A 57,671-nucleotide genomic window follows, 5' to 3' on the forward strand; every position below is an offset into this window, starting at 1 on the left:
GGTGTACTCGAAGGAGTCGGTGGTGACCAGCACCCGGTCGGAGGAGATGTGCGCCGCGTTCGGCCGCCCCGGGCAGGCCTGTCGCCAGCGGACCCGGCCGGTGGCGTCGACGCAGCTGAGCTCGCCGTCCCGGCCGTGCACCTCCCACCCGTCGCGCCGCGCCAGCGGCCCCTCCCCACGCCCCTGCGGCCGACCGCCGCGCTTGCGTCGGTGGTCCGTGACCGTGACCCGCCAGCTCCCCATGGCGCGGATGCTATCGGTTGACCCCGAACGGCGGGTGTCGTTTCGGTGGCCGCCTACGGGGCCCTGACGGCGGACAATCCCCCCGGGACCATCTCCCCAGGATCCGAGGAGGAGTCGACGGTGGAGTCCGCGGAGTTCGAGGTCGTGATCGAGATCCCCCAGGGGGCCCGGAACAAGTACGTGATGGACTTCGACGCGGGCCGCATCCGCCTCGACCGCACCCTCTTCACGGCCACCCGCTACCCCACCGACTACGGCTACGTCGAAGGCACCCTCGGCGGCGACGGCGAACCCCTCGACGCGCTCGTCCTCGGCAGCGAGCCGGCCGTCCCCGGCTGTGTGCTCACCTGCCGGGCGGTCGGCGTGTGGGTGATGCGGGACGAGCGCGGCCCGGACCAGAAGGTGCTCTGCGTCCCGGCCCGCGACCCGCGCTACGCCGACCTGCGGGACGTCGGTGACCTGCCGGAGTTCGACCTGCTGGAGATCACCCACTTCTTCGAGGTGTACAAGGACCTCGAACGCGGCAAGTCGGTCGAGGGCTCGCACTGGGCGGGGCGGGAGGCGGCGTACGCGGAGATCGCGTGTTCGCGCGCCCGGGCGGCGGGGACGCGCTTCGCCTTCCCGGCGTAGGCGCACCTGATCGACGTCCGCGCCTCAGAGCCTCGCGCCGCGCAGGATCGCCTCCACCTGGTCCGAGATCGCCGCCTCGTTCCGCTCGAACTCCGGCGACGTGACCCGTGCCTGGTCCGCCGGGAGCCCGGTGAGGACCGGGGTGTGCAGGTGCCCGCCGGGGAGGTCGGGGGCGAGGTCGAGGCGGAGGCGGTTGGAGCGGTAGGCGACCTCGTTGGAGAGGTAGCCTCCGCCGCCTCCGGCGACGGCGCGGGAGCGGGGGGTGGGGCCGTCGGGGCGGACGACGGGCGTGGTGGAGCCCTCGGGGATCTCGGTGACGGGGGTGTTGAGCAGGACCGGATAGGGCTGCTGGACGGCCGTCATGGCGTCCGTGGGCAGGGTGGTGCGGATGAACTCGGGGCCGTCGGCCAGGCCCGGGGCGTCGACCGGGTGGTCGCGGGTGCCGCCGGAGAGCGCGCCCACGTTGTCGGTGGCCGGGTCGGCGGAGCGGGCTCGGCCGGCCCAGGCCTCCAGGGTGAACTTGCCGGGGTAGCCCTGGCTGATACTGGTGATCAGGTCGGCGGACTGCGGGCCGGGCACCAGGTGCGGGCCGAAGGCGCGTTCGACGATGCCGTCGTCGAAGTCCCCGTAGCGCACCGGCAGGACGACGGCCCGGACTTCGGCGGTGCTGCCGTCGGCGAGGGTGATCCGCTGTCCGTGGAGTCGCAGGACGGCCGCGCCGGAGGGGTTGGCGCGGCGTGCTTCGGCGTCCAGGCCGTACGGGTCGAAGCCGCTGACGAAGATCCGTCGGATGCCGGGGTCGCCGGTGAAGCCGTCGTCCAGGCCGCGGGAGGCGTCCTCGAAGCGGGCCCGCAGGTCGGCCTGGTCGATGTCGAACTTCGGCTTCCAGTTGGCGAGTCGGGCGGTCATGGCGAGCCGGGTCCAGTACAGCGGGCGGTCGTCGCGGGCGGGCAGGTCGCCGCCCGGCCGGCGGCCCTGGGCGCGGTCGACGCCGGCCTGCCAGAGCGCCCGGCCCCAGGCGTCCACGACCCGCTCGGCCCGGTGGGCGTTGCGGGCGGCGCAGAGCGCGGCGGGGAAGCCCGCGAGCAGGTCGTCGAGGCCGGAGTGCTCGGTGAAGGCGGCGGTCCGGGCGTCCTGGAGGCGGCCCTGTTCGGCGTCCAGGGGCGCGGTGGTGACGGACCGGCAGTCGGCCCGGTCGGCGTGGGCGGTGGCGGGGACCAGCAGGGCGGTGAGCGTCCCGGCGAGGGCGGCGGCCAGAGCGGCGGCGCGGCCGACGGTACGTCTGGCGGCACGGCGAAGCTGTGTCATGTCCACCGACAATAGGTCCCGGGCTGATGCCCCGCCAGAGCGCCCGTTCCGTACCCGTAGGCTGACCGGGTGACACCCCTCGACCCGACCGTGAAGTCCCTGATCGCCGACCCCTACGGCGCCTACGTCAAGCTGCGCGCCGAGGCGCCGGCGCAGCGGATCGTCGGCCCGGACGGGCTGCCCGTCTGGCTGGTGACCCGCTACCCGGACGTCCGCCAGGCGCTCGCCGACCCCAGGCTCGCCCTCGACAGGGCGCATGCCGCACCCGGCAACTACAAGGGCTTCTCGCTGCCGCCCGCGCTGGACGCCAACCTGCTCAACATGGACCCGCCGGACCACACCCGGATCCGCCGCCTGGTCGCGCAGGCCTTCACCCCGCGCCGGGTCAGCGCCCTGCGCGCGCCGATCGAGCGGGTCGCCGAGCAACTCCTCGACGCCATCGAACCGTTGGGTCGCACCGACCTGCTGGCGAACTACGCCGCGCCGCTGCCGATCACGGTCATCTGCGACCTGCTCGGCGTCCCCGAGGACGACCGGCTGGACTTCCGCTCCTGGACGGACACCCTGATCACCCCGGACCCGGCCCGACCCGGGCAGGCCCGCGACGCCGTCGCGTCGATGCTCGGCTTCTTCACCGGCCTGATCGAGCGCAAGCGCACCGAACCGGCCGACGACCTGCTCTCCGACCTGATCGCGGTCCGGGACGAACAGGACCGCCTGAGCGAGGACGAGCTGACCTCGCTCGCCTTCCTGATCCTGTTCGCCGGCTACGAGAACACCGTCCACCTGATCGCCAACGCCGTCCTCGCCCTGCTCACCCACCCCGAGCAGCTCGCCGCCCTGCGCGCCGAGCCGGAGCTGATCGCGGGCGCCGTCGAGGAGTTCGCGCGCTTCGACGGCCCCGCCCCGCTGGCCATCCGCCGCTTCCCCCGCGAGGACGTCACCATCGGCGGTGTCACCGTCCCGGCCGGCGAGACCGTGCTGCTCTCGCTGGCCTCCGCCAACCGCGACCCCGAGCAGTTCACCGACCCCGACCGGCTCGACCTGCGCCGCCGCGAGAACGGTCACCTCGCCCTCGGCCACGGCATCCACTACTGCCTGGGTGCCCCGCTGGCCCGGCTGGAGACCTCCCTCGCGCTGGCCGCGCTGCTGCGCCGCTTCCCCGGCCTCGCCCTGGACGTCCCGGTCCAGGAGCTTCGCCACCGGCCCACCGTGCGGGCCCGTGGCCTGCTGGAACTCCCGGTGCGGTACTGACGGGGCCCTGACGCCGGGGCCGGGAACCGGCGCGACATCGACAGCGTTGTCGTGGTCGAACAGCGTGTTTCGGACGGTGGTGGAGGAAACCCCATGAGTGTGGCCCTGACGAAGGGAGGCAACGTCTCCCTGGGCAAGCAGGCCCCCGGGCTGCGGGTGGTCCGGGTGGGCCTGGGCTGGACGGTCGGCGGCGAGTACGACCTGGACGCCAGCGCGCTGCTCTGCGGGGCGTCCGGGAAGGTCCTCACGGACCAGCACTTCGTCTTCTTCAACAACCTGCAGAGCCCGGACGGCTCGGTCCGCCACCAGGGCGGCACCGGCACCGGTGACGACCGCGAGCGGATCGAGGTCCGGCTCGCGGACGTCGCCGCCGACGTGGAGAAGATCGTCTTCGCGGTGGCGATCTACGACGCGGCCCAGCGGCGGCAGACCTTCGGGCAGGTCCGCGGCGCCTACATCCGGATCGCCGACGCGGACGGCGGCGCCGAGGTGGCCCGCTACGACGTGCGGCCGGAGACCGGCAGCGAGACGGCGATGGTCTTCGGTGAGCTCTACCGGCACGGCGCGGACTGGAAGTTCCGGGCCGTCGGGCAGGGGTACGCCTCGGGGCTCGGGGGCATCGCCACGGACTTCGGCGTCGATGTGCTGCAGCCCGCGCCCGCCGCGCCGACGCCCGCCCCGGCTCCCGTCCCCGCTGCCCCTGCGGTGGCGCCCGCCGTTCCGAAGACCCAGCCAGCAACAGGGAGTTCACCCGTGACGTGTTTCTTCGACCCCTCGCACGGCTACGGCTCGACCGCCGTGCTGTGGCAGCCGCAGTGGGGCGTGCCGCGCCAGGTCGAGGCCTGCGCCGCCTGCGCCCAGCGGGTGCAGACCACCGTCCCGCCGTTCTACACCCCGCCGCAGGCCGGCTACCCGCAGCAGGTCCAGCAGGTCCAGCAGGTCCAGCAGGTCCAGCAGGTCCAGCAGGTCCAGCAGGGACACCCGCAGGTGCCCGGCCAGCAGAACCAGGGCCGGCGCTTCGGCACCGGCGCCATGATCGGTGCCGGCGCGGCCGGCCTGGTCGGCGGCATGCTGCTGAACGAGGCACTGAGCGACGACGAGCCCCACGTGGTCGTCAACAACTACTACGAGGACGACGACTCCTTCTTCTAGGCGATCGCCCTGCGGCCGGCCGGAACCGCGGGGCCGGTTCCGGCTGGTCAGCCGATGACGACCGCCATGTGGCCGTAGGTGGCGTAGCCGTTGTCGAAGTCCTTCTCGGAGACCGTCGTGCGGCCGCGCGCGGGGTCGTTGACCGACACCGTCCCGTCACCAGGACGCCCGTGCTCGTGATGTGATCATCATGGCCATGACGCTATGAAGGCCGGTTGCTCTCCGCAGCCGCTGAGTGGCGATCAGGTGACGGAGCGTTCCCGTCGGCGGCGAGGGTCGGCGGTGTCCCGCGCCGCGCCGATGCCCGGGCCGCCCCGGAGGAGCTGACCCGGTGACACCTGCCGTCGGTGCGGTGCGCTTGAATGGGGCCCCTGCGCCGCTCTGACCGGGGGAGATGTACCGATGACCGCGACCGACGCGACTGACGCGACCGCCGCCACCGATGCCGCGGACGTGGCCGCCGGGCCGCACGCCGAGCTGCTGGCCGCCGCCAGGAACCCCACCGCGGCCTGGCTGGAGTCCTGCTTCGGCGAGGGCACGTTGTGGCGGCCCGAGACGCTGCCCGAGGGCCTGGAGTCGGGCACGGCCCGGGCGTTCCTGACCGAGGTCGGCATTCCGGCCGTCGAGCTGGACTTCGTCGGCTACGACTCGGCGGACCTGCCCGAGCGCGGCATGTGGGAGGCGGACACCGACGAGCTGTACGCCCGTGGCCCCGAGGGCGACTCCCCGGCGGGCCTGGCCTACTGCGTCGGCAAGTTCGACGACTGGCACCTGATGGTGGACGCCGAGTGCGGCGTCGTCGAGATCTACAACTCGGACGGCTGGACCACCGGACGCGGCCACGGCGGCTGGGCGGCCGACTCGCTGCCCGAGGTGATCGGCGCGCTGGGACTGCTGGCCGGCTTCGAGGAGCGGATCGTCAACGGCGACACTCAGACCGCGCTGGACGAATTCGAGGCGCTGGTGGCGCAGTTGGGCCAGGGTCCGGACAAGTCCGATCTCTGGGTGGGGCTGCTGGAGAACCTGCGCGAGGAGTACGAGGAGTTCGAGGAGGACTGACCGGCGTCGATGAACCGTCGGCCGCACAACGCGAGCGCGTTGTGCGGCCGTTCGCGTTCTCAGGCATCCTGCCGCCGGTACGCCCCGGCCCGGGCGGCGGCTTCGGCGGCGGCCGCGGCGGCGGCCGCGGCGCGGTCGGCTGGTCGCTGACGCAGGAGCAGGTCGCCCGCCTGGACGCCGCCAGCGCCCGCACCGCGCCGTACCCGTACTTCCCGTACCGCCGTCAGGCCGCCTTCGCCCGGCTGAATCCGTCGACAGCCGGCCGACCTGCGAAAACCGGGCTCACTGGTTTTCACCGGTCAGCAGCCTTCCCCCGTGCGGCCGTGCGACGGCCCCGTGCTCGGCGCGTATATGAGATGTAGATGGGGCCCTGCGATAGTCGGTCGCAGAACAACTCGCAAGCCAGGTGTCACCCACGGGCTCCTGGACGAACAGACAGGGGTCTCCCGTGCAGCGCATCCAGAAGTCCGTCACGCGCCGTCTGGCCTTCCTCGTTCCCGCCGCCCTGGCCGCCGTCCTGGCCGTCCTGGGAACCGTGGCCGGCGCGGCGGCCCACTCCGGTGACGCGCGACCGGCGTCCGCGGCCGACCACCCCGGCAAGGCCGACCCCGGGACCTCGGAGTTCAACACCAAGGCCTGACGGCGCCCGGGCGCGGGCGGGCGGTGGGGCCGGGGCGTCACTCCCGGTGGCACCGCTCGCCGACTGGAGCCACGACCCGGCCTCCGCCCGGCAGGAGCGCCGACGTGATCCTTGAAGGGCGCCGCCTGCCGCGGTCTCCGGCTCAGGCCACCGGGAGCGGGGCAGCGGCGGTGTCCACGATCAGGCGCGCCTGCGCGGCCTCGGGCAGTCCGGCCCGGGTGAAGACCTCCAGCGCCTCGCGGGAATGTGCCAGCGCGTCGTCACGGTGGCCGGCGTCGAGCGAGATGCGGGCGTGGATCAGCAGGGCGTAGCCCTGATCCCGGTAGCGGTCGGGCACGGTGCGAAGGTGGGCCACCGCTTTGGCCGCCGCGTCCAGCGCGGGCCCGGTGCGGCCGAGACCGTTCAGGGTGTCCGCGTACCGGTAGCGTGCCTGTGCCTGCTGGCCCGGTATCCGTACGGTTTCGCAGAGGTCGAGGCACTCCTCGTAGCTGGCCAGCGCCTCGTGCAGGCGGCCCAGTTCGTGCAGGGCCTGGCCGCGGACGCACAGCGCGTGTGCGACACCGTGGTGGTCCGCCAGCGCGCGCAGCGCGTCCAGCGCCTCCTCGCAGGCGGGCAGCGCCTCGTCGGCGCGACCGCCGCGGATCCTGGCCAGTGCGGCGTTGAGGGTGATGGTCAGCGCGCCCGAGCGGTGCCCCTGCTCCCGGGCCAGGGCGAGCGCCCGGTCGAAGCACTCGGCCGCGTCGTCGTAGCGCTGCTCGAACTGGGCGATGACGCCCAGGTCGTTGTACGCCTGCTGGAGGATGGCGCGGTCGCCGGCCTGGAGGCACGCCTCCACCGCCATGTGGGAGTTGGCGCGCGCCCGGGTCAACTGGGTGGCCTGGAGGGCCGCGTTGCCGCAGATGAAACGGGCGCGTCCGGCCGCGCGGTGGTTCCCGCTCAGCGCCGCGGCCCGGGCGAGCGCCTCGGCGGTGACGGCTATGCGTGCGTACGGGATGTCCTGGCCGAACGAGCTGAGCGCCACCAGGAGGTCGGCGGCCACCGTCAGCAGCTCCGTTTCGGCGTCGTCCTGCCGTCGGAGCGCGAGCTGGACGGCATGGAGCGCGAAGTCGAACTCCGCGACGACCCAGGCCCGGGCCTCGGCCAGGTCCGCGAGCCGTTCGTCGCCCGGCTCCGCGGTCGTGGCGGTGATCGTGCTGTGCACCGGGTCCCCGGGCACGATCCGCTGGAAAGCCTCGGCGGCCATTCCCATCAGGTGGTGGAGCAGGCGACGCCGCACCGCGGAGTCCGCCTCGTCCGGGGGGTCGGTGTGCGGTCCGGTCAGGTTCAGCGCGAAGTCCCGGCCGAGTTCGTGATGCCGGTACCGGCCCGGTTCCGGCGATTCGAGCAGCGCGGCGTCGACCAGCGCTTCCAGCAGCGTCTCCGCGTCCGCCTCCGCCAGGTCCAGCGCCGCGGCCGCGGCGGCCAGGCCGATGCTCGGCCGGGCCACGGGGGCCAGCCTGCGGAACACCGCCGCCTGTCGGTCCGTCAGCTGGCGGTAGCCGAGTTCGAAGACGGCGGCGACTGCCAGGTCGTCGGCCCGCAGCTCGGCCAGTCGTCGCCGTTGGTCGGCCAGCCGGACCACGAGGTGTGCCATCGTCCAGCCCGGCCGGGCCGCCAGCCGTGCGGCCACGATACGCACCGCGAGCGGCAGGTGGGCGCACGCGCCGACGAGCGCGGCCGCGGCGGCGCCTTCCCGGTCGACCCGCTCCGGGCCCACGATCTGCCTCAGCAGGCCCAGGGCCTCCGCCGGGCTGAACTCCGTCAGCTGGACGTGGCTGCCCGACAGCAGGCCGGCCAGGCGGGCCCGGCTGGTCACCACCACCGCGCAGCGGGCGGACCCCGGGAGCAGGGGTTTGACCTGGGCGGTGTCGCGCGCGTCGTCGAGCAGGAGGAGCACCCGGCGTCCGTCGAGGACTGTCCGGAACAGCCGGGCCCGGTCCTCCAACGAGCCGGGTATCTCCCGCCGGGGCACCCCCAGGGCGGACAGAAGACTGGTCAGGACCGTTCCCGGATCGGCCGGGTCCGTGCCGGTGCCGCGCAGGTCGGCGTAGAGCTGGCCGTCGGGGAACTCCTCCTTGACCTGATGCGCCGCCCGCAGGGCCAGCGCGCTCTTGCCGATGCCGCCCATCCCACTGACGGTGGCGACGGCCAGGGCGGTGCGGTCCCGGTCGGCGAGGGCGTCCGACAGGGCGGTGAGTTCGGGGGTCCGGCCGGTGAAGTCGGCGATGCCGGCGGGGAGTTGGGCCGGGCGGACGAAGGGGGCCGGACCCGGCTCCCCGGCGTCGCCGGCCTCCGCCCGCGCCGGCACCGCCCCGGTGCCGGCGGGTGCCGGTGCCGGGGCGACCAGTTCGGGGTCGCAGGCCAGGATCCGGCCGTGCAGCGCGCGGAGTTCGGGGCCCGGGTCCAGCCCGAGTTGGTCCGCCAGCACCTCGCGCGCCCTGGCGAACACGGCCAGGGCGTCGCCCTGGCGCCCGGCAGCGTACAGCGCGCGCATCAGGAGCCCGTACGGCCGCTCGCGCAGCGGCTCCTCGTGGATGAAGCCGGTCAGTTCAGGGACCGCCTGGGCGTGCCGCCCCAGCAGGACGTCGAGGTCGAAGCGCTCCTCCAGCAGGTGGAGGCGCAGCTCGGACAGGCGGGAGCGCTGGTTCTGCGCGAACGGCCCCGGAACCCCCGCCAGCGGCTCTCCCCGCCACAGCGAAACGGCCTCGGCCAGCGACTCGGTGGACGCGTCGTAGCGGCCCGCCTCGCGGGCGCGCGCCGCGTCGGCGGCCAGCTGTTCGACCCGGAAGGCGTCGACCGACGCCGGCGGCACCGCGAGTCGGTAGCCGTCGTTCGCGGACGCCAGCACCTGCGGATCGCGGCCACCGGCCTCCAGGAGCTTGCGCAGCCGCCACACGTACGTCCGCAGGATCATCACCGCGGAGTCCGGTGCCGCCTCGCCCCAGACGGCGGTGATCAGCTCGTGCAGGGGAACCACGTGGCCGGAACGGAGCGCCAGCGCGGCCAGGGCCGCCTGCTGCTGCGGCGGACCGCCGGACACGACGGACCCGCCGTTGCGAATGCCCACAGGTCCGAGCACGAAGAATTCCACAGTACCCCCGGGGCGCACGGCTCTCACCGGTGGCTGACCTCCAGTGTTCTGGTGCACGCCGGTGTACGGGACGTCATCCTAATGGGCAAGATCATGACACCGGCACGTCACCCGTCCGGCCAGGTCAGACCCAGCCGAGCCGGGCCGCGCGCAGGCCCGCCTCGAAGCGGCTGCGGGCGCCGAGCCGCTCGATGAGCGAGGCCATGATCCGCCGGGCGGTGCGGGCCGAGATGTGCAGTTGGCCCGCGGCGGACTCGTCGGTGTGGCCCTGCGCGAGCAGGGCCAGGAGGCAGCGTTCCTGTTCGTTCGGCACGTACGAGGCGTCGGACGTGCCGCTGCCGAGCGGTACGGACGCTCCCCACTCCCGCTCGAACAGAGCGAGCAACGGGGCGATCATGCCCGGCGCGGAGAGGGAGAGCGCGCCCTTGCGGCTGTCCGCGGGGTCGATCGGTACCAGGGCGTAGGTCCGGTCGACCACGACCATGCGGGTCGGCAGCGAGGCCGCCGTACGGAACTCACCGCCGCGCGCGACCAGCGCGCGGGTGTAACGCAGGGTCGCGGCGTCGCCGCGGACGGCGTCCAGGCCGATGGTGCGGATCGCCACGCCGCGCTGCAGGACGACGGCGTCGTTGCGCAGGGCGGCCTCCAGCGAGGCGGGGGACTGGGGCCCGCCGGGCATGAAGGTCAGGATCTCGTTCCCGGCCTCCAGGGCCAGACGCTCCAGCCGCCGTTGCACCGCGTCGAGTCCGGCCAGCCGCTCGACCCCGTCCGCCTGCTGGGCGCCGCCGCCCGCGCCGGCCAGGATCCTGATCAGGGCCTGCTGGCTGCCCGCCGCCTGACGGTGGCTCCGGAGCAGTTCCTCGTGCTGCTGCTCCAGCAGCCGCTTCATGCCGAGGACCGGGTCCACGACGGTGAACCTGCTGGGTGCCTCGAAGGACGCCTGGACCAACTGCAGCGCGAACAGTCGGTCGAGGCAGTCGCGGATGCGGTCGGGCTCGACGTCCAGCTTGGCCGCGAGCTCGTCCACGCCCAGCGCCGTGTGGCTGAGCATCTCCTCGTACACCGTCTGGTCCAGCGTCTCCAGGCAGAGCGTCACGGACACCGCCTTCCCTCCTGTGGTCACCCCGTGGATCTTGTGACCAGCCTGCACGCCGGGCATCTACGAGCGATACACGCCCGGGTCTACGCAGGTGAGCGGGTGTCACAAAGCGGCCTGGACGGTTTTGCCGGTCCTGGACCCGTTCCCCCGGAGGGATCCGGGCGGCGAGGATGGACACGTCGCTCCGGCAGATGCCGGGCGCCCGCCAGGGGCTCACCCGGCCACCTCTCTCCCACTTCCGATGAGGGCACCCCCATGACTTCTCGCATCCACGTCGTCCGTGCGGCCTGCGCCGCCGCCATCGTCCTGGCGACCGCCGTCTTCGGGCAGTCCGGCGGACACTCCGGTGGGGAGGGGCGGCCGCAGGTGCGCGTCACGGGGGCGCTCCACGCGGCAGGACCGGCCGTGGCCGCCGACGGCCTCATCTGGGACTGACGCAGCCCGGCGTGGAGCTGACCCTCATCGCCCTCACCCCTGCCGACCCGGTCGCGGTCCGCCCGCCGGACCGTCGCCACATCATCGACCTGCTCTGGGCCGCGGCAGGCCCCGGGGAGCGCCTGGAGCACGTCAGCGCGCAGGTCGGCCCGCAGGACATCCGGCTCGGGATGTTCACCGTGGCGACGCCCGAACTGACCGCCAGGGCCGCCGCGCTGGCCGTCTGCCGCCGCGCGCTCGCGATCTCCCCTCCGCTCAGCGGCTGGCGCATCGCCGGCGAACCATCCCTTCGACAAGACGTCATCCGTCACAAGACGCAACAGGAGCATCCGTGACCAACCCCTTCGAGGACGAGGACGCCACCTACCTCGTCCTGGTCAACGAGGAGAACCAGCACTCCCTGTGGCCCGCCTCCCTCGCGGTCCCCCCGGGCTGGACGGCCGCCCACGGCCCGGCCGGACGGCAGGACTGCCTGGACCACATCGAGAACACCTGGACCGACCTGCGCCCGGCGAGCCTGATCGCCGCCCTCAAGGAGGCGTGATCCGATGCCGATCCAGCGCACCGCCCGTCCCCGGCACTACCTGATGTGCCGCCCCTCCCACTTCACCGTCGACTACCGCATCAACCCGTGGATGGATCCGGCCAAGCCGACCGACACGGCGCTGGCCGTCCTGCAGTGGGAGCGGCTGTACGCCCTCTACCAGGAGCTCGGTCACACCGTCGAACTGGTGGAGCCCGTCCCCGGCCTGCCCGACATGGTCTACGCCGCCAACGGCGCCACGGTCCTGAACGGCCGTGTCCTGGTGGCCAGGTTCCGGCACGCCGAACGCGCCGCCGAGGCGCCCGCCTACCAGGCGTGGTTCGAGCGGCAGGGCTACACCGAGGTGCACGCCGCTCACCACGTCAACGAGGGCGAGGGCGACTACCTGGTCGCCGGCGACCGGATCCTGGCCGGCACCGGCTTCCGCACCGACCCGGCCGCGCACGCCGAGGCCGAGCAGGTGCTGGGCGCCCCGGTGGTGAGCCTGACCCTGGTGGACCCGCGCTTCTACCACCTGGACACCGCGCTCGCCGTGCTCGACGACGACGAGATCATGTACTTCCCGGGCGCCTTCTCGCCGGAGTCCCGCGAGGTCCTGCGCGAGCTGTACCCCGACGCGCTCCTCGCCACCGAGGCCGACGCCGAGGCCTTCGGGCTGAACGCGATCTCCGACGGACGCCATGTGCTGCTGTCCCAGACCGCGCGCGGCCTCATGGACCGGCTGGCCGAGCGCGGGTTCGAGCCGATCGGTGTCGACCTCTCCGAGCTGTTCAAGGGCGGCGGCAGCGTCAAGTGCTGCACCCTGGAGCTGCGCCACGCCGCACCGGCCCCGGGCGGTGCCCGGTGACCGGCGTACCGACGGACAACTCACCGGTGAGCGGCGCCCTCGACTGGCGCACGGAACCGGGTGCCCCCGCCACCGTCCAGGCACCCGAGCTGGCCGACGCGGCCGAAGCCCGCGCCTGGCTCGCGGACCACCACGACGACCTGCGGGCCGGACTGCACCGTTACGGGGCGGTCTACGTGCGCGGGCTGCCGATCCGCAGCGTGGAGGACTTCGCCCTGGTCCGCGACGAGCTGATCCCGCGGGCGACCCCGTACCGGGAGAAGGCCACCCCGCGCAGCGACTTCGGCGGCGGGGTCTTCTCCTCCACGGACCTGCCCGCCGGGCAGGCGATCAGGCCGCACAACGAGAACAGCTACACCCTGACCTTCCCGGGGCTGCTGCTCTTCGGCTGCCTGACCGCGCCCGAGGAGGGCGGCGCCACCCCGGTCGCCGACTGCCGCGAGGTGCTGCGCGCCCTTCCCACCGAGCTGGTCGAGCGGATGCGCGCGTCCGGCTGGATCCTGACCCGCAACTTCTCGGAAAGCCTCTCGGTCGCCTGGCAGTCCGCGTTCGGGACGGAGTCCCCTGAGCAGGTCGAGAAGTACTGCGCCGAGAACCACATCTCCTGCGCCTGGGATGCGGACGGCCATCTGCGCACCAGCCAGGTCCGGCCCGGGATCATCCGGCACCCGCACACCGGAGAGGACGTGTGGTTCAACCACCTGGCGTTCTGGAGCCAGTTCTCCCTGGATGACGAGATCCGCGAAGTCCTGCTGGACGAACTCGGGCCGGACGGGCTTCCGTTCAACACCGGGCTCGGCGACGGCATCCCGCTGACGGCGGCGGACCTGGAGAGCATCAACACCGCGTACGAGAGCGCCACCGTGCGCCGCGCCTGGCAGCCGGGCGACCTCCTGCTGGTCGACAACGTCCTGACCGCGCACGCCCGCGACCCCTTCCGGGGCGAGCGCCGGATCGTGGTCGCCATGGGCGAGCCGGTCTCGGTGTACGACTGCGCACCGACCGTCGCCCCGCGCGCGACCGCCGCCACGGCGGTGTCCCATGGCTGACCCGCAGGCCCTGGTGGGCCGGTTCCTGCAGAACACCCGGTCGTTCCCGGACCGGGCCGCGGTGCACGGCGCCGACGGGACCCTCACCTTCGCCGAACTGGGCGAGCGCACGGCCCGGCTGGCCGGGGCGCTGCGCGCGCTCGGCGTCGGCCGTGGCGACCGGGTGGGGGTGAGCGTGCCCAGGGGAACGGACTGGGTCGTGGCCCCCCTGGCCGTCTGGCGGGCGGGCGCCGCCTACGTGCCGCTCGATCCGGCGTACCCCGACGACCGGCTCGCCTTCGTCGCCGCCGACGCCGGACTGCGCGCGGTGATCACGGACACGGACCGGCCCTCGTGGGCGGACGGCCTGCCGGTGCTGAGCCCCCACCAGCCGAGCCGGCCCGGCGAGGAGCCGTGCGACGTCGTGGGTGACTCGCGCGCCCCGGCGTACGTCATCTACACCTCGGGGTCGACCGGACGCCCCAAGGGGGTGGAGGTCGCGTACGCGAGCGTCGCCGCACTGGTGGCGGGCCTGGAGGAGCGCGGCGTCTACCCGGCCGGGCACCGGGTGGTCGGATGGAACGCCAGCCTGTCCTTCGACGCGTCCGTGCAGCAGTGGGTCAGGGTCTGCCGGGGCGACACCCTGGTCGTCCTGACCGACGAGGACCGCACCGACCCCGGCCGACTGGACGCGCTGCTCGACGAGCACGCCGTGACGGACCTCGACTCCACCCCGTCCCACTGGCAGCTGATCGGTCCGCGGCTGCGGCCCGGCCGGGCCCTGCGGCTGCTGCTCGGCGGCGAGCCGGTGCCCGAGCAGCTGTGGCGGTCGCTGGCCCAGGCGGAGCCGCTGGAGGCGTGGAACCTCTACGGTCCGACCGAATGCACCGTCGATGCCACCGCGGCCCGCATCACCGGAGACGCCCCGCACCTGGGCGAGGGCCTGGCCCACGTGCGCGCCCATGTGCTCGACGGCGCGCTCAGGCCCGCCGCCAGGGGAGAGCTGTACCTGGCGGGTCCTGCCGTGGCCGTCGGATACGTCGGGCGGCCGGGACTGACCGCCGAGCGGTTCGTCGCGGATCCCTTCGCCGCCGACGGCACCCGGATGTACCGCACCGGGGACGAGGTCCGGCGCCGGCCGGACGGCGCACTGGAGTTCCTCGGCCGCACCGACCGCCAGATCAAGATCCGCGGGTTCCGGGTGGAGCCCGGCGAGTTGGAGGACCGGCTGCGCGCACACCCGCACGTCACCGCCGCCGTTGCCGCGCTGCGCTCGGGCCCGGACGGGGACACCTTCCTCACGGCCTACTACGTCCTGGTACCGGAAGGGACGGCGAGCGACGACGAACTGCGCGCCCACTGTGCCGCCACGCTGCCCGGACACCTCGTACCGTCCGCCCTCGTGCGGATGGACGCGCTGCCCCTGACCCCCAACGGCAAGGTGGACACCGCCGCGCTGCCCGCCGTCACGTCGGTGCCGAACACCGCCGGCCAGCCTCCCGAGACCGAGCTCGAACAACTGATCGCCGATGTCTGGGCCGATGTGCTCGGCCGTGAGACCGTCCACGCGGACGAGAACTTCTTCGCCCTCGGCGGCCACTCGCTGGTGGCGCTGCGGGTGGTCTCCCGCCTCAAGCGGGACGCCGGGATCGTGCTGCGGACCAAGGACGTCTACCGGTTCCCCCGGCTGAGGGACCTGGCCCGCCACGCGGAGTCGGTCCGTGCGGGGGCGGCCTCGTGAGCGCCCCCGACACCACCGTGGTGCGCCTGAAGCACAGCCGTGACCCGGCCCGCACCCTGGTGTGCCTCGGCTTCTGCGGCGGCGGCACCGCGACCTACCACTCCTGGATCCCGGCGCTGCCGCACGACGTCGACCTGGTGGCGATCTGTTACCCGGGGCGCGAAGGGCGCTTCGCCGAGGAGTACGCGCAGACCTGGACCGAGCTCGCCGCGGACGCCGCGCGGGGCGTCGCCTCGGTCGCGGCACAGGGACCGTACGTCCTGTTCGGCCACAGCATGGGCGGCTGGATGGCCTTCGACGTCACCGCCCGGCTCGCGGAGGCGGGCGCCCCCGCGCCACAGGCGCTGGTCGTCTCCGCCTGCAACGCCCCGGACCGGGGGGTGACCGACCGGGACCGCTTCCTGGCCCAGGGGCAGCGCGACGACGAACTGCTCGACTGGATGCGCACCCACGGCCTGCTGCCCGATCACGTCCTCGACGAACCCGAACTCACCGAGATGGCAGTGGAGTTGATGCGTGCCGACCTGTGCGCCCGGGACACCTTCCGCTACACCCCGGGGACCCGGATCGACGTGCCGCTCCAGGTGTTCTCCGGCGACCGGGACCCGGTGATCGGGGACGACGTCGCCTCCCGCTGGGCGGGCCTGACCAGCGGCGCGTTCCGCCACGACGTCCTGCCTGGAGGTCACTTCTACACGCCCGAGACCTGGCGCGACCTCCCGGCCCGGATCGCCTCGCTCACGTCTCCCGCCACCGCCGCCCTCTGACGAACGGCCCAACCATGACCTTCTCTCCCGCATTCGGCATCAGCCATGTCGAGTTCCACGTCGCCGACGTCGACTCGGCCGCGGCCGAGCTGACCGAACGCTACGGCTTCCGCCCGGTGGCCCGCGCCTCCTCCGCGCAGGCGCAGTCCCTCGCACTGTGCCAGGGCCGCATCGTCCTCGTCCTCACCCAGGCCCGCTCGTCGCAGCACCCGGGCGCCGACTACGTCCTGGCCCACGGCGACGGCGTGGCCGACATCGCGCTGACCGTGGCCGACGTACCCGCCGTCTTCGACGAGGCGGTCTCCCGCGGGGCGGTGCCGCTCGCCGTGCCGCGCCGCCACCCCGACGGCCGGACCACGGCGGTGCTGGCCGGCTTCGGCGACGTGGTGCACACGCTCGTCGATCCCGGGCCCACCGCACTCCCGCCGGGCTTCACCGTGCTGCCGGACGCCGCGCGGGACCACGGCGACGAACTCCTGGAGGAAATCGACCACTTCGCCGTCTGCCTGCCGTCCGGGGAACTGGAGCGCACGGTGGACTTCTACACGCGGGTGCTCGGCTTCCGCATGATCTTCCAGGAGCTGATCAGGGTCGGTGCCCAGGCCATGAACTCCAAGGTGGTGCAGAGCGCCTCCGGCGAGGTCACCCTGACCCTGATAGAGCCCGACACGAGCGCCGAGCCCGGCCAGATCGACCGCTTCCTGGCCGAACACGGCGGCGCCGGCGTCCAGCACGTGGCCTTCGCCTCCCGCGACATCGTCCGGGCCGTCGGCACGCTGCGCGAGCGCGGCGTCGAGTTCCTGAGCGTCCCCGACGCCTACTACACGATGCTCGCCGACCGCCTCGAACTGACCCGGCACAGCACCTCCGAGCTGCACGGGATCAGCGTCCTGGTCGACGAGGACCACGACGGCCAGCTGTTCCAGATCTTCACCCGCTCCACCCATCCGAGGCGCACGCTGTTCCACGAGGTGATCGAGCGCTTCGGCGCCCGCACCTTCGGCAACGGCAACATCAAGGCGCTGTACGAAGCCGTCGAGGCGGAGCGCCTGAGCGCCGGGGCGGTGCCGCGGTGAGCGCTCACGACACGGGCCACGACCCCGTACGGCTGGAGGAGTTCGCCGAACTCGCCCGCCGGACACTGCCCGGGGAGGTCTGGGACTTCATCGAGGGCGGCAGCGGCGAGGAGCTGACCCTGGCCGCCAACCGCGCCGCACTGGACCGGATCGGGATCGTGCCCCGGGTCCTCGCCGGCGGGACGGGGTGCGACACCGCGACCGAACTCCTCGGCACCCGGGCGGCCCTGCCGCTCGCCGTCGCACCGATGGCGTACCAGCGGCTGGTCCACCCCGAGGGCGAACTCGCCACCGCCCGCGCGGCCGCGGCCGCGGGCGTGCCGTTCACCGTGAGCACGCTGAGCAGCCAACCGGTCGAGGCCGTCACCGCGCTCGGCGGCACCACCTGGTTCCAGCTCTACTGCCAGCAGGACCCGGCGGCCACCGCCGACCTGGTCCGGCGCGCCGAGGAAGCCGGCTGCGCGGCGCTGATGGTCACGGTGGACGTGCCCTCGATGGGCCGCCGGCTGCGCGACCTGCGCAACGGCTTCGCGCTGCCCTCCGACGTGACGGCCGTCCACCTCGACCCGGCCGGCACCCGTCGGGCCCGGGACCGCCGGCCCGGTGTCTCGGCCGTGGCGCAACACACGGCCGAGACCTTCGCCCGCTCCCTGGGCTGGGGCGACCTCGCCCGGCTCCGCGGCGAGACGCGGCTGCCCCTGATCGTCAAGGGGATCCTCGATCCGGGCGACGCCGCCACCGCCGCCTCCATCGGCGCCGACGCCATCGTCGTCTCCAATCACGGCGGCCGCCAACTGGACGGCGCGGTGGCCAGCGTGGACATGCTGCCCGCCGTGCGCGCAGCCGTCCCCGCCCGCTGCCAGGTGCTGCTGGACAGCGGGATCCGCAGCGGCACCGACGTCCTCAAGGCCCTGGCCCTCGGTGCGAGCGGCGTCCTGCTGGGCCGGCCCGTCCTGTGGGGACTGGCCGCCGACGGCGAGCAGGGGGTGAGCCGGGTCCTGCGCCTGCTGCACGCCGAGCTGCGCTCCGCCCTGGAACTGTCCGGCTGCACCGGCCCGGCCGACGCGCCGTGGCTCTCGGTCCTGGGGGCGGCCCGATGACCGCACCCGTGGTACTGGACCGCGCGGATCTGCACGCCTCACTCGCCGACCCCGCCCTGCTGTCGATGAACTTCCTCAACGAGGTGGCCGGGCGCTTCCCCGAGGCGGTCTCCTTCGCCCCCGGCCGGCCCACCGAGGACCTCTTCGATCCGGCCGATCTGCACCGCTACCTCGACACCTATCGCCGCTACCTGGCCGAGCACAAGGGCTACGACGAGGCCCGGGTGCGGCGGGAGCTGTTCCAGTACGGCCGCACCAAGGGAATCGTCCACGAGCTCATCGCCCGGCAGCTCGAACGGGACGAGGGCATCACCGTGGACCCGGAGGCCGTCGTGGTCACCGTGGGAGCCCAGGAGGCACTGTGGCTGGTGCTGCGGGCCCTGCGGGCGACCGAACGTGACGTCGTGCTCGCGGTGGACCCCACCTACGTCGGCCTGACCGGCGCCGCCCGCCTGGTGGACCTGCCCGTGCGGTCGGTCCACGAAGGCCCCCGGGGCGTCCGCCCCGAGGACGTGCTGGAGCGGATCCGGGAGGTCCGCGCGGCGGGGGAGCGGCCCCGGGCGCTGTACCTGGTGCCCGACTTCTCCAACCCCAGCGGCCACTCCATGGACGTGCGGACCCGTCACCGGCTGTTGGAGATCGCCGCCCAGGAGGACATCCTCCTCCTGGAGGACAACCCCTACGGCTACTTCCAGGCAGCCGAGAGCGACAGGCCCCCGACGCTGAAGGCGCTCGACACCGGGCAGCGCGTGGTCTACCTCGGATCGCTGGCGAAGACCTGCTTCCCCGGCGCCCGGGTGGGATTCGCCGTGGCGGACCAGCGCGTCGTGGGCCCGGATGAGACCCTGCTCGCCGACGAGCTGTCGCGGGCCAAGAGCATGGTCACCGTCAACACCTCACCGGTGAGCCAGGCCCTGGTGGGAGGCATGCTGCTGGAACACGGCGGCAGCCTGCTGCACGCCAACCGGCGCCAGATCGGTATCTACCGGCGCAACCTCGGCTGTCTCCTCCAGGGCCTGCACCGACGCTTCGCCGAACTGCCCGGGGTGCGCTGGAACACCCCCGCGGGCGGCTTCTTCGTGGTGCTCACCGTGCCGTTCCCCGTCACCGACGAACTGCTCGAACACGCCGCCGTACGGCACGGCGTGCTCTTCACCCCGATGCGCCACTTCAGCGACAACGACCGCACCGGCCGCCAACTACGCCTCTCCTGCAGCTCCTTGACCCCCGACCAGATCGAGACGGGGCTGGACCGGCTGGCCGCCCTGATCGCCGAGTGCACCTCGACGCCGGATGCCTGACCCCGCGACGGACACGACCCGAGAAGGGACACCCATGTACACCGAAGCGAGCGGTTCACGGCGGTCGCTCATCCACCCCCTGCTCGCCGCCGTCCGCCGCCACCACGCCTCGGTGGCGGTCGTCGACCGCGGCGTCCAGCACACCTACGCCGAACTCGACCAGCTGTCCGCCGAGATCGCCGGCGGCCTCGCCGCCCGCGGCCTGGGACCGGGCAACGTCGTCGCCGTCCACGGCCACCGGTCCTGGACACGCTGCGCCGCCGTGCTCGGCGCCTGGCGGGCCGGGGCCGGCGTGGTCTGCGTCGACCCCGGCATGCCCGCGCCCCGGGCCGCGAAGATCACCCGGTTCAGCGACCTCGTGCTGCGCGCCGACGACGCCGGGCCGACCGGCCCGGACGGCGGCGAGCACACCGTCGACGAGGTGCGCGGCAACCCGCTGGAGGCCCCCCGCGAAGGACCGGTCGGCTACGTCATCCCCACCTCGGGGTCCACCGGCGAGCCCAAGTCGGTGGCCGTGCCGCCGGGAGTCCTGGCCGCCCTCGGCGACTGGCACGTCCGGCACTGGTCCCACGACCGCCCGCCGCACACCCTGCAAGCGGCGTCCATCGGCTTCGACGTGGGCTACGAGGAACTCGTCGCCACCTGGCTCGCCGGCGCCACGCTGGTCGTGGTGGACGACGACCAGCGCCAGGACCCCTTCACGCTGATGGACGTGATCCGCGAGCACCGGGTGGCCCGGCTCTTCCTGCCGGTGGTCGGCCTGCACGCGCTGGCCACGGCCGCCGCGTTCGAACCGGACGCGATGCCCGACCTGCGGGAGATCGCCGTGGCGGGTGAGCGCCTGGTCGTCAACGCCGAGGTGCGCAGCTTCTGCGCGGCGGGCGGCATCACCCTGATCAACGAGTACGGGCCCAGCGAGACCCACGTCGTCACCCAGCACCGGCTGACGCCCCACCAGGCCGCCGACTGGCCCGACCACCCGCCGATCGGACGCGCGGTCGCAGGAGCGGAACTGCTCCGCCACGCGGACGGCGCGCTGCGGCCCTTCGCCCCGGGCGAAGAGGCCGAACTGATGGTCGCCGGCGACAGCGTCGGTCTCGGCTACCTCGGCGACCAGGAGCTCACCGACGCCAGGTTCCGCACCCTGCCGCACGACGACGGCACGGCGCGCCGCTGCTACGCCACCGGCGACCTGGTCCGCTTCGACGGCACCGACTTCCACTTCGTGGCACGGGCCGACGACCAGCTCAAGGTGAACGGCTACCGCGTCGAGCCCGGCGAGGTCGAAGCGGTCCTCAACGCGCTGCCGGGCGTGCGCCGAGCCGTGGTGGTGGCCGTGGAGGTCGCCGGCTCCCGCCGGCTCGCCGCCGCCTACACCCCGACGGCGACCGACGGCACGCAGCCCGAACTGCTCGCCGCGCACTGCGCCGCGCACCTGCCCGCGTACATGGTGCCCAAACACTTCCACGCGCTGGAGGAACTGCCGGTGACCGCGAACGGAAAGGTCGACCGGGCACGACTGCGCACGCTGTTCGGCACGGTCCGCACCGCCTGAGAAGCCCGCGACAGAACGAGAACGAGCGAGAACAAGGCAGACAACGATGGAGAACGACGTGACAACGCCGGAGCAGATCCTGTGCGGCGTACTGGCGGACCTGTTCGCGATACCGCAGGTCCGACCGCAGGACGGCTTCGTCCGGCTGGGCGGCGACAGCATCATCGCCGTCCAGGTCGTCGGTGCCGCCCGCCGGGCCGGACTGGCCGTCACCGTCCGCGACGTGCTGACCCAGCCGGACGTGGCGGCCCTGGCCGCCACCGCCCGACCGCTGGCGCCCGCCCGCCGGGCCGGCGAGGACGACGGCATCGGGCCGATCCGGCCGACGCCGATCATGCACTGGCTGCGCGAGCGCGGCGGACCGGCCGACAGCTACTACCAGTTCCTGGTGGTGCGCACCCCGGCGGAACTGACCGAGGAGGCCGTGCACACGGTGCTGCAGGCCGTCCTCGACCGGCACGACATGCTCCGGCTGCACACGGTCGACGGAGTGCCGCACACCCGGCCGGCCGGCACCGTCAGGGCCGAGGACTGTCTCCTCCGGGTCCGAACGGACGGCGCGGAAACCGCCCGCGAGGTCGAACGGGAGGTGCACGCGGCCCGGGACCGCCTGTCGACCGAGGACGGAGTGCTCGTCCGGGCCGTCTGGTTCGACGCGGGCCCGGCCCGGCCCGGCCGCCTCGCCCTCGTCGTCAACCACCTGGTCGTCGACGGAATCTCCTGGCGTGTGCTGACCGGCGACCTCGCGCAGGCATGGGCGGCGGTCACGGCCGGCCGCGCGCCACGCCTCGACCCCGTGCCCACCTCCTTCCGCCGCTGGTCCGAACTGCTCGCGGCGGAAGCCGCCGACGACCGGAGCGCCGCCGAACTCCCGTACTGGAACGACGTACTGCGCCCGGGAGCCGACACCATAGGCCGCCGCCCCCTCGACCCGGCCCGCGACCACGAGGACCTGGCCGCACACCTCGCCCTGAGCCTTCCCGCCGCCACGGTCGGCCCACTGCTGACGTCGGTGCCCGACCGGCTCGGCGCGGACACCAACGAGCTGCTGCTGACCGGCCTGGCACTCGCCCTCGCCCGCTGGCCCGCCTGCGGGCCGAGCGCCCTGGTGGACCTGGAGGGGCACGGCCGCGAGGAGATCCCCGCCGAGGCCGATCTCTCCCGCACGGTCGGCTGGTTCACCACCCTCTTCCCCACCCGCTTCGCGCTGGACGGGCTGGACGCACCCGACGCCGCGCACGGTGGCCCCACCGTCGCCCTCGCCCTGCGGCGGGTGAAGGAACAGCTGCGCGCGATCCCCCGCAAGGGGCTCGGCTACGGCCTGCTGCGCCATCTCGACCCGCACGCCCGCCAGGTGCTGGCCGCCACGGACCCGGCGCAGCTCGGCTTCAACTACCTCGGCCGTTTCGGCGGGGCAGGCGACGCCGACTGGCAGCTGCTGCCCGACTACGGTGCCCGGCTGGACGCGCCCGGCCCCGGCATGCCCATGGCGCACCCCGTCGAGGTCAACGCGTTCGTCCTCGACTCGGCGGACGGGCCCGTTCTGCACGCCGACTGGGCCTGGGCGCAGGGCGTGCTCGACGAGCCGCAGGTACGCGCACTCGCCGAGTCCTGGTTCCGGATGCTCACCGCCCTCGTCGCGTACGCCGCCCGTCCGGACGCCGGCGTCACGGTCGCCGCCGATCTCACGCTCTCCACGATCGACCAGGACGAGCTGGACGATCTCGCCGCCGCCCTCGACGTCCTCTGACACACTCCAGAAAGCGAATCCAGCCGATGAACACCAGCCAGCCGGCGATCGAGGACGTCCTGCCGCTCTCCCCGCTGCAGGAGGGCATGCTCTTCCACTCCGGATACGACCCGGAGTCGAAGCACCTCTACATCGCGCAGTTCAGGGTCGACCTGGACGGCGCGCTCGACCCGGCCCGGCTCAAGGAGGCCGCCGACGCCCTGCTGCGCCGCCACGCCAACCTCCGGGTCGCCTTCACGCACCGCAGGAACGGCGACCCCGTCCAGGTGGTCCGCCGCGACATGCCGCTGGCCTGGCAGGAGCACGACCTCGGCGGCCTGGACGCGCCGGCCGCCGAGGCCCGCGCCGCCGAACTGACCGAGCAGGACTGGGCCCTGGGCGTGGACAGCCGCCGCCCGCCGCTGCTGCGCTTCACCCTCGTCAGGCTCGGTGCCACACGGCACCGGCTCCTGGTGACCGCCCATCACCTGCTCCTGGACGGCTGGTCGTTCGGACTGCTCTTCCGCGAACTGTTCACCCTCTACGGGAACGGCGAACTGCCGCCCGTCCGGCCGTACCGCACCTACCTGACCCACCTGGCGCAGCGCGACCGCCCGGCGGCCGAGCAGGCCTGGCGCACCGCACTGGCCGGTCTCGACCAGCCCACCCGGCTCGCTCCGGGCGGCCAGGTGTCGCCCGGGGCCACTCCCGAGGACGTGGTCCTGCAGCTGAGCGAGCAGCAGACGGCGGCCCTGACCGCCCGGGCCCGGGAGTGCGGCCTGCTGCTCACCAGCGTGATCCAGGGCGCCTGGGCCGTCCTGCTCGCGCGCAGCACCGGCCACGACGACGTGGTGTTCGGCTGCACGGTCAGCGGCCGGCCCGCGGAACTGGCAGGCTCCGACCAGATGATCGGCATGCTCATCAACACCGTGCCGGTCCGCGCCCGGATCGACGGCTCCGCCCCGCTGCGCGAGACGTGCCGGGCGCTGCAGCACCAGCGCGCCGACCTGGCCGACCACGACCACCTCGGACTGACCGAGCTCCAGCGCCTGGCCGGCTCCCCGGCCGCCCTCTTCGACACGAACCTGGTCTTCGAGAACTTCCCGATGAGCGACTACGCGCTCGACCTGCCGGGCGTCGACCTGGACGCGCGGATCCGGTTCCGGGACACTACGCACTTCCCGCTCACCCTGGTGGTCGAGCCGGGCGCCTCACTCGGGCTCAGGCTCAGCCACCACCCCGAACTGCTCGACCGGGAGCGGACGGCGGAACTCGGCGCCCGGCTGGTGCGGCTGCTGGAGCGGTGGGCGGCCGACCCCGACGCCCCGGTCAGCGCCCTCGACGCCCTCACCGCCCAGGAGCGGGGCCGCGTCCTCGTGGACTGGAACGACACCGCCGCCGACTTCCCCGCCCGAGCCCTGCCCGAACTGATCGAGGCCCAGGTCGCCCGCACCCCCGAGGCCACCGCCGTCGTCTTCGAGGGGCAGCAGCTGAGCTACCGCGCGCTGGACGAGCGCGCCGGCCGCCTGGCGTCCGTGCTGACCGCCCGCGGCATCGGGCCCGAGAGCCTGGTCGCGGTCGCGCTGCCGCGCTCCCTGGACCTGATCGTCGCCCTGTGCGCCGTGCTCAAGGCCGGCGCCGCGTACCTGCCCGTCGACCTCGGCCAGCCCGCGGCCCGCAACCTCGGCATCATGGCGGACGCCGCTCCGGCACTGCTGCTGAGTTCCGGCTGGCAGGCGCCGGGGACGCCGACCCTGCGACTGGACGCCCCGCTCCCCGAGGCCAAGGCCGCTCCCAGGCCCGCCCTCGACCCCCGCCACCCCGCCTACGCCATCTTCACCTCGGGCTCCACCGGCCGCCCCAAGGGCGCCCTCGTCTCCCACGAGGCCATCGTCAACCGGCTGGAGTGGATGCAGCGCACCTACCGGCTCGGTCCCGACGACCGGGTACTGCAGAAGACGCCGTGCGGCTTCGACGTGTCGGTGTGGGAGTTCTTCTGGCCGCTGCTGACCGGCGCCACCCTGGTGGTGGCCCGGCCCGACGGCCACCAGGACCCGTCCTACCTGGCCGAGCTGATCGAACGCGAGTCCGTCACCACCGCGCACTTCGTGCCGTCCATGCTGGACGCGTTCCTGAGCGGGCCGGACGCGTCGCGGGCCCGCTCGCTGCGCCGGGTGATCAGCAGCGGCGAAGCGCTCTCCCCCCACACCCAGGAGACGTTCTTCCGTACCCTCCCGGACACCGAGCTCCACAACCTCTACGGCCCGACCGAGGCCGCCGTCGACGTCACCCTCTGGGCCTGCCGGCCCGGCCCCGGCCCCGTCCCGATCGGACGCCCCGCCGCCAACACCCGCGCGTACGTGCTCGACGGCCGGCTCGAACCGGCCGCGCCCGGCACGGCCGGTGAGCTCTACCTGGCCGGCGTCCAGCTGGCACGCGGCTACCTCGGCCGACCCGGCCTGACCGCCGAGCGGTTCGTGGCCTGCCCCTTCGCGCCGGGCGAGCGCATGTACCGCACCGGTGACCTGGTGCGCTGGCGCCCGGACGGTGTCCTGGAATACCTGGGACGCACCGACGACCAGGTGAAGATCCGCGGCTTCCGGATCGAGCTCGGCGAGGTGCAGAACGCCGCCGCGGGCTGCGACGGCGTCGCCCACGCGGCCGTCGTCGTCCGCGAGGACCGGCCGGGCGATCCGCGGCTGGTCGCCTACGTGGTGCCCGCCACGGGCGCCGACCCGACGCCCGCCGCGCTGCGCCGCGCCCTGGCCGCCGTGCTGCCGGAGCACATGGTGCCGGCGGTGGTCGTCCTCGACGCCCTGCCGGTGACGCCGAACGGGAAGCTCGACCGGCGGGCCCTGCCCGCACCCGGCCACCGCGCGGGCGGCCGCACCGGGCGCACCGCCCACGAGGAGGTCCTGGCGGGCCTGTTCGCCGCGGTGCTGGGCCTGCCCGAAGTCGGCGTGGACGACGACTTCTTCGACCTGGGAGGCCACTCCCTGCTGGCCATGCGTCTGGTGACCCAGGTGCGCGGCGCCCTCGGCGTGGAACTGGGGGTCCGCGAGGTCTTCAACACCCCCACGGTCGCGGGCCTCGCCGCCCGCCTCGACGGCGCGGGCGGCGCCCGCCCGGCGCTGCGGCCCGCGCAGCGCCCCGCCCGGCTGCCGCTGTCCGCCGCCCAGCGGCGGCTGTGGTTCCTCGACCGCCTCGACGGGCCGAACCCCGCCTACCACAGCGCGGTGGCCGCCCGGCTCAGCGGCCCGGTCGACGTGCCCGCGCTGCGCGCGGCGCTGGTCGACCTCGCCGAACGGCACGAGATCCTGCGCACCGTCTACCCGGAGGTGGGCGGCGAGCCGTGCCAGCGCGTGCTGCCCGAAGCCCCGTTGGAGCTGGAGGTCCTCGACGCCGCCCGGGCCGACGTCGCCGAGGTCGCGGGCCGCGCCTTCGACCTGGCCGCGGCCGCCCCGGTCCGCGCCGCGCTGCTGACGGGCGGACCCGACGAGCACACCCTGGTCCTGGCGCTCCACCACATCGCCACCGACGGCGAGTCCTGGGGGCCGCTGCTCGGCGACCTCGCGGCGGCGTACGCGACCCGGCGGGAGGGCCGGGAGCCGGACCGCGCACCGCTGCCGGTGCAGTACGCCGACTACACGCTCTGGCAGCGGGACCTGCTGGAGGACGTGGGGGAGGAACAGCTCGCCTACTGGCGCGAGGCGCTGTCCGGGCTGCCCGAGGAGCTGGCCCTGCCCACCGACCGCCCCCGCCCGGCGGTGGCGAGCCCGGCAGGCGACGCGGTCGCCTTCGACCTGGACGCCGCGCTCACCGGCGAGCTCGAAGCGCTGGCACGGGAACACGGCTGCACCCTGTTCATGGTGCTCCAGGCGGCGCTCGCGGTGCTGCTGTCCCGCCTCGGCGCGGGCACGGACATCCCGGTGGGAACGGTGGCCGCAGGCCGCTCGGACGAGGCGCTGGACGACCTGGTCGGCTTCTTCGTCAACACCCTGGTCCTGCGCACCGACGTCTCGGGCGACCCCGCCTTCGGCGGGCTGCTGCACCGGGTACGGGAGACCGACCTGGCCGCGTTCGCCCACCAGGACGCGCCCTTCGAACAGGTCGTCGAGGCGGTCAACCCGCGCCGCTCGCTGGCCCGTCACCCCCTCTTCCAGGTGGCGCTGACCCTGCGGCGCGTGGCGTCCACGGCCGCCGTCGAGCTGGCCGGGCTCACCGCCGACACCGAGGAAGTCGACGTCACCGAGGCCGAGTTCGACCTCGCGTTCCAGTTCACCGAGGAGAGCGGCCGGGCGGGCGGGCTGCGCGCCGTGGCCAAGTACCGCACCGAGCTCTTCGACCGCGACACCGTCCGCACACTCGGCGCACGGCTGCGCACGGTCCTGGAGTCGGTGGTCTCCCGGCCGCGCGCACGGGTGTCGGAGCTGGAGCTGCTGCTGCCCGGGGAGCACACCCGGCTGGTCGGGGAGCGGCCGGCCGCCTCGCCGTCGCGCCCGGATACCCCCGGGGGAGTCCACCTGGCGTTCACCCGCCAGGCGGCCCGCACCCCTGACGACGTCGCGCTCAAGGCCGGACCGGTCGAGCTGACGTACCGCGAGCTCGACGAGCGCGCGAACCGGCTCGCACACCGGCTGACCCGGATCGGTGTCGGCACCGAGACCCCGGTCGGCGTGCTGATGGAGCGTTCCCCCGACGTGGTCGTGGCGATGCTGGCCGTCCTCAAGGCCGGCGGCGCGTACGTGCCGCTGCACACCGGCCACCCCGCCACGCGCATCCAGCGGATTCTCGACGACGCCGGCTGCCCGGTCCTCCTGGTGGACGAGCGGTTCCACCGGCTGGGACTCGGCTGCGGGCAGACCGTCCTCGTGAGCGGAGCCGAGGCCGACGGCCCGGCCGGAACCGGCGACAGTGACCCCGCCGCCCTGCCGGCGCGGTGCCGACCCGACCAGCTGGCCTACCTCATGCACACCTCGGGCTCCACCGGCGAGCCCAAGGGCGTCGCCGTCACCCACCGGGACCTCCTGGACCTGGTGGCGGACCGCGGCTGGCACACCGGCGGACCCCAGCGCGTGCTGTTCCACGCCCCGCACGCCTTCGACATCGCCGACTACGAGCTGTGGGTGGCACTCCTGTCCGGCTGGCAGGTGGTCGTCGCCCCCGAGGGCGAACTCACCGTCGCCGCACTCGGCGCACTCATCCGCGACGAGCGGATCACGGCCGTCCACCTCACCGCCGGACTGTTCCGGGTGGTCGCCGAGGAGCACCCCGGCATCCTGGCCACCGTGCGCGAGGTGCTGACCGGCGGCGACGTGGTCAGTCCCGCCGCGGTACGGGCGGTGCAGGAGGCCTGCCCGGCCACGGCCATCCGCCACCTGTACGGCCCGACCGAGGTGACCCTCTGCGCGACCTCCCACCTCGTCACCGGCCACGCCGACGGCCCGGTGCCGATCGGCCGGCCGCTGGACGGCACCCGCGTCTACGTGCTCGACGACCGGCTGCGCCCAGTGCCGCCCGGCACCCCCGGCGAGCTGTACGTCGCCGGTGCCGGAGTGGCGCGCGGCTACCACCGGCGGCCGGCAACGACCGCACAGCGCTTCGTCGCCGACCCCTTCGGCGCACCCGGGACCCGGATGTACCGCACCGGCGACCTGGCCCGCCTGCGGACGGACGGCCTGCTGGAATTCCTCGGCCGCGCCGACGAGCAGGTGAAGGTCCGCGGCTTCCGGGTCGAGCCGGGCGAGGTCGAGGCCGCGCTCGCCGCCTGCCCGGGCGTACGCCAGGCCGTGGTCACCGCCAGGGCGGCCGGGGACGGCGAGAAGCGGCTGGTCGGCTACGTGGTCGGCGCACTCTCCCGGTCCGAGGTGCGCGCCCGGCTCGCCGGCCTGCTGCCGGACTACATGATCCCCGCGCACATCGTCGTCCTGGACGACCTGCCGCTGACCGCCAACGGCAAGGTGGACTACCGGGCCCTGCCCGAACCCGCGCCGTCCACCGCAGGCGGCCGCCCGCCGCGCACGCCCCGGGAGGAGATCCTGGCGGGTCTTTTCGCCGAGCTCCTGGACCTCGACACCGTCGCCGCCGACGCCGGCTTCTTCGACCTGGGCGGCCACTCCCTGCTCGCGACCAGGCTGGTCAGCCGCGTCCGCACGGCCCTGGGCGTCGAACTGTCGCTGCGGGACGTCTTCCGGGCGCAGACCGTCGCCGCGCTGGCCGAGCTGGCGGGCCGCGCCGGGCAGGCCCGGCCGGCACTGCGCCGGACACCGTGCGCGCAGGAGCCCCCGCTGTCCTTCGCCCAGCACCGGCTGTGGTTCGCCCAGCAGGCGCAGGAGCAGTCCGCGGACCACAACGTCCCCTTCGCCTACCGGCTGCACGGACCGCTGGACGTGGCCGCCCTGAACGCGGCACTCGGCGATCTCACCGCCCGCCACGACGTGCTGCGGACCCTGTTCGACGAGATCGACGGGGAACCCCGGATCCGGCTGCGCACCGCGGCGCAGGCACCGGTGACGCTGCAGTGCGATCGCCTCACCGAGGCGGACCTGCCCAGGGCCGTACGCGAGGCGGCGGGCCACCACTTCGACCTCGCGCAGGACCTTCCCCTGCACGCCCGGCTGTTCGAACTGGGCGGCGACGCATGGGTGCTGGTGCTGGTGGTGCACCACATCGCCACCGACGGCTGGTCCTGGGCGCCCCTGCTGGGCGACCTGGCGACCGCCTACGCGGCCCGGCGGGAAGGCCGCGCGCCCGACTTCGAGCCGCTCCCGGCGCAGTACACCGACTACACCCTGTGGCAACGCGAACTGCTCGGGGACGAGCACGACCCGAACAGCCTGATCCGTCGCCAACTGACCTTCTGGAGGAAGGAACTGGCCGACGCCCCGGCCGAACTGGCCCTGCCCCACGACCGGCCCCGGCCGGCCGTGGCGAGCTTCGCGGGCGGCTCCGTCCCGGTGGAGCTCGACGCGGACCTCCACGCCCGCCTGCTGGAACTGGCCCGGCAGCACGGCTGCACCCTGTTCATGGTGCTCCAGGCCGGCCTCGCGGTGCTGCTGGCGCGCCTCGGCGCGGGCACCGACATCCCCATCGGCACCGTGGTCGCGGGCCGCTCGGACGAAGCACTCGACGACCTCGTCGGCTTCTTCGTCAACACCCTCGTGCTGCGCACCGACGTCTCCGGCGATCCCACCTTCACCGACCTCCTGCACCGGGTGCGCGAGACCGACCTCGCCGCGTACGAGCACCAGGACGTGCCCTTCGAACGGGTCGTGGTCGACCTCAACCCCGAACGCTCCCTGGCCCGCCACCCCCTCTTCCAGGTGCTGCTCCAGGTGCAGAACGAGCCCCCTGCCCTGCCCCGCCTGGCGGGCCTCGACGCACAGGCGCACCCCGTCGAGTGGCAGGTGTCGAAGTTCGACCTGGGCGTCGACCTCGGCGAACAGCGCGCGGCGGACGGTAGCCCGCTCGGCCTCGTGGGCGAACTCACCTACGCCACAGAACTGTTCGACCACCGAACCGCCGAGCGGATGGCGCAGGACCTGGCCGCCCTCCTGCGGCACCTCGCGGCCGGCCCCGGGCAGCCGGTGGGCGCGCTCGCGCGACCGTCGCACCCCGCCCAGGACCGGCCGTCCGAGAACGCGGCCGCACCGGACACCGGCGACGGGACCGAACAGCGGGTCCGCGAACTGTACGCGCAGGTGCTCGGCAAGGAGTCGGTCGGCCCCGACGACAACTTCTTCGCCCTCGGCGGCCACTCGCTGCTGGTGACCCGCCTCATCAGCCGGATCCGGGCGGAGCTGGGCCGCGAGCTGAAGATCCGCGACCTGTTCCAGAACCCCACACCGGCTATGACCGCCGCCCGGCTGGACGACGCGCCCCTGGCACGCCCCGCGCTGCGCCCCGCGAAGTCCTGAACCCGCCCGTCGCACACCCGCACGTCCCAGGAGGTCCTGTGTTTCCCGTTTCGTTCGCCCAGCGGCGGCTGTGGTTCCTCAACCAGATGGGCGAGACCGGCTCGGCCTACAACTGCCCGCTGGCCACCCGGCTGCACGGCCCGCTCGACGCGGCCGCCCTCAGCGCGGCGCTCGGCGACCTCGCCGCCCGCCACCACGTGCTGCGAACCGTGTTCCCCGAGGTCGACGGAGAACCCGTACAGCAGGTGTCGGACCACCTCCCGCACCTCCGGGTCACCCGGACAACGGAGGCGAACCTCGCGACCGCCCTCGCCGAGGAGGCCGGGCACGTCTTCGATCTCACCACCGAACTCCCGCTCCGGGCAGAGCTGTTCGAGCTGGGCGGCGACCAGTGGGTGCTGCTGCTGGTCGTGCACCACATCGCGACGGACGGCTGGTCGTGGGGGCCGCTGCTCGGCGACCTGGCCGCCGCCTACGCGGCCCGGCGCGAGGGCCGCAAGCCCGACTTCGAGCCGCTGCCGGTGCAGTACACCGACTACACGCTCTGGCAACGGCAGGTCCTGGGGGAGGACGACGACCCCGACAGCCTGATCACCCGCCAACTCGACTTCTGGAAGGAGGAGCTGGCAGGATCCCCCGCGGAACTCGCCCTGCCCCACGACCGGCCCCGGCCGGCCGTGGCGAGCTTCGCGGGCGGCTCCTTCCCCGTCACGCTGCACGCCGAACTGCACGCACGGCTGCTCGACCTGGCACGGGAACACGGCTGCACCCTGTTCATGGTGCTCCAGGCCGGCCTCGCCGTCCTCCTGTCCCGCCTCGGCGCGGGCACCGACATCCCCGTCGGCACGGTCGTCGCGGGCCGCTCGGACGAAGCACTCGACGACCTCGTCGGTTTCTTCGTCAACACCCTGGTCCTGCGTACCGACATGTCCGGCGACCCCACCTTCACCGAACTCCTCCACCGCGTACGCGAAGCCGACCTCGTCGCGTACGAGAACCAGGACGTCCCCTTCGAGCGGGTCGTCGAGGCGCTCAACCCCGAGCGCTCCCTCGCCCGCCACCCCCTCTTCCAGGTGATGATGACGCTGGAGAGCGGACAAGGCCCGGCGTTCACCCTGCCCGGCACGCACTGCGCCGAGCAACCGGTCGGCTGGGACATCGCCAAGTTCGACCTGACGGTGGACTTCCACGAGCAGACGGGCAGCGACGGCGCCCCGGCCGGGGTCACCGGAGCACTCGAGTACGCGACGGACCTCTTCGACCGCGAGACGGCCGCGGACCTGGCGGCCGGGATCGCCCGCGTGCTGGAGCGCCTGGCCGCCGACCCCGGCGCGCCGCTCTCCCACGTCGACCCCCTCTCCGCCGAGCAGCGCGAGCAGGTCCTGACCCACTGGAACGACACCGCGGCCCCCGTCCCCCCGCAGACCCTCCCGGAGCTGTTCGAGGCGCAGGCCGCCCGCACCCCCGACGCAACCGCCCTGGTCTTCCAGGACACGGCCCTGAGCTTCGCCGAACTCGACGCACGCGCCAACAGCCTGGCGCACCGCCTCGCCGACCACGGGGTCGGCCCCGAGCACCTCGTCGCCCTGGCCCTGCCCCGCTCCGCCGCCTCGGTGATCGCACTCCTCGCCGTGCTCAAGGCCGGCGCCGCGTTCGTCCCGGTCGACACCGACTACCCGCCGGAGCGCATCGCCCGCCTGCTGCGCACCACGACCACCGTCGTCACGGACCTCGCCACCACGGCGACCCTCCCCGACACCGGCGCCGCCCACGTCCTCGCCGACGCCCCCGGCCACTTCCCGGACACACCCCTCGGTCGCGAGATCCACCCCCACAGCGCCGCCTACGTCATCCACACCTCCGGATCCACCGGCGAACCCAAGGGCGTGGTGATCGACCACGCCGGACTGCGCAACCTGTACGCCTTCCACCGAGCCGGCGTCATCTCCCGCGCGCAGGAGATCGGCGACGGCCGCAGGATGCGCATGGCACTCACCGCCGCGCTCTCCTTCGACACCTCCTGGGAGGGCCTGCTCTGGATGGTCGCGGGCCACGAACTCCACCTGATCGACGACGACACCCGCCGCGACGCCGCCGCCCTGGTCCGGCACATCGCCCGCGAAGGCATCGACGCCCTCGACGTCACCCCGACCTACGCCGAGCAACTGGTCGAGGAGGGCCTGCTGGACGACCCCGCGCACCGACCCCAGGTGCTGCTGCTGGGCGGTGAGGCGGCGGGCGCGGCCCTGTGGACCCGGGTCCGCGAGGCCGACGGGATGCTGTGCCACAACCTCTACGGCCCCACCGAGTGCAGCGTCGACACCCTGTGGTGGGACGCGGCCCACAGCGAGCAGCCGCTGGTGGGACGCCCGATCGCCAACACCCGCGCCTATGTGCTCGACGACCGGCTGCGCCCCGTCGCCCCCGGCGTACCCGGCGAGCTGTACCTGGCCGGTCCGAGCCTGGCCCGCGGCTACCTCAACCGCCCCTCGCTCACCGCAGGGCGCTTCGTCGCCTGCCCCTTCGAGGCCGGCGGCCGCATGTACCGCACGGGTGACCTGGTCCGCTGGGACCGCGAGGGCCGCCTCGAATACCTGGGACGCGCGGACGACCAGGTCAAGATCCGGGGCTTCCGGATCGAACCCGGCGAGGTGGAGGCCGCGCTGCGCGGCTGCCCCGAGGTGGCCCAAGCCGCGGTGATCGCCCGGGACACCGGCCCCGGCGGCAAGCGCCTGGTGGCGTACGTGACCGCGACCGCAGGCCGCACCGTGGAGGCCGGCGCCCTGCGCAAGCGGCTCGCCGCCGGCCTGCCCGACCACCTGGTCCCCTCGGCCATCGTGGCACTGGAGACGCTCCCGATGAACCGCAACGGGAAGCTGGACCGCGCCGCGCTGCCCGCACCGGACTTCACCGCGCAGACCTCCTCGCGGCCGCCCCGCGGCCCCCGCGAGGAGATCCTGGCGGAACTCTTCGCGCAGGTGCTCGGCCTGTCCGCCGTCGGCGCCGACGACGGCTTCTTCGACCTCGGCGGACACTCCCTGCTGGCCACTCGCCTGCTCTCCCGCATCCGTGCGACCCTCGGCGGCGACCTCGGCATCCGGGACCTCTTCCAGCACCCCACCGTGGCCGGGCTCGCCGCCCGCCTCGGCGACCTCGACGGCCCGGGCCACGCCCGCCCGGCCCTGACCCCGGCCCCGGACCGCCCGGACACCCTGCCCCTGTCGCCGGCTCAGCGCCGCCTGTGGTTCCTGAACCGCGCGGGCCAGGGCACCGGCTACCACTGCCCGTTCGCCCTGCGGCTGCGCGGCCGGCTGGACACCGACGCGCTGTCCCGGGCCCTCGCCGACGTCGTCGCCCGCCACGAAGGACTGCGGACGGTGTTCCGGGAGCAGGACGGCGAGCCCTACCAGCAGGTGCTGCCGACCGACGTCGCGGTGCCCCTCGACGTCGTGCGGTGCGGCCCCGAGGGTACCGCCGAGGCCCTCGACGCCCTGGTGGCCCGTCCCTTCGACCTGGCCGGGCGCCCGCCCGTACGCGCGGCGCTGCTGGCCGTCGGCGCGGACGAGTGGGTGCTGGTGCTGGTGGTCCACCACATCGCACTCGACGGCTGGTCCTGGGGCCCCCTCTTCCGCGACGTGGCCGACGCCTACCGGGCCCGGACCGAGGGGCACGGCCCCGACTGGTCGCCGCTTCCGGTGCAGTACGCGGACTACACCCTGTGGCAGCGGCAGGTCCTGGGGGAGGAGGACGACCCGGAGAGTCTGATCTCGCGTCAGCTCTCCTTCTGGCGGCAGGAGCTGACCGCATCACCGGCGGAACTCGCCCTGCCCTGCGACCGGCCCCGGCCGGCGACGGCGACCTTCGCGGGCGGCTCGGTGCCGGTGGAACTGGACGCCGACCTCCACGCCCGTCTGCTGGGCCTGGCCCGGGAACACGGCTGCACGCTGTTCATGGTCCTCCAGGCGGGCCTGGCCGTTCTCCTGTCCCGCCTCGGTGCGGGCACCGACATCCCGATCGGCACTCCGGTCGCCGGCCGCCCGGACGAGGCACTGGACGACCTGGTCGGTTTCTTCGTCAACACCCTGGTCCTGCGCACCGACGTCTCCGGCGATCCCACGTTCGGCGAACTCCTCCACCGCGTACGCGAGGCCGACCTCGTCGCGTACGAGAACCAGGACGTCCCCTTCGAGCGGGTCGTCGAGGCGCTCAACCCCGAGCGCTCCCTCGCCCGCCACCCCCTCTTCCAGGTCCTGCTCCAGGTGCAGGACGGTGCCGACGCCGCGCTGGAACTCGCCGGGCTCGACGTCCGCAGTGAACCCTTCCGCTTCGACGTCGCACAGTTCGACCTGACCGTCGACGTCCAGGAGCGCCGTGCCGCCGACGGCACCCCCGCCGGGATCGGCGGCTTCCTGGAGTACGCGGCCGAACTGTTCGACCACGCCACGGCCCAGGACATCGCCGCCGCCCTGGAACGGGTGCTCCGCCTGCTCGCGACCCACCCGGGCCGGCCCGTCGGCGCGGCCGACCCCCTGACGCGGGCCGACCGGCAGCGCCTGCTGACGGAGTGGAACGACACCGCGCTGCCGGTGCCGTCCGCCACCCTCCCCGAACTGTTCGAGGCCCAGTGCGCCCGCACCCCGCAGGCCACCGCCCTCGTGCACGGCGCCACGAAGATCACCTTCGCCGACCTCGACGCCCGGTCGAACCGCCTGGCCCACCGCCTCGCACGGGCCGGCGCGGGCCCCGAGCAGGTGGTCGCGCTCGCCCTGCCCCGCACGCCCGTGGCCGTGTGCGCCCTGCTGGCCGTCCTCAAGACGGGCGCGGCGTTCGTGTTCGTCGACACGGACCACCCCGCCGAGCGGATCGCCCACATCCTGGCGGACTGCGCCCCGGCGCTCCTCGTCAGCGACCGCGAAACCATCCACCGGCTCCCGCTGGACGCCGCCCCGCACATCCCCCTCCTCCTCGTCGACGACGAGAACGCGAACGCGGCCGAGTCCTGCGAGAGCCCCGCCCGCGTGCCCCGCCCCGCCGACTCCGCGTACCTGGTGTACACCTCCGGATCCACGGGCCGCCCCAAGGGCGTCGTCGTCGACCACGCGGCCCTGCGCAACCTCCACGCCTTCCACCGCGCCCACACCATCCCCGCAGCGGAACGAGCCGACGACGCAAGGAAGTTGCGCGTGGCACTCACCGCCTCCCTGTCGTTCGACGCCTCCTGGGACGCCCTGATGTGGATGGTCGCCGGGCACGAACTGCACCTCATGAGCGACGACGTCCGACGTGACGCCGCAGCCTTCGTCCGGTACATCGGCGACTCAGCCCTCGACGTCGTCGACGTGACCCCCACCCACGCCGCCCAACTGGTGGCGGAAGGCCTGCTCGACGCCCCGCCACGCATGCTGCTCATCGGCGGCGAAGCAGCCGACGAACAGCTCTGGAGCCGCCTGCGCGCCACACCGGGGATGCTCTGCCACAACCTCTACGGCCCCACCGAGTGCACGGTCGACGCCCTGTGGTGGGACACGGCCCGCAGCGAACGTCCCCTGGTGGGCGGCCCCGTCGCCAACACCCGCGCGTACGTCCTGGACGCGGAGCTGCGCCCGGTGGCGCCGGGCGTGCGGGGCGAGCTGTACCTCGCGGGCGCCGGACTGGCACGGGGCTACCACCGCAGGCCTGGGCTGACGGCCCAGCGGTTCGTGGCGTGCCCGTTCGAGGAGGGCGCCCGGATGTACCGCACGGGCGACCTGGTGCGCTGGGACCGCGAAGGGCGGCTGGAGTACCTCGGCCGCACCGACGACCAGGTGAAGATCCGTGGTTTCCGCGTCGAACTCGGTGAGGTCGAGGCGGTGCTCGCAGCCGCCCCGGGCATCGCCCAGGCCGCCGTGACCCTACGGTCCGACGGTCCGGGCGGCGGCAAGCGGCTGGTCGGGTACGTGGTCCCGGGTCAGGACGGTGCCGCGGTGGAGCCCTCAGCGCTGCGCGCCCACGTGGCCGAGGCCCTGCCGGCCCACATGGTCCCGTCCGCGGTCGTCGTGCTCGACGCGTTCCCGCGCACGCCCCACGACAAGCTCGACCGGACGGCGCTGCCCGCACCGGATCCGACCCACACGGCGGGAGCGGCGCGTCGGGCACCCCTGACCCGGCGGGAGGAGGTCCTCGCGGGCCTGTTCGCCGAAGCGCTGGGCCTGCCCCACGACGCCGTCGGCGCCGACGACGGCTTCTTCGACCTCGGAGGCCATTCCCTGCTGGCCGCTCGGCTGATGTCCCGTGTCCGGGACGCCCTCGGCGAGGACCTGGGTGTCCAGGACCTCTTCGCGGCCCCCACCGTCGCGGGCCTCGCCGCCCGCGTACCGGAGCGTGGCACCACGGAGCCCGGCGGTACGGACGACGCGCTGGCACCCCTGGTCACCCTGCGGTCCGGCGCCGACGGCGCGCCCGCCCTGTTCTGCGTCCACCCGGGCGCCGGCACCGGCTGGGTGTACCGGGCCCTCCTCGACCACCTCGACCCGGACCGGCCCGTCCACGCGCTGCAGGCCCGTGGTCTCGGTGAGCCGGGGGCGCGGCCCGCGAGCGTCGCGGAGATGGCCGACGACTACGCCACCTTGATCCGCACGGTCCAGCCGAGCGGCCCCTACCACCTCCTGGGCTGGTCGTTCGGCGCGCTGGTCGCCCACGCGGTGGCGGTGCGGCTCCAGACGGACGGTGAGGACGTGGCGCACCTCGTGCTCCTGGACGGCTACCCGGCCACCGAGACGCGGCCACAGACCGGGACGGCCGCGGCGGACCCCCTGCGGGACCTGCTGGACTCGCTCGGCTACCCGGCACAGGAGCCGTCCTGCGCAACGGGGCCCGCTCCGATGACCCTCGCCGACCTCGTCCGGGTGGCCCGGGCGGCGGACGGCCCGCTGGCGGCCTTCGACGAGGGGACCATCGCCGCGCTGGGGGAGGCGTACGTCCATCACGACACGCTGGCCGCGGCCCATCGTCCGGGTGTCTTCCGGGGCGACCTCACGCTCGTCGGCGCCGCGCACGAGGTCGACGCACCGGGGCCCGGGACCTGGCAGCCCTACACCTCGGGCCGCATCGACCACCACGAGGCACCGTGCACGCACGGCGAGATGATGGCCGCGAAGCCGGCCTCGCAGATCGCCGCGCTCGTGTGCGAAGGCGTGGTCCGCCGATGAGCACGACGACGAGCACGACGACGAGTGTGACGACGAGTACGACACCCCGCGCCCTGCGCCGCCGCGACTTCCGCCTCCTGTGGGCCGGCGAGTCCGTCAGCCAGTTCGGCAGCGCGACCACCCGCGTGCTCCTGCCGCTGATCGCGGTGAACACCCTGAACGCCGACTCCTTCACCATGGGCCTGCTGGGCGCGGCGGCCTGGGTGCCGTGGCTCCTGATCGGCCTGCCCGTAGGAGCCTGGACGGACCGGATGCGACGCCGACCGGTGATGATCGTGTGCAACACGGTGTCGGCGGTACTGATGCTCTCCCTGACGGCGGCGGACTGGCTGGGTCTCCTCGCGACCGGTCAAGTCCTTCTCGTCGCACTCCTGTCCGGCACCGCCGACGTGTTCTTCCGCGCGGCCTACAGCGCGTACGTCCCCGCCCTCCTGCCACAGGAGGAACTGGCGGACGGCAACGCCAAGCTCCAGACCAGCGAGTCCGCCGCCGAGGTCGTGGCCCCGGGGGCGGGCGGCGTGCTGGCCCAGACGGCGAACGCGGCCCTGGGTTTCCTCGCCGACGGCCTGAGCTTTCTGATCTCGGCCGTGCTCCTCACCCGGATCCGCGCCCGGGAGAGCCCGCCCGGCCACGAGGAGCGGGCGGGAGCCGACCGGTCCCTGGCCGCCGAGATCCGGGAGGGCATCGTGTTCCTCGGCCGGGACCCGTTCCTGCGGACGATCCTGGCGTGCGACGCGGCGATGAACCTGTTCCTGGCCGGCGCCCAGTGCCTGGCGATCGTCTTCCTCAGTCGAACGGTCGGCGCCGGCGGCGGCGTCATCGGCGTCCTGATCGCCCTGACCGGCCTCGGCGGTGTCCTGGGCGCGGTGATCTCGCCCCGCCTGGCCCGCCGGTTCGGCACCGCCAGGGCGGTCATCCTCTGCGCCTTCTGCAGCGGCCCGTTCGGACTGCTGATCCCGCTCACCACGGACGGCACGGGCCTGCTGGCCTTCCTGGTCGGAGACTTCTGCCTGATGACCGGGGTCGTCGCCGGAAATGTGATCATCGTGAGCTTCCGCCAGGCCTACTGCCCCCCGGACATGCTCGGCAGGGTCAGCTCCAGCATCCGCTTCGTGATGTACGGGACGATTCCGATCGGCAGCCTCCTCGGCGGAACCCTGGGCACCGTCCTCGGCGTCCGGGACGCCCTGTGGCTCCTGTACACGGGCAACGCGCTCTGCGCCCTGCTCCTCCTCACCGGCCCCCTGCGCACCCGACGGGAACTGCCGGTGCCGTGAGGCGAGGCGAAAGGCGCCTTTCACCACTGATCTCGGCGTACGAGGCGGACCCGGTGCCGGCCCTTCAGGACGACATCCAGGCGCTTTTGGCGGACAGGACGCCGGGCGCGACCCTGAGGGCCGGCACCCTCGCCGTCCAGCACGCACCGACCGTCCGGCACGCACCGGCCCCCGTCGGGGACGGGGGCCGGTGGACTCGGGGCGGCTACGTGCAGTTCTCGTCGATCTTGTACTGGAGCGCCTTCGGGTAGTCGTGCCGACTGAGCCGGACGCGGGCCAGGATCGGCGCGTGGTTGAGGTCGTTGCCGGGATCGGCGATGTCCAGCAGGAGTGAGTCGAGCTCGGTGTGGGTGGTGAGTGCGTACCCGTGCATCCGGTCCTTGTCCGTGCCGAAGACCTCGGCCAGCTTCTCGTAGCGCCACGGGTGCAGCACGTTGTAGAAGTCGGCGCCGTCGGACGGCTTCTCCTTGTAGTAGCAGGGGCTGACCAGCATCTGCTCGATGCCGTAGAAGCCCTCGTTGTCCAGGACGAAGATCACCGGCCGCAGGTGGTGGCGTACCTGGGTGGACAGCTCCTGGCAGATCTCCTGGAACGAGCCGTCCCCGACGAACACCAGCGGGCGCTTCATCGGCTGTTGTCGGCCCAGCGCCACGCCGGTGGCCGCGCCGACGGAGTAGCCGATGGACAGCCAGCTGTTCTGGGCCAGGAAGCCGGCCCGCTCGGTGATCCGCAGGTTCATCGAGCCGAGCAGCGCGAACGCCGCGTCCGAGACCACCGTGAACGGCGAAGGGGCCTGCGGGTCCCCGCCGGTGGCCTGGTGCTCCAGGAAGAAGTTGATGTGCTGGAAGAAGCTGTCGTAGGTCAGCTCCGACGGGTACTGGTCGCTGCTCAGTGAGTCGAGGAAGTCGGCCGTGCTGGCCGGGACGTCCAGGCCCGCCGCGTGCGCCAGCGCGAAGTGGTCGGCCGAGAAGGTCTGTCCCGCCAGGGCTCTGCTCAACGCGGCGATGAACCGGCCGAGTCGTACCTCGGGGAAGTACTTGGCGCCGACGCTGACTCCGTCGCGTGCCGCCACGATCCAGTCGTCGCCGATGGACTGCTCGCCGCCGAGGTTCTTGGACGTGGACCAGGTCCCCAGGCCGATCCGGCACCCCGCGTTCTTGAAGGTCTTCCGGATCTCCGGCAGGCTCGCCTTGCCGTTGTAGACGCCGGCGAACAGCGGGTGCCGTTCGGACACCACGGACTTCGCACCGACCGTGGTGCAGAACTGCATCCGGGTGGTCTGCACGAACTCCAGCAGCTCGTTCTCCAGCCGCTGGCGGACCAGTTCCTCGCCGGCCCAGACGATCGGTGTGCCGAACTTCCTGATCAGCTCCACCGCCGCCGTGACGGCCTTCTCCAGCATGTCCTTGTTCCGCTTGGTGAACGGCCGCTCGTGAGCGCGGAGTTCACCCTGCGGACGCTCGCAGGGCGCGTGCCAGAGGTCCTCCATGACCTCCAGGTAGACCGGCTTGCGCTCGGTCAGGCACGCGGTGATCGCGCTGTCGATCTGCGAGGGCGCGAGTCCCGGGTTGGAGAGCACCTGTGCGTCCACCGTGACCTGCCGGTAGACGTCCAGGTTGCTCTCCCGGCGCGGGCTCATGTGCGAGGTGAGCAGGCCGACCGCCTGCTGGTTGAGCCACTGCTCGTAGGACGGCGCCGCGTTGATCGCGATCAGCGGTACGTCCTCGACGTACGCGCCGCCGATGGTGTTGAGCAGACTGAACGCGCCCACCCCGTAGGTGACCGCGACGGCGCCGATGCCCTGCTCGCCCTTGGCCGGGTCGGCGTCGGCGGCCCGCACCCGGGCGTAGGCGTCCGCGGCGTAGCCGCCGCCCATCTCGGTCGGTGTGCCGATCCAGCGTACGCCGGTGGTGGCCTGCATGATCGTCAGGAACGGGCCGAGAAAGTCCCCCGGCACCCCGAACAGGTACCGGATGCCCAACTGCTCCAGCCTGGTGGCCAGGTAACGGGCCACCGTCCATTCGTCGTTGCCGCTCATCCGCGCATCGCCTCCTGTCGGCTCTCCCGTCGGACCTGAACCTCGGGCCGGATCTCCGGTTCGGCCGCGGCCGGAGGCGGTGGCGCCTCGTGCACGGCGACGGCAGCCCGGACGGCGGTCTCCACCGCGCCCTCGATCCAGGCGTGCTTGAGCGAGACGTGCTCGCCGGCGAAGTGCACCGGGCCCTCCGGCTTGACCACGTCGAGGTGAAAGCTGGTCATCTGGTGCGGGGTGTACACGGCCGCCTCGCCGAAGGCGTACGGGTCGCGTAGCCAGCTCTGGGTCTTCCCGTAGCCGGTGTAGAACACCTCGATCCGCCGGCCGTGCACCGACTGGAGGTTGCGCAGCGCGTAGACGTACCGCTCGTCGTCCTCCATGGAGTCCCAGCGCACCGCGTCGTCCGACCAGCTGTAGCTGGCCAGCACCACCCCGCCGCCGTCGCCGTCGGGCACCGGGTGCGAGGGGTAGTACATGAAGCGGTTCGGGTTGTCGGTGGTCGAGCCGCCGCCGAAGCAGTCGGTGGCGGGGCGCACGCTCGCCCGGAGCAGCGGGGTGTGCCGGTAGACCTCCCGCTGGGCCCGGCTGATCCGGTGCTCGTCCACGCTCGCGTGCGCGCCGAGCAGGACCTCCGGCAGGTTGCGCGGGGGCCGGTGGCCGTTGTGGGCGGCGGCCACGGCGGCCTCGGCGTCATCCTCACCGGCCCGCTGGTAGTACTCGTACAGGCCGGGCGCGATGGAGTCGAGTTCGACCTTCCAGTCCGCCTCGGTGAACTCCCACCAGCGGCGGGAGAACTCCAGCAGCACCTTGGTGGCCTGGTCGTAGTGGGTCTCGATGATCGCCCGGCGCTTCTTGTAGGAGAACGGGGGCGTCACCTGGACGAACCGCAGGGCGGAGAACGGGACCGTGACGATCGCGAAGTCGCCCTTCCAGACGGTGGGTTCGGCCTCCGGGTCGTCCTCGGGGACGGTCTGGACGGCGACCCGGGGCCCGACCGGGCCGACGTTCCGGGCTCCGCCGCCGTCCCGGCGCGGGTCCCAGTACTCCATCCGGATCATCCGCTCGCCCATCCGCAGCTCCTCCCGGAGCTCGTCGGCGAGCGCGTCGGGCAGCTTCCAGCTGCCGCCCGCGATCTCCCAGTAGGTGGCGTTCGGGTTGATGTCGCTGCGGCCCAGGAAGGTGTGGAAGAAGGCCAGGTGCAGCCGTGAGGTCATGTTCTCGATCGTGCCGATCGCCTCGATGGCCTCGTCGCTGAAGCCCGCGTACTCGCGCAGGAAGCGGCCCATCGAGTAGCCGTCGAAGTCGCGGATCACCCGGGCCCAGCCGTCCAGCCACTCGGTGAACGGCTTGTTCACCCGTTTGCCGCCCCTGATCACCGAGTAGTAGTCGCGGACAGGCTCCAGCGCCTGGTTGACCATGTCGGTGGCGGTGATCCGCACCTCGTCGCCGGTGAGGTGGAAGCCCTCGTTGACGCAGCTCGGGTCGGCGGCGTACTCCTTGCGGCGGGCCTGGATCCGGTTGGTGCGGATCCAGGAGTTGAAGCGTTTGACCGGCTCGCGGAAGTCCGGGCTGTCCGCGCCGTACTTCCAGACCTTGCCGGGTTCGAAGGACTCGTAGACCACCGGCGGGACGGGCGCGTTCTGCTTGCCGGTGTCCGGATCGACGTCGACGTTGAAGAACAGCTGCCGGTGCAGGCCGAGGCTGTCGACCAGCGCCAGGGTGAGCGGGTGGAAGCTGGGCAGCCGCATCGCCCCGGCCTCCGCGTACTGCTTCGGGTCGCGGAACGGTCCGTCGACCTCGTCGTCGGTGGAGCGGAAGGTCTTGATCCGCCCGCCCACCCGGTTGGCGTTGGCCTCCAGGACGGTGACGTTGTGTCCGGCGTCCTTGAGCAGCTTCCCGGCGACCAGGCCCGCGATGCCCGCGCCGATGATCAGCACGTCCTTGGGCTGGTCCGTCTCCGGGATGCCGTCCTTGATCAGGACGTCGAGGTAGCGCAGCTTCAGGTCCTTGTCGTCCGGACCGACCAGCAGCAGCTCGCGCGCCAGCTGTCGACACGTCTGCCAGCGGGCGCGGTCGCCGGCTGTGCCCTCGATGACGGGGTTCTCCATGGTGTCTCCTCGGGGGTGCTCGGCGGTCAGGAGCCGACCGGCTTGTTGGGGAGGTCCTTGCCCTCGGCGAGGAGGCGCAGCGTGGTGATCGAGGGGGTGAAGGCGTAGAGCGCGCCCGTGGTGCGGACGAAGCGCTTCATGTCGACCGTGCCGTGGGTGCCGTCCGCGAGCGCGATCGAGGCCGGGCCGGCGAGGCCGATGACCTTGTCGGGGCCGTTGGCGACCATCTGGTCGGGCCGGCTTTCCCCGGGGGGGAACGTGGCGGAGTTGGACCAGTGCTGCTGGACCAGTTCGAACTGCTCTTCCAGCGAGGTGCCGTAGCAGACGAACATCAGCCCGCGGTCCTTGCCGTCGTCCGGGCCGCCCTTGAACTCGGGGCCGTACGGGATGCCGCGTCGCATCAGGCGGTGGCTCTTCGGCTTGTGGTCGACGATGCCGGCGAAGGCGCGCGGGTGGGTGCGGCGGATGTGCGCGACCCAGGGGGTGTGCTGACCGGTGGGGTCGTCCTGGTAGTCGAAGTCGTTGCGGTCCGAGCCGAGGCCGGTCACGGCGTTGGACGGCGGGGCGAGCGGTGTGCCGTCCTTGGCCCGGCCGACCAGGCAGGCGCCGAGCCGGTTGGCGTCCATGGTCCCGGTGAAGTTCTTGACGCCGTCCACCACGGCCTTGTTCCAGCCCGGGACGTCCTGGCGAAGCCGGCGCACCACCTGGAGGGAGCCGTTCTTCATCCACTCGGGCGCCTTCCGGTCGCCCGTCTCGCTCTTGTGGCCGAAGACGAACTCGCCGGGTTCGATCAGCTCGGTCCCGGCGTGGTTGTCGCGGAAGCCCTTGCGGCCGGCGTCCTCGCGGTGGAAGTCCTTGACGCCGGGCTGGGAGATGCCGTCCTTGTAGCCGAAGTGCTCGTGCCCCTTCAGCGGGCCCGTCAGGGTGCGGCCCTCGTCCACGTGGACGCGCGTGATCTGGTGGGTCTGCTCGACCGCGTCGAGGTTCTTCAGCTTCTCCTTCAGCAACTCCTCGGTGTCCGCGGCGACGATGAGGACCGCGTGCACGGCCTTGTCGCCGGTCCCGGCGCCGAACAGCCACCGCTTGGGGTCGCTCTCGCCGGTGTCCCCGAGGTCCTCGGCCCGCGCGGCCGCGCCCGCGCAGAACGACCTGAAGGTGCTGAGGTCCTTCTTGACCTGATCGGGCCTGTTGGCGATCGTCACCAGGCCCTCGAAAGTGAGCGAGACCCCGCAGCGGACGGCCGTGATGGCGGGGTCACGGCCGAAGGCCCGGCGGGACAGCGAGAACTGCTCGTTGAAGTCCTCGGTCTCGCTGGTCGTCGCGACGGTGTTGAGGATCGCGGAGAGCCAGCCGCGGCCCTTGGCGGCGTCCGGGAAGTGCAGATAGCGGAAGTCCATGAAGTCCTTGTTGAACGCCGCCAGGATGTTGCCCTGGATGTCGGTGTTCGTACGCAGCTTCGGCTGGGGCAGCTGCTCGATGGACGGTACGGCGGTGGGGCGGGTGGGGGTCGTGGTCACGCTCGGGCTCCTTGGTTGCAGGCAGGGGTGATCGCGAAGTGTGATGGGTCTGACACTCAACGTAGCTTCGTCGTCGAGAGTCCTGTCAACCGGACGTCAGCCTCCCGACGGGCTCACGCAGTGTCACCGCCGGCCGTGCGGGTCCGCTGATCACCGTGGGGGCGGTCGCGCGCTGACCGGCTCTACACCTTGCTGCCGTCCTTCGAACGGGCATGTTCCGGGAGGCCGTTGGCGAGGTCCTCGACCAGCAGGCGCCAGGCGATGGCGTCCGCGGCGGTGCGCAGCTGGGGGCTGCGGGGGCGGCCGGCGTCGGCGTCCAGGCGGGCGTTGAGCCAGCCCGACCAGGCGCGGCCGAGGGCCTGGACCTCATGGGTGCCGGCCTCGGTGTGGGCGAGGCGGTCGCCGTCGCGGGTGAGGTAGCCCTCGGTGGCCATCCGGTCGAAGACCGGTTCCAGCACCTCGGGCGGCACCTTCTTGCGGGTCGCGATGAGGTCGAGGGAGGCGTGGCCGAGGGCCTTGGTGTGGGTGGCCACCTCCATCAGGGCCCAGGCCCCGGCGAGGTCGACCCGGGTGTCGGCGTCGCCGACGATCGTCCGTACGGTGTCGAGGTCCACGCCGCGCACGATCGTGCAGACCGCGTACTCCAGGTGCGGGTCGGAGTCGCTGGTGGTCGGCTGGGCGAAGCCCTCGCCCATGTCGGTGGAGGTGGCCCTGGTGGTGTCGCGCAGCTCCACCTGCTTGAGGAGGAGCGCGACCACGAAACCGACCACGGCCACCGGGACGGTCCACAGGTACACGGTGTGCAGGGCGTCCGAGTAGCCCTGGACGATCGGTGCGGCCTGGTCGGCGGGGAGTGCGTGCAGGCCCTGCGGGCTCTCGGCGGCGCGGGCGAGCACGGCCGGGTCGGCGCCGGTGAGGCGGGCGGCGGAGGAGACGCCTGAGGCAAGGGCGGTCTTGAGACCGTTGGCGTAGACGGTGCCGAACACGGCGGTGCCGAAGGAGCTGCCGATGGTGCGGAAGAAGGTCACTCCGGAGGTCGCGGTGCCGAGGTCCGCGTAGTCGACGGTGTTCTGCACGGCGATGGTCAGCACCTGCATGGTCAGCCCGATGCCGACGCCGAGCACGAACATGTAGAGGGAGGCCGGCGCGGTGCTCGTGCCCGGTTCGAGCCGGGAGAGCAGGTAGAGGCCGACCGCCATCACCAGGGTGCTGACGATCGGGAACATCCGGTACTTCCCGGTCTTGCTGACCGCGTTGCCGCTGGCGATCGAGGCGATCAGCAGGCCGATCACCATCGGCAGCATCCGCACGCCGGAGACCGTCGCCGAGTCGCCGTCCACGTACTGCAGGAAGGTCGGCAGGAAGGTCAGCGCCCCGAGCATCGCGAAGCCGACGATGAAGCTGAGCACCGAGCAGACCGCGAACACCGGGTTGCGGAACAGCCGCATCGGCAGCATCGGTTCGACCGCCCGGGTCTCCACCCAGCAGAACAGAGCGAGTGCCACCGCGCCGCCCGCGAACAGGCCGGTGATCACCCCGGAGTCCCAGGCGTACTGGTTGCCGCCCCAACTGGTCGCCAGGATCAGGGCGCCGGCGCCGACCGCGACCAGTGCGATGCCCAGGTAGTCGATCACCGGCCGCACCGTCGAGCGCACCGACGGGATGGTCCGGGCGGCCGCGGCCACCACCACGACGGCGATCGGCACATTGACGTAGAACGCCCAGCGCCAGGACAGGTGGTCGGTGAACAGCCCGCCCAGCAGCGGTCCGATCACCGTGGCCAGGCCGAACACCGCGCCGATCGCGCCCTGGTACTTGCCGCGCTCGCGCAGCGGGATGACGTCCGCGATCAGTGCCATGGCGGTGACCATCAGACCGCCCGCGCCGATGCCCTGGAGGGCCCGCCAGGCGATCAGCAGGATCATGTCGGTGGCCAGGCCGCACAGGAACGAGCCGGTGATGAAGACGATCGCCGAGACCTGGAACAGCAGCTTGCGCCCGAACAGGTCGCCGAACTTGCCGGCCAGCACGGTGGCCACCGTCTCGGCCAGCAGATAGGACGTCACCACCCAGGACATGTGGGCGGCCCCGCCGAGGTCCGCGACGATGGTGGGCAGCGCGGTGCCGACGATGGTCTGGTCCAGGGCGGCCAGCAGCATGCCGAGCACGATGGTGCCGAAGACGACGTTGCGCTGCCGCACGTCGAGCACCGGCGGGGCGGAGGGCTGGGTCTCGGTGGCGACGGTCATGCCGCCAGCCTCGGGGCCGTACGGGCCGGTCGCGATCCGGTTCGGCCGTTCGGGTGGGGGCGGGGGGGCGTTGTGCCTTCGCCCGGGCCCGGGTGGCGGCGCCGGGTGCGGCGGGCGACGATGGGCCGGAGCTGGGGCGTGTCTCGCGGATCCCTGCCCAGTTCGCCGGCCCCCGGACTCCGGGAAGGGGCTCCTGATGATCGCCCAGTCCTCCCGCAACGCGGTGAACCCCGAGCCGCCCGGCGCCTCCGCCGTCGGCGGGCGGGCCGAGGTGCGGCGCTGGCGGGCGCTCGCCGTCTGCCTGGTCGCCGGGTTCATGACCCTGCTGGACGTCAGCATCGTGAACGTCGCCCTGCCGACCGTCCGGGCCGGGCTGCACATGTCCGACAGCGGCCTGCAGTGGGTGCTCAGCGGCTACGCGCTCGCCTTCGGCCTGGTGCTCGTCCCGGCCGGGCGGCTCGGCGACGCCCGCAGCCGGCGGGCCGTCTTCCTCGCCGGGCTCGCCCTGTTCACCGCGGCCAGCGCACTGGCCGGGGCGGCGCAGAGCCAGGAGTGGCTGGTGCTGGCCCGGCTGTTCCAGGGCGCGGCCGGCGGGGTGCTGGTGCCGCAGGTGTCCGGCTTCATCCAGACCCTGTTCCAGGGGGCCGAGCGCGGCCGGGCCTTCGGCGCGCTCGGCGCGGTCATCGGGCTGTCCACCGCCGTCGGACCGCTGCTCGGCGGCCTGCTGATCCACCTGTTCGGCCCGCAGGACGGCTGGCGTTGGGTGTTCCTGGTCAACCTGCCGATCGGCGCCGCCGCCCTGCCGATCGCCTACCGGCTGCTCCCGCCGCCGCGCCCGGCCGCCGACCGGGCCGGGCACCGCGACTTCGACCCGGTCGGGGTGCTGCTGCTCGGCGCCGGGACGGTCGCGCTGCTGCTGCCCTTCATCCAGGGACAGCAGTGGCACAGCTCGGCGCGCTGGCTGCTGCTGCCGGTGGCGGCGGTGCTGCTGGCGGCCTTCGTCGGATGGGAGCGGCACTACGCGCGGCGGTGCGAGCCCTTGGTGAGCATGGCGCTGTTCGCGGTCCGCCCGTACGCGGCGGGGGTGCTGCTGTCGCTGGTGTACTTCGCCGGGTTCACCGCGATCTTCTTCATCTTCACGCTCTACCTCCAGGTGGGCCTGCACTACTCGGCGCTGACGGCGGGCCTGGCGATCACCCCCTTCGCGATCGGCTCGGGCGTGTCGGCGGCGGTCGGCGGACGGCTGGTGAGCCGGCTCGGACGGCGGCTGGTGGTGGCGGGGCTGCTGCTGGTGCTGCTCGGCCTGGTGGCCTCGGCCCTGGCGGTGCAGCTGTGGTCGGGCCCCGCGGTGGCCTGGACGACGGTCGGCCCGCTGCTGGTCGCCGGGGTCGGCAGCGGACTGGTGATCTCCCCGAACCAGACGCTCACCCTCCAGCAGGTCCCGCTGGCCCGCGCCGGCAGCGCCGGCGGTGTGCTGCAGACCGCCCAGCGGGTCGGCTCGGCGGTCGGCATCGCGGTGGTCGGTTCGGTCTTCTTCGCCCACGCCGGCGGCCGCCACCCGGACTGGGCGCTGGCCTTCCAACTGGGCACGACGGTGGCGGGGGGCCTGGTGCTGCTGGCGCTGCTGGTGGCGCTGGCGGACGAGGTGGCGGGCCACCGGCGGTAGCCGGGGTGGCGGCGGGCCGGGGGCCGCGTCGAGGCCGCCGGGCGGGAGACCCTGGCCGCGCTGCGCCGCATGGTGGTCGCGCTGCGCCAGGCCCGGCTGCTGGCCAAGTTGGACGCCCGGGACCGGGTACAGCTGGTCATCCTGGCCTACGAGGCGGGCCTGGTCTCCGTCCCCGGCTGACCAGGCCCACCCGGATCAGCGCTTGATCGCCACGCCCGCGTACATCGCGATGTCCTGGTCGCGGACCACCGGGGCGTCGGCGTCCGGCCTCCAGTGGTGGACCAGGGTGACGCCGGGGTCGAGCAGCTCGTAGCCGTCGAAGAAGGCCTCGGTCTCGGGCTTGTCGCGGATCTGCAGCGGGATGCCGCGGGCGTTGTACTCCCGGCCGACGCCGCCGACCCCGACCGGGTCGGTGTCACCGGTGAACACCGTCAGGGCGAGGAAGCTGCCGGGCGCCAGCGCGTCCATGAAGCGGCGCACGATGCCCTGCGGATCGTCCTCGTCCAGCACGAAGTGCACGATCGCGATCAGCGACAGCGCCACCGGCTGCGAGAGGTCGAGCACCTCGCGCAGCCGGGGGTCGTCGATGATCGACTCCGGGTCGCGGAAGTCGGCGTCCACGTAACAGGTGCGGCCCTCGGGCGTGCTGGACATCAGGGCCCGCGCGTGGGTCAGCACGATCGGGTCGTTGTCCACGTACGCGACCCGGGTGTCGGGGGCGATCGCCTGGGCGATCTCGTGCACGTTGGGCGAGGTGGGGATGCCGGTGCCGATGTCCAGGAACTGCCGCACCCCGTACCGCTCGGTGAGGTGGCGCACCGAGCGCTGCATGAAGTCGCGGGTGGTGCGCATCGAGATCGGCAGCGACGGCCAGGCCTGCACCGAGGCGGACGCGGCCACCCGGTCCGCCTCGAAGTTGGTCTTGCCGCCGATGAGGTAGTCGTAGACCCGCGCGGAGTGCGGTACGTCCATCCGCAGGTCCACCGAAGGGTAGTCCTCCCGCGGCTCCTGCTGCGATTCCTGCTGGGCCCGGACCTCGTTCGCCATGCTCGCCCTCCCGTTGTCGCTGGGCATCCGTCACCGGCCGCCACGACGGCGGTCCTTGGTGCGCATGGTAACGGTGTCCCGGTGCGACCAGATGACGATCGCTCAGGCCTGGGCCTCCGGACTGCGGGGTTCGACCATCGGCGCCCCCGCCTGGCGGGGCAGCGTGCCACGGTCGGGACGCCCGCCGGACAGCTCCACCGCCGCGCCGACCCAGGCCGCACCGAAGGCCCAGGTCGCCACCCACTCGGACAGGTACATCGGCCGCACCGTCCAGTCCGTACCGAACCCGGACAGCCCGCAGACCACCACGGCCAGTAGCGCGACGAGGATCAGTACCCCCGCCCCCAGGTAGGCCGCGCCGACCCGGGCCGGCTGTGTCGAGCGCGGATTGCGGAAGGAGTAGAGGCAGAACAGCGCCAGCATCACGAACAGCAGCGCGGCGAAGACCAGATGGAACCCCCCGATCACCCGCTGCGCCTCCGTCGGGTCCCGCGGCGCCGTCGGGCACAGCGCGACCCCGAGCGCGAACACTCCGGCCGCCGTACTCCACCGGTCGTCCCGCCGGTCGAAGCGGTAGCAGATCAGGAACACCCCGAGTGCGCAGAGCGCCCCGACGAAGATGTTCCGCGTCCCGCCGTAGTACGCGGCGCTCATCGAGGTGGGCCAGAACCCGTCGGTGCCGCGCCCCGTCACCTCGTCGGCCAGCCAGTTGCCGAGCGGCAGCGCCGGCGGCAGCAGGATGCCGATCGCCCCGACGCCGAAGCGCAGGAAGCTGACGGTGCGTTCGTCCTGGAAGCGCTGCTGGGGGGAGTCGGGGGTTCTCTCGCTGCGCAGGTCGTCGCTCATGGACGCCTCCTCGCCTTCCGTACGGGCAGCCGTGGCCCGCGGACCGTCCGGCCGCTGGGGAGTCACATGAGGCGGTGTCGACGGGCGCCGCCGCACGGAAGCGGCCGTCAACTGGTGTACCCGCAAAGGCACGCAGCCCACCATGGATCAGGTGGTTTGCGGGGTACTCGACTTGACGCCGCAAGAAGTGCGCGCGGCCCGCCACCGCGGTGCGCTCGGTGACGGGCCCGGGGGCTCAGGAGGCCGGCGTACCGGCCCGGTCGGCGAGGGCGTTGAGCAGGGCGGCCCCGCGCTCGGCGTCATCGATGCTGACCGCGAACTCGGCGCCCTTGCGAGTGCGGACGACCAGGCAGCTGCCGCCGCGCAGCATCACGGTGGTGCCCAGGTCGTTCACCCGGTAGCCGAAGCCGCCCGCCTGGGCGGCGGTGCGCCGCTCGGCGCGCGCCGACTCGATCTCGGCGGGGGACCAGTGCCGCCGGGGCCAGCCGAAGGGGCCGAAGCCGACCACCAGCCCCTTCGCGGTCACCCGGGCCTGGACGGAGGAGACCCCGAGCGTGGCCAGCGAGACGGTAGCGAGCGGGGTCAGCAGCGCCCAGTGCGGACCGGTCAGCCCGGTGCCCGCGGCCACCGCGGTACCGACGGCGCCGAGACCGAGGACGGCGGAGGCCAGCTGCAGCCACGGGTTGGAGGTCCAGGAGAGCCAGACCACCTGCTCAGCGGCCGGGAGCCGCATCACCGGGCCGCGCGCGGTCGCGCCGGTGCCCGCGGGGGCGGTGCCGGGCCGCCGGGTCGCCAGGCCGGTGAGCACCGCCGCCAGGCCGGTCAGCGCGATGATGACGACCACCCAGAAGCCCGGAGAGGCGGCGTCCTGCCAGCGCGCGCGGTCCAGGTTGGACTGCACGATCGAGGCCTGCGCCCCGGTCAGCAGGACTCCGCCGCCCGCGAGCAGGGCGCCGGGCAGGCCGGAGGCCCGGCTGCTGCGGAAGCGGCGGGTGATCACCGCGCCGAGCACCACCACCAGCCAGAGGCCGGCCGGGAACAGGGCCGCCGCCGTCACCGACATCGAGCCGTCCGGGCGGCTGCCGTCGAAGTGCGTGGCCATCGGGTCCGGCAGCCGGTCGCGCGCGGCCAGTGGCATGACGATCAGCAGCGCGAGGACGCCGAGCGCCCAGACCGCCCCCGCCCAGATCACCCCCCGCCTCGTCGTTGATGCCGGCTCCGTTCCCACCGGCTCCGAATCGTTCACGACATCCCCCTGATCAAATCCACGAGATCGTTCCTGCTGTAGCCGGCCCGGGCCGCGTCGGCGATCAACTGCCGCACCCGGTCCACCAGTTCGGCGCGCGTTCCGGCGTCCGCGGCGACCGTGATGCCACGGCCCCGGCGGAACTCCAGCACCCCCTCGTCGCGCAGGGCGCGCAGCCCGCGCAGGACGGTGTTGGTGTTGACGCCGAGGGCCCGGGAGAGCTCCCGGGCGGGCGGCAGCTTGTCGCCGGGGGCGCACTCGCCCTCCGCGACGGCCCGTCGGATCGCGCCCGCCACCTGCTCGTGCAGCGGGCGGGCATCGCCAAGGTCCAGCTTCAGCAACATGGTGCTACTGACGATAGCACCATCCCAATCTGGTGCGTACAGGCGATCCACGGCCGACCATGGACCTGGAGGCGGTGCGGTGAGCGGACGACTGCGGGTGTTCCTGGGGGCGGCGCCGGGGGTCGGGAAGACCTACGCCATGCTCGCCGAGGGGCGGCGGCTGCGCGACGACGAGGGCCTGGACGTCGTGGTCGGCCTGGTCGAGACGTACGGTCGCCGGGGCACCGGCCAGCAGCTCGGCGACCTGCCGGTGCTGCCCCGCCGGACCGTCCACTACCGGGGCGCCGAGTTCACCGAGCTCGACGTGACCGCCCTGCTCGCCCGCCGCCCCGCGCTCGCCCTGGTCGACGAACTCGCCCACAGCAACGCCCCCGGCAGCCGCCACGCCAAGCGCTGGCAGGACGTCCGCCAGCTCCTCGACGCCGGCATCGACGTCGCCACCACCGTCAACATCCAGCACCTGGAGAGCCTCAACGACGTCGTCGAGCAGATCACCGGCGTCGCCCAGCGCGAACGGATCCCCGACGAGGTGGTGCGCGCCGCCGACCGGATCCAACTGGTCGACCTCAGCCCCCAGGCCCTGCGCACCCGGATGGCCCAGGGCGAGATCTACCCGCCCGACCGGGTCGACATCGCCCTCGACCACTACTTCCGGGCCGGCAACCTCGGTGCCCTGCGCGAACTCGCCCTGCTCTGGCTGGCCGACCGGGTCGAGGAGGAACTCGCCGACTACCGCGCCCGGCACGGCATCCGCGCCCCCTGGGAGACCAAGGAACGCATCGTCGTCGCCCTCAACGGAGCCCCGCAGGGCGAACACCTGATCCGCCGCGGCGCCCGCACCGCCACCCGGGTGCACGGCGAACTGATCGGCGTGCACATCCGCCCCGACGACGGCAGCACCACCCGCGAGCCGCCCGGCCTGGCCGGGCAGCGCGCCCTGCTGCACGAACTGCACGGCAGTTACGTCGAGGTCAGCGCCGGCGACGTCGCCCGCGCCCTGGTGGACTTCGCCCACGCCGAGAGCGCCACCCAGATCCTGCTCGGCCCCACCAGCCGCAGCCGGCCCCGCGAACTGCTCTCCGGCTCGGTCATCAACCGGGTGATCCGGCTGGCCGGCCCGATCGACGTCCGGGTGCTGCCCCCGCCCGAACCCGGCCTGCTGGCCGTCCCGCCCGCCCCCGGACACCGCCGCCCGGCCGCCGTCCCACTGCCCCGACGCCGACTCGCCTGGCTGCTCGGCCCGGCCACCGCCGTCGCCCTCGCCTGGGCGCTCTCCCCGTTGCGCGGCTCGCTCGCGCTCGCCGGCGTGCTGCTCTGCCTGCTGCTCGCCGTCGCCGCCACCGCCCGGCTCGGCGGACTGCTGCCCGCCGCCGGCACCACCGCCGCCGGGGCGCTCGCCGCCGACTGGTTCTTCACCACGCCCTGGCACAGCTTCACCGTGCGACGCGGCGCCGACCTCGCCGTACTGCTGCTCTTCCTCGCCGTCGCCGGGATCATCTCCCACCTGATCGACGGCCTCGCCCGCCGCTCCCAGCAGACCGACCGGGCCCGCGCCGAGGCCGCCGTGCTCGCCCACCTGGCCGGGGAGACCGTCCAGTCCGGCGCCCGGGCACTGCCCGACCTGGTCGCCGAACTTCGCCAGGTCTTCGGCCTGGACGGCGCCGTCGTCCTGGTCCGTACCGGGCAGCTCTGGCAGCCCGCCGCCGCCTCCGGGGCCGCCTACCCGCTGCGCCCCGACGAGGCCTCACTCACCGTCGACCTCGGCTCCGGCGCCGTCCTCGCACTGCGCGGACCGGCGCTCAGCGAGGAGGACACCCGGCTGCTGGGCCCGTACGTCACCCAGCTGCGGCTGGCCCGGGACCGCGAGCGGCTGGCCGCCCAGGCCGCCGCGGCCGAGACCCTCGCCCACACCGACGCCCTGCACACCGCGCTGCTGGAGGCGGTCGGCCAGGACCTGCGCGCCCCGCTCGCCGCGTTGCGCCGCGACGCCGCCGACCTGCCCGCCCCGCAGCGGCGGCGGATCGACGCCGGGGCGCGCCGGATGGAACGGCTGGTCGCCAACCTGTTGGACCTCAGCCGGCTGCGGGCCGGGGAGATCCCGGTGGTGCTGCGGCCCACCGTGCTGCGCCCGGTGGTGGCGGCCGCGCTCTCCGGTGAGGACGGCGATGTCCGGCTCGCCCTCGGCGACGGGCTGCCGCCGGTGCTCGCCGACCCGGGCCTGCTGGAGCGCGCCGTCGCCGACGTGCTGGCGGTGGCCGGGCGCCCGGCGGTGGTGGACGCGGGCACCGTGGCGGACCGCGTCCACCTGCGGGTGACCGCCCCGGGCGACGCCGAGCCGGTCGGGCTGACCGTCGCCCGGGGGTTCGTGGATGCGATGAACGGCGAACTCACCGCCGAACCGGCCCCGGGCGGCGGGACGGCCTACCTGCTCGACCTGCCGTGCGCGGCGGTGTAACGCCGCCGGCCGGCGCGCTCGGGCCCGTCGGGCTCTCTCGGCCGGGCGAACACCTCGTCATCGCCGCTGCCGTCGCACGAGCCCGCACCCGCTTGAAAGCTCGACATCGAACGGCCCGTGGGCATGCCGCTCCGCACGGGCGCTTCCATCCACCCATCCGGAGGGGGCCTTCGCCCGCCGGGTGGTTCGAACGGGTGGGACGGGTCTTGCGGGTCGTCCGCGTATCGGGTCGTCCGCGTATGGAGTGCGTTGGGAACTTCGCCCGGGCCGTCAGGAAGCCGTCAAGAGCCGCCGGTCGTCGGCCGGAGGGCGGTTGGGTGGAGACCGACGGACAACGGAACCACACGAGGACGGATCATGCACGGCAACGGGCGACACCAGGACAGCGCGGACCTCAGGGTGGTGGTCGGCGTCAGCGGGTCGCTGGGGAGCCTCGCGGCACTGCACCGCGGCGCCGCCGAGGCACGCGAACGCGGCGCCGTGCTGGTGCCGGTGCTCGCCTGGGAGCCGCCGGGCGGCGAGCTCGGCTACCGGCGCTCGCCCTGCCCGCCGCTGCTGGCCGCCGTACGGGAAGCCGCCGAGCAGCGGCTGAACGAGGCGCTGGACGCGGCCTTCGGCGGGGCCGACCCGGGTGTCCCGATGCGGCCGGTGGTGATCCGCGGCGAGTCCGGGCCCGCCCTGGTGCACGTCGCCGACCGCGCGGACGACCTGCTGGTGCTCGGTCGGAGCGGCGGACCGCTGCGCCGCCGGCTGCGGCGCTCGGTGTCCGCGTACTGCGCCAAGGAGGCCGGCTGCCCGGTGCTGACCGTCCCGGTGCCCGAGCTGTTGCACGACCTGGAGTCCCTCCACCGGCGCACCCGCTGGCACCTGCCGGTCGGCCCCGCGCCCGAGCTGATCGCGGCGAAGGGGTAGCCCGCGGTGCGGATGTATTCGGCGCGCCCCGGCGGCACCCGCTACCACCCGGTGCTGGACCGCCTCGCCGTCGGCACCTCCGGCACCGTCGCCCTGCTCGGCGGCGGCCTGCTCGCCCTCGCCCTCGGCGGCGTCGGCGAACTGCACTCCGGCTGGCTCGCCTTCGTCGCCTACCTGGCGCTCTGCGGCCTGGTCGGCGGCTTCTCCCGCCCCCAGGCCGCACCGGTGATCGGCCTGGCCGCCTGGCTGTGCTGCAACGCCTTCGCCGAACACCGGCACGCCGAACTCGGCTGGTCCGGCCCCTGGCCGGAGGCCTGGCACTACGCGATGTTCACCGCCACCGCCGTGCTGCTCTCCCTGCCCACGGCCCTGCCCCGCCGGACGGTGCGGGTGTCACTGCTGCGTCTGGACCGCACGGTCTGAGGCGCGCCCCGAGGACGGTCCGCCCGCGGGGGCGGACCACGCCGAACCCCGGGGCTCCGGCCGGTACTCCGGAGCCCTCGGCAACCGGTGGAAAACAGGTAAACGAGGCGCCCCGGCGCCTCGCGGTGGAGTGGCCGCCGTTCGGACAGCGGGTTCGCCGCCCGCAGCGGCCACTCCATCCGATCCGTCAGAGGCCGTTGCAGGTAGGGGAGTTGGGGACCCGGGGTGGGCGTAAGGGATAAGGGCGCGCAGAATGTCCGTATGCAGATGACGAACACGCCGAGGACCGCGACGGGCGAGGACACCGAGCCGGTAGCCCGGGTGCTGGCGCGGGCCTTCGGTGACGACCCGATGATGTGCTGGTTCTTCCCCGAGGGTGTCAGCCGCCCGGCCGCGCTGGGCAGTTACTTCACGACGCTGTTCACCCGGCAGTACCTGCCGTACGGGATGTGCGAGCGGACCGACGGCGCCGTAGCCTTCTGGGTGCCGCCGGAGGCGCAGGACAAGGCCGTCCCGGACGCGGAGACGATCCGGGAGCTGACCGAGCTGCTCGGTGAGCGGGCCGAGCCGTTCCGGCGCTCGGTCGAGGCGGCCGCCGCGAACGCGCCGCAGGAGCCGCACTGGTACCTGGCGGTGCTCGGCGCCGACCCGGTCGCCCAGGGGCGGGGGCAGGGCGCCGCCCTGCTGCGCTCGGGGCTGGCGAGGGCGGACGCGGACGGACTGCCGGTCTACCTGGAGTCCTCCAAGGAGGTGAACCTCGCCGTGTACGGGCACTTCGGCTTCGAGGTGCTGGAGGAGGTGCGGCTGCCGGAGAACGGCCCGACGCTGTGGGTGATGCGGCGGGCGCCGCGGGGCAGCGAAGGCGTGTAGCTCCGATGTCGGTCGGCGGTGGGGAGTTCGGTCGGGTGGCCGGGTTCGTGTCAGGTGGCAACAGCGGTGCGGGGCCGTGGCTTCCGGACACCGCCGGTGGCGCGCTGCTCGCGGGCCGTGGCCTCGACTACGCCCGTGTCCACGCCGTCCTCGACGCCGGCGAGGTGTCCCTGCCCGCCGACCCGCGCTCCGTGGAGGCCTACCTGGCCGCCGTCGCGGCCCAGGGCACCGAGCAGGTGGTCCGGGCGTTGTTGGAGGAGGTCACCCGCGCCCGCCGCCTGGTCGAGGCCATGGAACGCCGACCGTGATGCCCGGGGAAGGGGAACACCCGGGCGATGTCCTCGACCCGCGTCAACCGGTCGCCCATCGCCTGGGGCTTGTGGAAGGCGGTCTCACCCCTGCGGGACTGCGGGCCGGCAGGTGACGGTGGTCAGAGTACGGCGGCACCGAGCGTGATCGAGGCCAGCAGCATCAGCAGCCCCAGCGTCATGAAGCCGTACTCCACCCGCACCCGCTCCCGCCCGTCCACCAGCACCAGCCGAGGGTCCGCCGGGTCGTAGTGGATCGGTACGTAGCCGCCGTCCGGCAGCGGGTGGCGCGCCGTGGACGGGACGGGGGAGAAGACCTCGACCACCCGGCCGTCCTCGGTCTCGAACTGCAGCAGCGGACGCGGCGGCAACGCGCGGTCCTCCGGCGCCGGCACCCTGGCCCGCACCAGCGCCTGCACGGGCACCCCGACCCGGCGCAGCCGCCGCAGCTCGCGCAGCCCGACCACCCCGGCGAGGTAGGCGACCACGCCGCCCAGTGCGCCGAACACCACCACGGCGAATCCGGCCGTCCCGCCCACCGCGCCTCCCCGCCCGAGACTCCCCTGGGAACCCAGAACCCCAGAACACCAGTATCGCGCAGCGGAGGCGCTCCGGACGCCTCGGAAT

General features: G+C 73.6%; 38 protein-coding genes and 2 pseudogenes. 28 read left to right on the forward strand and 12 right to left on the reverse strand.

All coding sequences use genetic code 11. The features are described 5' to 3' along the window. Window positions 1–363: 363 nt before the first annotated feature. On the forward strand, window positions 364–873 hold the full coding sequence (locus ABZW30_RS21275; protein WP_355672700.1) for an inorganic diphosphatase: 510 nt from the start codon (window positions 364–366) through the stop codon (window positions 871–873). Between the two features lie 24 nt (window positions 874–897). Here the strand turns inward: ABZW30_RS21275 and ABZW30_RS21280 are convergent, their stop codons facing one another. Then, window positions 898–2,181, reverse strand: coding sequence for a pyroglutamyl peptidase (locus ABZW30_RS21280; RefSeq protein WP_355672701.1), 1,284 nt, complete (start codon window positions 2,179–2,181; stop codon window positions 898–900). 69 nt (window positions 2,182–2,250) lie between these two features. Here ABZW30_RS21280 and ABZW30_RS21285 point away from each other — a divergent pair, with 69 nt between their 5' ends. The 5 genes and pseudogenes from ABZW30_RS21285 (at window position 2,251) to ABZW30_RS21305 (ending at window position 6,286) form a co-directional block, all read left to right on the forward strand. Beyond that, on the forward strand, window positions 2,251–3,435 hold the full coding sequence (locus ABZW30_RS21285; protein ID WP_355672702.1) for a cytochrome P450: 1,185 nt from the start codon (window positions 2,251–2,253) through the stop codon (window positions 3,433–3,435). Window positions 3,436–3,528: 93 nt separating this feature from the next. Continuing rightward, window positions 3,529–4,587 (forward strand): TerD family protein, encoded by a 1,059-nt coding sequence (locus tag ABZW30_RS21290; RefSeq protein ID WP_355672703.1) that lies wholly within the window; start codon window positions 3,529–3,531, stop codon window positions 4,585–4,587. Window positions 4,588–4,989: 402 nt separating this feature from the next. Further along, a complete protein-coding gene (locus ABZW30_RS21295; RefSeq protein ID WP_355672704.1) occupies window positions 4,990–5,646 on the forward strand; it encodes a hypothetical protein in 657 nt (218 codons plus the stop codon). A 128-nt stretch (window positions 5,647–5,774) separates the two neighbouring features. Next, window positions 5,775–5,897, forward strand: a pseudogene (locus tag ABZW30_RS21300) (aldo/keto reductase); the annotation flags it as partial. A 197-nt stretch (window positions 5,898–6,094) separates the two neighbouring features. Next, window positions 6,095–6,286 carry a hypothetical protein gene (locus ABZW30_RS21305; RefSeq protein WP_355672705.1) on the forward strand — a complete coding sequence of 64 codons (192 nt, stop codon included), beginning with the start codon at window positions 6,095–6,097 and terminating at the stop codon, window positions 6,284–6,286. A 142-nt stretch (window positions 6,287–6,428) separates the two neighbouring features. Here the strand turns inward: ABZW30_RS21305 and ABZW30_RS21310 are convergent, their stop codons facing one another. Together ABZW30_RS21310 and ABZW30_RS21315 are read right to left on the reverse strand one after the other, a co-directional pair. Continuing rightward, on the reverse strand, window positions 6,429–9,404 hold the full coding sequence (locus tag ABZW30_RS21310) for a BTAD domain-containing putative transcriptional regulator (RefSeq protein WP_355672706.1): 2,976 nt from the start codon (window positions 9,402–9,404) through the stop codon (window positions 6,429–6,431). A 136-nt stretch (window positions 9,405–9,540) separates the two neighbouring features. Beyond that, window positions 9,541–10,539 (reverse strand): LuxR C-terminal-related transcriptional regulator, encoded by a 999-nt coding sequence (locus ABZW30_RS21315; protein ID WP_355672707.1) that lies wholly within the window; start codon window positions 10,537–10,539, stop codon window positions 9,541–9,543. Between the two features lie 231 nt (window positions 10,540–10,770). Here ABZW30_RS21315 and ABZW30_RS21320 point away from each other — a divergent pair, with 231 nt between their 5' ends. Genes ABZW30_RS21320 through ABZW30_RS21390 form a run of 15 tightly spaced genes read left to right on the forward strand, consistent with a single transcriptional unit; the run spans window position 10,771 to window position 39,018 of the window. Next, on the forward strand, window positions 10,771–10,950 hold the full coding sequence (locus ABZW30_RS21320; RefSeq protein WP_355672708.1) for a hypothetical protein: 180 nt from the start codon (window positions 10,771–10,773) through the stop codon (window positions 10,948–10,950). A gap of 11 nt (window positions 10,951–10,961) precedes the next feature. Next, complete coding sequence (locus ABZW30_RS21325) at window positions 10,962–11,285, forward strand: hypothetical protein (protein WP_355672709.1); 324 nt, start codon at window positions 10,962–10,964, stop codon at window positions 11,283–11,285. After that, the gene (locus ABZW30_RS21330; RefSeq protein ID WP_355672710.1) at window positions 11,282–11,494 is read left to right on the forward strand and encodes an MbtH family protein; all 213 of its coding nucleotides are present in this window, start codon (window positions 11,282–11,284) and stop codon (window positions 11,492–11,494) included. Before ABZW30_RS21325 ends, ABZW30_RS21330 begins: the two co-directional genes overlap by 4 nt. Before the next feature lie 4 nt (window positions 11,495–11,498). Beyond that, window positions 11,499–12,341, forward strand: coding sequence for a dimethylargininase (gene ddaH / locus ABZW30_RS21335; RefSeq protein ID WP_355672711.1), 843 nt, complete (start codon window positions 11,499–11,501; stop codon window positions 12,339–12,341). 26 nt (window positions 12,342–12,367) lie between these two features. Then, a complete protein-coding gene (locus ABZW30_RS21340) occupies window positions 12,368–13,390 on the forward strand; it encodes a TauD/TfdA family dioxygenase (RefSeq protein ID WP_355672712.1) in 1,023 nt (340 codons plus the stop codon). Then, window positions 13,383–15,110 carry a non-ribosomal peptide synthetase gene (locus ABZW30_RS21345; protein WP_355672713.1) on the forward strand — a complete coding sequence of 576 codons (1,728 nt, stop codon included), beginning with the start codon at window positions 13,383–13,385 and terminating at the stop codon, window positions 15,108–15,110. The genes ABZW30_RS21340 and ABZW30_RS21345 overlap by 8 nt, the downstream gene beginning before the upstream one ends. Then, on the forward strand, window positions 15,107–15,877 hold the full coding sequence (locus tag ABZW30_RS21350) for an alpha/beta fold hydrolase (RefSeq protein ID WP_355672714.1): 771 nt from the start codon (window positions 15,107–15,109) through the stop codon (window positions 15,875–15,877). The genes ABZW30_RS21345 and ABZW30_RS21350 overlap by 4 nt, the downstream gene beginning before the upstream one ends. Before the next feature lie 14 nt (window positions 15,878–15,891). Next, window positions 15,892–16,953 (forward strand): 4-hydroxyphenylpyruvate dioxygenase, encoded by a 1,062-nt coding sequence (hppD, locus tag ABZW30_RS21355; RefSeq protein WP_355672715.1) that lies wholly within the window; start codon window positions 15,892–15,894, stop codon window positions 16,951–16,953. Window positions 16,954–16,985: 32 nt separating this feature from the next. Further along, a complete protein-coding gene (locus ABZW30_RS21360; protein WP_355672740.1) occupies window positions 16,986–18,053 on the forward strand; it encodes an alpha-hydroxy acid oxidase in 1,068 nt (355 codons plus the stop codon). Next, complete coding sequence (locus ABZW30_RS21365) at window positions 18,050–19,354, forward strand: PLP-dependent aminotransferase family protein (RefSeq protein WP_355672716.1); 1,305 nt, start codon at window positions 18,050–18,052, stop codon at window positions 19,352–19,354. Before ABZW30_RS21360 ends, ABZW30_RS21365 begins: the two co-directional genes overlap by 4 nt. Window positions 19,355–19,388: 34 nt before the next feature. Continuing rightward, window positions 19,389–20,909, forward strand: a complete 1,521-nt coding sequence (locus ABZW30_RS21370) for an AMP-binding protein (protein ID WP_355672717.1) — start codon at window positions 19,389–19,391, stop codon at window positions 20,907–20,909. A 58-nt stretch (window positions 20,910–20,967) separates the two neighbouring features. Continuing rightward, the gene (locus ABZW30_RS21375; RefSeq protein ID WP_355672718.1) at window positions 20,968–22,659 is read left to right on the forward strand and encodes a condensation domain-containing protein; all 1,692 of its coding nucleotides are present in this window, start codon (window positions 20,968–20,970) and stop codon (window positions 22,657–22,659) included. Between the two features lie 26 nt (window positions 22,660–22,685). Next, entirely contained in the window at window positions 22,686–30,554 is a 7,869-nt protein-coding gene (locus ABZW30_RS21380; RefSeq protein ID WP_355672719.1) for an amino acid adenylation domain-containing protein, read from the forward strand. A gap of 38 nt (window positions 30,555–30,592) precedes the next feature. Next, window positions 30,593–37,741 (forward strand): amino acid adenylation domain-containing protein, encoded by a 7,149-nt coding sequence (locus ABZW30_RS21385; RefSeq protein ID WP_355672720.1) that lies wholly within the window; start codon window positions 30,593–30,595, stop codon window positions 37,739–37,741. Then, on the forward strand, window positions 37,738–39,018 hold the full coding sequence (locus ABZW30_RS21390; RefSeq protein WP_355672721.1) for an MFS transporter: 1,281 nt from the start codon (window positions 37,738–37,740) through the stop codon (window positions 39,016–39,018). Before ABZW30_RS21385 ends, ABZW30_RS21390 begins: the two co-directional genes overlap by 4 nt. A 205-nt stretch (window positions 39,019–39,223) precedes the next feature. Here the strand turns inward: ABZW30_RS21390 and ABZW30_RS21395 are convergent, their stop codons facing one another. The 4 genes from ABZW30_RS21395 to ABZW30_RS21410 all read right to left on the reverse strand — a co-directional run bounded on the left by ABZW30_RS21395 (window position 39,224) and on the right by ABZW30_RS21410 (window position 46,927). Then, window positions 39,224–41,056, reverse strand: coding sequence for a thiamine pyrophosphate-binding protein (locus tag ABZW30_RS21395; RefSeq protein WP_355672722.1), 1,833 nt, complete (start codon window positions 41,054–41,056; stop codon window positions 39,224–39,226). Then, window positions 41,053–43,161, reverse strand: a complete 2,109-nt coding sequence (locus ABZW30_RS21400; protein WP_355672723.1) for an FAD-dependent oxidoreductase — start codon at window positions 43,159–43,161, stop codon at window positions 41,053–41,055. Before ABZW30_RS21400 ends, ABZW30_RS21395 begins: the two co-directional genes overlap by 4 nt. 26 nt (window positions 43,162–43,187) lie before the next feature. Continuing rightward, the gene (locus ABZW30_RS21405) at window positions 43,188–44,678 is read right to left on the reverse strand and encodes a Dyp-type peroxidase (RefSeq protein WP_355672724.1); all 1,491 of its coding nucleotides are present in this window, start codon (window positions 44,676–44,678) and stop codon (window positions 43,188–43,190) included. A 182-nt stretch (window positions 44,679–44,860) separates the two neighbouring features. Beyond that, entirely contained in the window at window positions 44,861–46,927 is a 2,067-nt protein-coding gene (locus ABZW30_RS21410) for an MDR family MFS transporter (protein WP_355672725.1), read from the reverse strand. Between the two features lie 196 nt (window positions 46,928–47,123). Here ABZW30_RS21410 and ABZW30_RS21415 point away from each other — a divergent pair, with 196 nt between their 5' ends. Then, the gene (locus ABZW30_RS21415) at window positions 47,124–48,593 is read left to right on the forward strand and encodes an MFS transporter (protein ID WP_355672726.1); all 1,470 of its coding nucleotides are present in this window, start codon (window positions 47,124–47,126) and stop codon (window positions 48,591–48,593) included. A 93-nt stretch (window positions 48,594–48,686) separates the two neighbouring features. Continuing rightward, a pseudogene (locus tag ABZW30_RS21420) lies at window positions 48,687–48,773 on the forward strand (DNA-binding response regulator); the annotation flags it as partial. 15 nt (window positions 48,774–48,788) lie between these two features. On the opposite strand, the gene ABZW30_RS21425 reads toward ABZW30_RS21420, so the two are convergent. The 4 genes from ABZW30_RS21425 to ABZW30_RS21440 form a co-directional block, all read right to left on the reverse strand. Next, complete coding sequence (locus ABZW30_RS21425; protein WP_355672741.1) at window positions 48,789–49,565, reverse strand: SAM-dependent methyltransferase; 777 nt, start codon at window positions 49,563–49,565, stop codon at window positions 48,789–48,791. Window positions 49,566–49,742: 177 nt separating this feature from the next. Then, window positions 49,743–50,486, reverse strand: a complete 744-nt coding sequence (locus tag ABZW30_RS21430) for a hypothetical protein (RefSeq protein ID WP_355672727.1) — start codon at window positions 50,484–50,486, stop codon at window positions 49,743–49,745. A 235-nt stretch (window positions 50,487–50,721) separates the two neighbouring features. Then, a complete protein-coding gene (locus ABZW30_RS21435) occupies window positions 50,722–51,678 on the reverse strand; it encodes a DUF1648 domain-containing protein (protein ID WP_355672728.1) in 957 nt (318 codons plus the stop codon). 50 nt (window positions 51,679–51,728) lie between these two features. After that, window positions 51,729–52,076, reverse strand: coding sequence for a GntR family transcriptional regulator (locus ABZW30_RS21440; protein WP_355672729.1), 348 nt, complete (start codon window positions 52,074–52,076; stop codon window positions 51,729–51,731). Between the two features lie 79 nt (window positions 52,077–52,155). On the opposite strand from ABZW30_RS21440, the gene ABZW30_RS21445 reads away from it, so the two are divergent. The 5 genes from ABZW30_RS21445 (at window position 52,156) to ABZW30_RS21465 (ending at window position 57,044) form a co-directional block, all read left to right on the forward strand. Continuing rightward, window positions 52,156–54,531, forward strand: a complete 2,376-nt coding sequence (locus ABZW30_RS21445; protein ID WP_355672730.1) for a DUF4118 domain-containing protein — start codon at window positions 52,156–52,158, stop codon at window positions 54,529–54,531. 357 nt (window positions 54,532–54,888) lie between these two features. Next, a complete protein-coding gene (locus ABZW30_RS21450; protein WP_355672731.1) occupies window positions 54,889–55,443 on the forward strand; it encodes a universal stress protein in 555 nt (184 codons plus the stop codon). A 6-nt stretch (window positions 55,444–55,449) separates the two neighbouring features. After that, on the forward strand, window positions 55,450–55,866 hold the full coding sequence (locus ABZW30_RS21455) for a hypothetical protein (RefSeq protein ID WP_355672732.1): 417 nt from the start codon (window positions 55,450–55,452) through the stop codon (window positions 55,864–55,866). A 261-nt stretch (window positions 55,867–56,127) separates the two neighbouring features. Then, window positions 56,128–56,736: a GNAT family N-acetyltransferase gene (locus tag ABZW30_RS21460; RefSeq protein WP_355672733.1), complete on the forward strand. Its 609-nt coding sequence runs from the start codon at window positions 56,128–56,130 to the stop codon at window positions 56,734–56,736. Window positions 56,737–56,771: 35 nt separating this feature from the next. Further along, window positions 56,772–57,044: a hypothetical protein gene (locus ABZW30_RS21465; protein ID WP_355672734.1), complete on the forward strand. Its 273-nt coding sequence runs from the start codon at window positions 56,772–56,774 to the stop codon at window positions 57,042–57,044. 122 nt (window positions 57,045–57,166) lie between these two features. Here the strand turns inward: ABZW30_RS21465 and ABZW30_RS21470 are convergent, their stop codons facing one another. Beyond that, window positions 57,167–57,583, reverse strand: coding sequence for a DUF3592 domain-containing protein (locus ABZW30_RS21470; RefSeq protein ID WP_355672735.1), 417 nt, complete (start codon window positions 57,581–57,583; stop codon window positions 57,167–57,169). Window positions 57,584–57,671 lie beyond the last annotated feature (88 nt).

Origin of the sequence: Kitasatospora sp. NPDC004669, from assembly GCF_040609455.1 — a bacterium.
In the GTDB taxonomy this organism is placed as follows: Bacteria; Actinomycetota; Actinomycetes; order Streptomycetales; family Streptomycetaceae; genus Kitasatospora.

What these genes read in the sequence shown, in the direction of transcription:
- ABZW30_RS21280 (WP_355672701.1), bottom strand. Translation starts at nt 2,181, where the DNA reads ATGACACAGCTTCGCCGTGCCGCCAGACGTACCGTCGGCCGCGCCGCC.
- ABZW30_RS21290 (WP_355672703.1), top strand. Translation starts at nt 3,529, where the DNA reads ATGAGTGTGGCCCTGACGAAGGGAGGCAACGTCTCCCTGGGCAAGCAG.
- ABZW30_RS21295 (WP_355672704.1), top strand. Translation starts at nt 4,990, where the DNA reads ATGACCGCGACCGACGCGACTGACGCGACCGCCGCCACCGATGCCGCG.
- ABZW30_RS21320 (WP_355672708.1), top strand. Translation starts at nt 10,771, where the DNA reads ATGACTTCTCGCATCCACGTCGTCCGTGCGGCCTGCGCCGCCGCCATC.
- ddaH (WP_355672711.1), top strand. Translation starts at nt 11,499, where the DNA reads ATGCCGATCCAGCGCACCGCCCGTCCCCGGCACTACCTGATGTGCCGC.
- ABZW30_RS21345 (WP_355672713.1), top strand. Translation starts at nt 13,383, where the DNA reads ATGGCTGACCCGCAGGCCCTGGTGGGCCGGTTCCTGCAGAACACCCGG.
- hppD (WP_355672715.1), top strand. Translation starts at nt 15,892, where the DNA reads ATGACCTTCTCTCCCGCATTCGGCATCAGCCATGTCGAGTTCCACGTC.
- ABZW30_RS21365 (WP_355672716.1), top strand. Translation starts at nt 18,050, where the DNA reads ATGACCGCACCCGTGGTACTGGACCGCGCGGATCTGCACGCCTCACTC.
- ABZW30_RS21370 (WP_355672717.1), top strand. Translation starts at nt 19,389, where the DNA reads ATGTACACCGAAGCGAGCGGTTCACGGCGGTCGCTCATCCACCCCCTG.
- ABZW30_RS21380 (WP_355672719.1), top strand. Translation starts at nt 22,686, where the DNA reads ATGAACACCAGCCAGCCGGCGATCGAGGACGTCCTGCCGCTCTCCCCG.
- ABZW30_RS21390 (WP_355672721.1), top strand. Translation starts at nt 37,738, where the DNA reads ATGAGCACGACGACGAGCACGACGACGAGTGTGACGACGAGTACGACA.
- ABZW30_RS21395 (WP_355672722.1), bottom strand. Translation starts at nt 41,056, where the DNA reads ATGAGCGGCAACGACGAATGGACGGTGGCCCGTTACCTGGCCACCAGG.
- ABZW30_RS21400 (WP_355672723.1), bottom strand. Translation starts at nt 43,161, where the DNA reads ATGGAGAACCCCGTCATCGAGGGCACAGCCGGCGACCGCGCCCGCTGG.
- ABZW30_RS21410 (WP_355672725.1), bottom strand. Translation starts at nt 46,927, where the DNA reads ATGACCGTCGCCACCGAGACCCAGCCCTCCGCCCCGCCGGTGCTCGAC.
- ABZW30_RS21415 (WP_355672726.1), top strand. Translation starts at nt 47,124, where the DNA reads ATGATCGCCCAGTCCTCCCGCAACGCGGTGAACCCCGAGCCGCCCGGC.
- ABZW30_RS21425 (WP_355672741.1), bottom strand. Translation starts at nt 49,565, where the DNA reads ATGGACGTACCGCACTCCGCGCGGGTCTACGACTACCTCATCGGCGGC.
- ABZW30_RS21430 (WP_355672727.1), bottom strand. Translation starts at nt 50,486, where the DNA reads ATGAGCGACGACCTGCGCAGCGAGAGAACCCCCGACTCCCCCCAGCAG.
- ABZW30_RS21440 (WP_355672729.1), bottom strand. Translation starts at nt 52,076, where the DNA reads ATGTTGCTGAAGCTGGACCTTGGCGATGCCCGCCCGCTGCACGAGCAG.
- ABZW30_RS21450 (WP_355672731.1), top strand. Translation starts at nt 54,889, where the DNA reads ATGCACGGCAACGGGCGACACCAGGACAGCGCGGACCTCAGGGTGGTG.
- ABZW30_RS21460 (WP_355672733.1), top strand. Translation starts at nt 56,128, where the DNA reads ATGCAGATGACGAACACGCCGAGGACCGCGACGGGCGAGGACACCGAG.